The sequence below is a fragment of the Klebsiella sp. Shm-1 genome, assembly GCF_040804525.1.
Lineage (GTDB): Bacteria > Pseudomonadota > Gammaproteobacteria > Enterobacterales > Enterobacteriaceae > Klebsiella > Klebsiella pneumoniae.
In genome coordinates this window covers 1250835-1308505 of sequence record NZ_CP161823.1, presented here as the reverse complement: position 1 = coordinate 1308505, position 57671 = coordinate 1250835, and the positions used below count along the sequence as shown (strand labels likewise).

48 protein-coding genes (2 of these 48 cut by a window edge) are annotated in these 57671 nt (G+C 58.3%); 11 read left to right on the top strand and 37 right to left on the bottom strand.

Translation table 11 applies throughout. The annotated features are described in order from the left end of the window. The 3 genes from AB1E37_RS06405 to AB1E37_RS06395 form a co-directional block, all read left to right on the top strand. On the top strand, positions 1–1188 hold the 3' portion of the coding sequence (locus AB1E37_RS06405; protein ID WP_004899814.1) for an MFS transporter. 45 nt of this gene lie to the left of the window's left edge; only the last 1188 of its 1233 coding nucleotides appear in the window; its start codon lies off the left edge, out of view; the stop codon is at positions 1186–1188. Positions 1189–1481: 293 nt separating this feature from the next. Then, positions 1482–2660 (top strand): anaerobic sulfatase maturase, encoded by a 1179-nt coding sequence (locus tag AB1E37_RS06400; RefSeq protein WP_004162150.1) that lies wholly within the window; start codon positions 1482–1484, stop codon positions 2658–2660. Next, the gene (locus tag AB1E37_RS06395) at positions 2644–4512 is read left to right on the top strand and encodes a sulfatase-like hydrolase/transferase (RefSeq protein WP_032447848.1); all 1869 of its coding nucleotides are present in this window, start codon (positions 2644–2646) and stop codon (positions 4510–4512) included. Before AB1E37_RS06400 ends, AB1E37_RS06395 begins: the two co-directional genes overlap by 17 nt. A gap of 94 nt (positions 4513–4606) precedes the next feature. Here AB1E37_RS06395 and guaA read toward each other — a convergent pair whose 3' ends face one another. Then, on the bottom strand, positions 4607–6184 hold the full coding sequence (guaA, locus tag AB1E37_RS06390) for a glutamine-hydrolyzing GMP synthase (RefSeq protein ID WP_004151979.1): 1578 nt from the start codon (positions 6182–6184) through the stop codon (positions 4607–4609). A 67-nt stretch (positions 6185–6251) separates the two neighbouring features. Beyond that, the gene (gene guaB, locus AB1E37_RS06385) at positions 6252–7718 is read right to left on the bottom strand and encodes an IMP dehydrogenase (protein ID WP_004151980.1); all 1467 of its coding nucleotides are present in this window, start codon (positions 7716–7718) and stop codon (positions 6252–6254) included. 158 nt (positions 7719–7876) lie between these two features. Between guaB and xseA the strand changes: the two genes are divergently transcribed. Continuing rightward, a complete protein-coding gene (gene xseA, locus AB1E37_RS06380; RefSeq protein ID WP_004899825.1) occupies positions 7877–9268 on the top strand; it encodes an exodeoxyribonuclease VII large subunit in 1392 nt (463 codons plus the stop codon). Here the strand turns inward: xseA and AB1E37_RS06375 are convergent. The 12 genes from AB1E37_RS06375 to AB1E37_RS06320 form a co-directional block, all read right to left on the bottom strand. Next, positions 9252–9470: a zinc ribbon domain-containing protein gene (locus AB1E37_RS06375; protein ID WP_004201901.1), complete on the bottom strand. Its 219-nt coding sequence runs from the start codon at positions 9468–9470 to the stop codon at positions 9252–9254. The two genes, xseA and AB1E37_RS06375, sit on opposite strands and share 17 nt — an antisense overlap. A 49-nt stretch (positions 9471–9519) precedes the next feature. Further along, on the bottom strand, positions 9520–10599 hold the full coding sequence (locus AB1E37_RS06370) for a Gfo/Idh/MocA family oxidoreductase (protein ID WP_032447892.1): 1080 nt from the start codon (positions 10597–10599) through the stop codon (positions 9520–9522). A 117-nt stretch (positions 10600–10716) separates the two neighbouring features. After that, positions 10717–12195 carry a ribosome biogenesis GTPase Der gene (gene der, locus AB1E37_RS06365; RefSeq protein ID WP_004144309.1) on the bottom strand — a complete coding sequence of 493 codons (1479 nt, stop codon included), beginning with the start codon at positions 12193–12195 and terminating at the stop codon, positions 10717–10719. Between the two features lie 113 nt (positions 12196–12308). Next, positions 12309–13487, bottom strand: coding sequence for an outer membrane protein assembly factor BamB (gene bamB, locus AB1E37_RS06360; protein WP_002913889.1), 1179 nt, complete (start codon positions 13485–13487; stop codon positions 12309–12311). Between the two features lie 10 nt (positions 13488–13497). Beyond that, positions 13498–14118 carry a YfgM family protein gene (locus tag AB1E37_RS06355; RefSeq protein WP_002913890.1) on the bottom strand — a complete coding sequence of 207 codons (621 nt, stop codon included), beginning with the start codon at positions 14116–14118 and terminating at the stop codon, positions 13498–13500. 34 nt (positions 14119–14152) lie between these two features. After that, on the bottom strand, positions 14153–15427 hold the full coding sequence (hisS, locus tag AB1E37_RS06350) for a histidine--tRNA ligase (RefSeq protein ID WP_284302442.1): 1275 nt from the start codon (positions 15425–15427) through the stop codon (positions 14153–14155). Positions 15428–15518: 91 nt separating this feature from the next. Continuing rightward, positions 15519–16640, bottom strand: coding sequence for a flavodoxin-dependent (E)-4-hydroxy-3-methylbut-2-enyl-diphosphate synthase (ispG, locus tag AB1E37_RS06345; RefSeq protein WP_002913892.1), 1122 nt, complete (start codon positions 16638–16640; stop codon positions 15519–15521). Positions 16641–16666: 26 nt separating this feature from the next. After that, positions 16667–17662 carry a cytoskeleton protein RodZ gene (gene rodZ, locus AB1E37_RS06340; RefSeq protein ID WP_004149336.1) on the bottom strand — a complete coding sequence of 332 codons (996 nt, stop codon included), beginning with the start codon at positions 17660–17662 and terminating at the stop codon, positions 16667–16669. 276 nt (positions 17663–17938) lie between these two features. Then, positions 17939–19105: a bifunctional tRNA (adenosine(37)-C2)-methyltransferase TrmG/ribosomal RNA large subunit methyltransferase RlmN gene (locus tag AB1E37_RS06335; protein WP_002913894.1), complete on the bottom strand. Its 1167-nt coding sequence runs from the start codon at positions 19103–19105 to the stop codon at positions 17939–17941. 482 nt (positions 19106–19587) lie between these two features. Beyond that, the gene (ndk, locus tag AB1E37_RS06330; RefSeq protein ID WP_004144312.1) at positions 19588–20019 is read right to left on the bottom strand and encodes a nucleoside-diphosphate kinase; all 432 of its coding nucleotides are present in this window, start codon (positions 20017–20019) and stop codon (positions 19588–19590) included. 160 nt (positions 20020–20179) lie between these two features. Then, on the bottom strand, positions 20180–22504 hold the full coding sequence (pbpC, locus tag AB1E37_RS06325) for a peptidoglycan glycosyltransferase PbpC (RefSeq protein WP_032447894.1): 2325 nt from the start codon (positions 22502–22504) through the stop codon (positions 20180–20182). Further along, positions 22505–27373, bottom strand: coding sequence for an alpha-2-macroglobulin (locus AB1E37_RS06320; RefSeq protein ID WP_367777033.1), 4869 nt, complete (start codon positions 27371–27373; stop codon positions 22505–22507). 205 nt (positions 27374–27578) lie between these two features. On the opposite strand from AB1E37_RS06320, the gene sseA reads away from it, so the two are divergent. Further along, on the top strand, positions 27579–28436 hold the full coding sequence (gene sseA / locus AB1E37_RS06315) for a 3-mercaptopyruvate sulfurtransferase (protein WP_032447897.1): 858 nt from the start codon (positions 27579–27581) through the stop codon (positions 28434–28436). Positions 28437–28662: 226 nt separating this feature from the next. Further along, positions 28663–29505: a hypothetical protein gene (locus AB1E37_RS06310; RefSeq protein WP_004174837.1), complete on the top strand. Its 843-nt coding sequence runs from the start codon at positions 28663–28665 to the stop codon at positions 29503–29505. Between the two features lie 70 nt (positions 29506–29575). Here the strand turns inward: AB1E37_RS06310 and sseB are convergent, their stop codons facing one another. The 11 genes from sseB to trmJ form a co-directional block, all read right to left on the bottom strand. After that, a complete protein-coding gene (gene sseB / locus AB1E37_RS06305) occupies positions 29576–30352 on the bottom strand; it encodes an enhanced serine sensitivity protein SseB (RefSeq protein WP_002913952.1) in 777 nt (258 codons plus the stop codon). Between the two features lie 99 nt (positions 30353–30451). After that, positions 30452–31738: an aminopeptidase PepB gene (gene pepB, locus AB1E37_RS06300; RefSeq protein ID WP_032434811.1), complete on the bottom strand. Its 1287-nt coding sequence runs from the start codon at positions 31736–31738 to the stop codon at positions 30452–30454. Positions 31739–31808: 70 nt separating this feature from the next. Continuing rightward, on the bottom strand, positions 31809–32009 hold the full coding sequence (gene iscX, locus AB1E37_RS06295; protein ID WP_002913954.1) for a Fe-S cluster assembly protein IscX: 201 nt from the start codon (positions 32007–32009) through the stop codon (positions 31809–31811). Position 32010: 1 nt separating this feature from the next. Further along, complete coding sequence (fdx, locus tag AB1E37_RS06290) at positions 32011–32346, bottom strand: ISC system 2Fe-2S type ferredoxin (RefSeq protein WP_002913956.1); 336 nt, start codon at positions 32344–32346, stop codon at positions 32011–32013. 1 nt (position 32347) lies between these two features. Then, a complete protein-coding gene (gene hscA, locus AB1E37_RS06285) occupies positions 32348–34198 on the bottom strand; it encodes a Fe-S protein assembly chaperone HscA (protein WP_032447900.1) in 1851 nt (616 codons plus the stop codon). Positions 34199–34213: 15 nt separating this feature from the next. Beyond that, the gene (hscB, locus tag AB1E37_RS06280) at positions 34214–34729 is read right to left on the bottom strand and encodes a co-chaperone HscB (protein WP_004174835.1); all 516 of its coding nucleotides are present in this window, start codon (positions 34727–34729) and stop codon (positions 34214–34216) included. Between the two features lie 74 nt (positions 34730–34803). Further along, entirely contained in the window at positions 34804–35127 is a 324-nt protein-coding gene (gene iscA / locus AB1E37_RS06275; RefSeq protein WP_002913979.1) for an iron-sulfur cluster assembly protein IscA, read from the bottom strand. A gap of 17 nt (positions 35128–35144) precedes the next feature. Then, complete coding sequence (gene iscU / locus AB1E37_RS06270; RefSeq protein WP_002913991.1) at positions 35145–35531, bottom strand: Fe-S cluster assembly scaffold IscU; 387 nt, start codon at positions 35529–35531, stop codon at positions 35145–35147. 26 nt (positions 35532–35557) lie between these two features. Next, positions 35558–36772, bottom strand: coding sequence for a cysteine desulfurase (gene iscS / locus AB1E37_RS06265; RefSeq protein WP_002913992.1), 1215 nt, complete (start codon positions 36770–36772; stop codon positions 35558–35560). A 178-nt stretch (positions 36773–36950) separates the two neighbouring features. Then, positions 36951–37442, bottom strand: a complete 492-nt coding sequence (gene iscR / locus AB1E37_RS06260; protein ID WP_002913993.1) for a Fe-S cluster assembly transcriptional regulator IscR — start codon at positions 37440–37442, stop codon at positions 36951–36953. A 234-nt stretch (positions 37443–37676) separates the two neighbouring features. Beyond that, positions 37677–38411: a tRNA (cytosine(32)/uridine(32)-2'-O)-methyltransferase TrmJ gene (gene trmJ, locus AB1E37_RS06255; protein WP_002913994.1), complete on the bottom strand. Its 735-nt coding sequence runs from the start codon at positions 38409–38411 to the stop codon at positions 37677–37679. Positions 38412–38531: 120 nt separating this feature from the next. On the opposite strand from trmJ, the gene suhB reads away from it, so the two are divergent. Then, positions 38532–39335, top strand: a complete 804-nt coding sequence (gene suhB / locus AB1E37_RS06250; RefSeq protein ID WP_002913995.1) for an inositol-1-monophosphatase — start codon at positions 38532–38534, stop codon at positions 39333–39335. Positions 39336–39381: 46 nt separating this feature from the next. Here the strand turns inward: suhB and AB1E37_RS06245 are convergent, their stop codons facing one another. From AB1E37_RS06245 to AB1E37_RS06235, 3 genes are all read right to left on the bottom strand, one after another. Next, on the bottom strand, positions 39382–40218 hold the full coding sequence (locus tag AB1E37_RS06245) for a hypothetical protein (RefSeq protein ID WP_032447901.1): 837 nt from the start codon (positions 40216–40218) through the stop codon (positions 39382–39384). 99 nt (positions 40219–40317) lie between these two features. Then, positions 40318–41298, bottom strand: a complete 981-nt coding sequence (locus AB1E37_RS06240) for a nickel/cobalt transporter (RefSeq protein ID WP_004185122.1) — start codon at positions 41296–41298, stop codon at positions 40318–40320. Next, complete coding sequence (locus AB1E37_RS06235) at positions 41289–41927, bottom strand: DUF1007 family protein (protein WP_004185124.1); 639 nt, start codon at positions 41925–41927, stop codon at positions 41289–41291. Before AB1E37_RS06235 ends, AB1E37_RS06240 begins: the two co-directional genes overlap by 10 nt. Before the next feature lie 124 nt (positions 41928–42051). On the opposite strand from AB1E37_RS06235, the gene csiE reads away from it, so the two are divergent. Continuing rightward, positions 42052–43329 carry a stationary phase inducible protein CsiE gene (csiE, locus tag AB1E37_RS06230; protein WP_002914002.1) on the top strand — a complete coding sequence of 426 codons (1278 nt, stop codon included), beginning with the start codon at positions 42052–42054 and terminating at the stop codon, positions 43327–43329. Here csiE and AB1E37_RS06225 read toward each other — a convergent pair. From AB1E37_RS06225 to AB1E37_RS06210, 4 genes are all read right to left on the bottom strand, one after another. Beyond that, positions 43326–44462 carry a 3-phenylpropionate MFS transporter gene (locus tag AB1E37_RS06225; RefSeq protein ID WP_004144329.1) on the bottom strand — a complete coding sequence of 379 codons (1137 nt, stop codon included), beginning with the start codon at positions 44460–44462 and terminating at the stop codon, positions 43326–43328. The two genes, csiE and AB1E37_RS06225, sit on opposite strands and share 4 nt — an antisense overlap. A gap of 82 nt (positions 44463–44544) precedes the next feature. Then, complete coding sequence (locus tag AB1E37_RS06220; protein ID WP_004899867.1) at positions 44545–45378, bottom strand: aldose 1-epimerase; 834 nt, start codon at positions 45376–45378, stop codon at positions 44545–44547. After that, the gene (locus AB1E37_RS06215; RefSeq protein ID WP_002914018.1) at positions 45378–46814 is read right to left on the bottom strand and encodes a sugar porter family MFS transporter; all 1437 of its coding nucleotides are present in this window, start codon (positions 46812–46814) and stop codon (positions 45378–45380) included. Before AB1E37_RS06215 ends, AB1E37_RS06220 begins: the two co-directional genes overlap by 1 nt. Positions 46815–46883: 69 nt before the next feature. Continuing rightward, a complete protein-coding gene (locus AB1E37_RS06210; protein WP_015958809.1) occupies positions 46884–50159 on the bottom strand; it encodes a DUF5107 domain-containing protein in 3276 nt (1091 codons plus the stop codon). A 112-nt stretch (positions 50160–50271) separates the two neighbouring features. Between AB1E37_RS06210 and AB1E37_RS06205 the strand changes: the two genes are divergently transcribed. Beyond that, the gene (locus tag AB1E37_RS06205; protein WP_004214134.1) at positions 50272–51468 is read left to right on the top strand and encodes an ROK family transcriptional regulator; all 1197 of its coding nucleotides are present in this window, start codon (positions 50272–50274) and stop codon (positions 51466–51468) included. A 73-nt stretch (positions 51469–51541) separates the two neighbouring features. Further along, positions 51542–51964, top strand: coding sequence for a DoxX family protein (locus AB1E37_RS06200; RefSeq protein WP_002914024.1), 423 nt, complete (start codon positions 51542–51544; stop codon positions 51962–51964). Positions 51965–52019: 55 nt separating this feature from the next. Here the strand turns inward: AB1E37_RS06200 and glyA are convergent, their stop codons facing one another. Beyond that, positions 52020–53273, bottom strand: coding sequence for a serine hydroxymethyltransferase (gene glyA / locus AB1E37_RS06195; protein ID WP_002914027.1), 1254 nt, complete (start codon positions 53271–53273; stop codon positions 52020–52022). Between the two features lie 325 nt (positions 53274–53598). Here glyA and hmpA point away from each other — a divergent pair, with 325 nt between their 5' ends. Continuing rightward, positions 53599–54789, top strand: a complete 1191-nt coding sequence (hmpA, locus tag AB1E37_RS06190) for an NO-inducible flavohemoprotein (RefSeq protein WP_004185137.1) — start codon at positions 53599–53601, stop codon at positions 54787–54789. A 74-nt stretch (positions 54790–54863) separates the two neighbouring features. On the opposite strand, the gene glnB is transcribed toward hmpA, so the two are convergent. From glnB to AB1E37_RS06170, 4 genes are all read right to left on the bottom strand, one after another. Further along, the gene (gene glnB / locus AB1E37_RS06185; protein ID WP_002914032.1) at positions 54864–55202 is read right to left on the bottom strand and encodes a nitrogen regulatory protein P-II; all 339 of its coding nucleotides are present in this window, start codon (positions 55200–55202) and stop codon (positions 54864–54866) included. A 65-nt stretch (positions 55203–55267) separates the two neighbouring features. Beyond that, positions 55268–56605, bottom strand: a complete 1338-nt coding sequence (gene glrR, locus AB1E37_RS06180; protein ID WP_004149357.1) for a two-component system response regulator GlrR — start codon at positions 56603–56605, stop codon at positions 55268–55270. Beyond that, positions 56592–57278 carry a two-component system QseEF-associated lipoprotein QseG gene (qseG, locus tag AB1E37_RS06175; protein ID WP_002914033.1) on the bottom strand — a complete coding sequence of 229 codons (687 nt, stop codon included), beginning with the start codon at positions 57276–57278 and terminating at the stop codon, positions 56592–56594. Before qseG ends, glrR begins: the two co-directional genes overlap by 14 nt. 29 nt (positions 57279–57307) lie before the next feature. Further along, a protein-coding gene (locus tag AB1E37_RS06170) for a HAMP domain-containing sensor histidine kinase (protein ID WP_002914044.1) crosses the window boundary here: on the bottom strand, positions 57308–57671 show its final stretch. 1058 nt of this gene lie beyond the right edge of the window; the window shows 364 of its 1422 coding nt (coding positions 1059–1422); the start codon falls outside the window, past its right edge; it ends in the stop codon at positions 57308–57310.

The window sequence follows — 57671 nt, the reverse complement described above, 5'->3', positions numbered from 1 at the left end:
GGTCAGCAACTCATCAACTGGGGGATCTCTTTTTATATGCCCGGCACCTTTGCCGGGACTATCGCCGCCGACAAAGGATGGTCCTTGCCGCAGATCTATCTCGGCCTTACGCTTGCGATGCTGATGATGGCCGCTGTCTCCCCGTTCGTTGCCAGGCTGCTGGCTCGCTTTGGCGGAAGGCTGGTGGTCACCAGCGGTACCTTACTGATAGCCGCCAGCTGCGCCATGATGTCCTGGCGCCCTTCGCTGGCCGGCTGGTACGGCGCCTGGCTGCTGACCGGCATCGGCATGCGGCTCTCACTGTATGATGCGCTGTTCGCCGCAGTGGTGAATCTGTACGGTCAGCAGGCGCGGAAAACTATCTCTCATATCACTCTCGCTGGCGGTCTGGCCTCTGCCCTCTTCTGGCCGCTGGGCGAGGCGTTATTAACCATCATGCCCTGGCAGAATGCCCTGCGGATCTATGCGCTGTTTGGCCTGCTGAGCGCATGGCTGAGTTATCAACTGCCTCGCCAGCGGCTCAGTTCAGCGGCGAAATCACCAGCCCCGCCAGCGACAGCAGAGGGCGACCGGCGTAACGGGGCGCGTTACGCGATCTTTATTGCGCTGATCACCTTCATCTCTAACGGTAACTCTACCCATCTGCCGGAGTTTATCAGCCACTTTGGTCTGCCGGTTGCCGTCGGTGTGCTGTGGGGATTCGGCCAGACCGGCGCCCGGCTGGGGGAAGTGCTGGCCGGTCCCCGGGTCACCTCGCTCACGCTAACGCGTTTTACTGCGCTCGCCATGCCGCTCTGTTTTCTCCTTGGATTGAGCAGCTCGACCTTTGCCGGATGCGCAGCCGGGTTTGTGCTGGGCTATGGCGCGATTAACGGGCTGGTGACGATTGTCAAAGCGACGCTGCCGCTGGCGCTGTTTAGCGCAGAAAGCTACGCCAGCCGCACGGGTCTCCTGCTGATCCCCGGGCAACTGATGGCAGCTGTTTCACCCTTTGCCTACGCATGGCTGAACCACCGGCTGGGCATTATCGGCGGAATGTGGGTGTCCACCGGGTTAACGTTGATCGTTGCCGGACTGGCGCTGGCGATGGTGCGCGAGGCGGGTAAGGCGCAGGATGAACGTAATGTAGAATATCCGGCAGCGGCCGTTGACCAACCGATAGCCAAAAACAACCTTGCTGAAGAGTAAACGTGGATCACTACGCCCTTGATAATTTACGCCTGCGCTTATAGCCATATGGCAGGCATTATTCATATTATAAATTTTTAATAAAAATATATTCACCAAATCAATGATGAAATTTTTAAGAGAATAGCAGGGCATGCTGTCACCAGCGAAAAATAACGATACCGCCTGTATTTTTCGCTTGCATAATGATCCAAAAAATAAAGCCAGTCGCCATCGGTAACATTAGCCACACCTCCGGTAACACAATTAGCTTTACTCTCTTCCTCATCGAAAACGTTCGAGCATAGCAAAGAATGAGCGCTAATTTTAATACCGTAGCAAAACCCGGCGGCAATCGATGCAATCTGGCCTGTCGGTATTGTTTCTATCTGGAAAACGAGGTTCCGCGTCCAGGGTATGCCACCATGGACGACCTCACGCTGGAAGCGTACATTCACAACACCATTTCATCGACCCCCTCGCAAAACGTCGAGTTTTGCTGGCAGGGCGGTGAGCCTACCTTATGTGGGCTGGATTTTTTTGCAAAGGTGGTCGAGCTCCAGCAGCGTTACCGTGGTAACAAAATCATCGCCAACAGCCTGCAAACCAACGGCATCTTGCTGAACGATAAATGGGCTCGTTTTTTGCGTCGTCATGGATTTCTGGTCGGATTATCCATTGATGGCCCTGCGTCACTCCACGACACCTGGCGTACGACGGGCTGCGGAAAACCCACCTGGGAAAAAGTTGTGCAGGCCATACGCTGCCTGCAGCAGCATGACGTTCCGGTAAATGCCATGGTGGTGGTCAGCCGCCAGTCTGCAAGCCAGGGGAAAAGTCTCTATCGCTGCCTGAGCCGCGAGCTAAACCTTCACCATCTCCAGTTTATTCCTCTCGTTGACTCCCCTGCTCCCTGGTCAGTTACCCCTGAGGGCTGGGGCAAATTTTTGTGCAGTGTTTTCGACGACTGGCTGGAAAACGATGTTGGCAGGGTGTTTATCCAGTACTTTGATAATCTGCTCGGCGTATGGGCCGGCCAGCCCGCCACGCTCTGCACCATGCAGCCTGTCTGTGGGCAGAGTTTACTGGTGGAGCAAAACGGCGATGTCTACAGCTGCGATCACTTTGTCTCAGCGGAATATAAGCTGGGTAATCTGAAGCAAGATGCTATGGCAGCGATGGCGAGCTCGCCATTTCAGCAACAGTTCGGGAAGCAAAAGGGCCAACTCTCTGCCCGCTGTCAGAGCTGCCACTGGCGCTTTGCCTGCCATGGGGGATGCCCTAAACACCGTTTTACCATCCATGACGACGAAGCACAGAATTACCTGTGCAGCGGCTATTTAGCCTTTTTCGGCCATATCACGCCCTATATGAACGTCATGCGAAGGCTTTTATTAAATTGCCAGCCGCCCGCGCTCATTATGAGTCTTATCCCGGAGATTCGGCAAAATATATTACAATTAACGGAGTCTGAAGATGAAAGAACCAAATAAAATAGATGGAAATCGCCGCGTTCTCCTCAAAGGTCTGGGGATTGCCGCTGTCGTGAGCCTGTTACCAGAGACGGGAAACGCCGCGCAAAATAATGCCGCCCCGAAAGCGGCATGGGATATTCCTTTCACCGGCGAAATCCCTGACACACTGCCCGAAGGCTACAATATTTTACTAATAACCTGCGATCAGGAACGTTATTTCGAGCGGTATCCCTTTCCGGTGCCGGGCCGGGAACGCCTGATGAAAACGGGTATCACTTTTACCAATCATCAGAACACGGCCAACGTTTGTACGCCATCGCGCTCTGTCATGTACACCGGGCTCCATATGCCGCACACCCGGATGTTTGATAATCTTGGCTTCCCCTGGATGAATTACGATCTGGATCCGGAATTACGTACCGTGGGCCATATGATGCGTGAACTGGGTTATTACACGGCGTATAAAGGTAAATGGCATCTTACCCGGGAGATCGATCAGCCGGTCGCTGGTAAATCGGTAGAAGAAATGGACCTGGGCGAGATCCCGACGCCGCGACTGCATGAAATTATGGAAAAGTATGGTTTCTCTGATTATCACGGCATTGGCGATGTCATCGGGAAAAGTAAGGGCGGCTATTTCTTTGATTCAGTCACCACGGGGCAGACCATTAGTTGGCTACGTAACACCGGCCGCCCGCTGAATGATGAAAATAAACCCTGGTTCGCGGCAGTAAACCTGGTTAACCCCCACGATGTCATGTTTATCGACACCGATGAGTATGGTGAGCAGGTGCAGTGGAAAGGGCCAATGGATAAAGAAAACCACACCCTGCTGCCAACCCAACCCCCGCACAACCAAATCTATCAGCAAAGCTGGCCAGACTATCCGCTGCCTGCAAACCGCCACCAGCCGCTCGATGAGCCTGGCAGACCTGCCGCCCATAAAGAGTACCAGAATGCCAGGGCGGTGATGGAGGGACAGTTCCCCGATGAAGACCGGCGCTGGCGCAAATTACTGGATTATTATTTCAACTGTATTCGCGATAATGACCAGCATCTTGAGGCGATTCTCAATGAACTTGATAATCTTCAACTGACGCAAAATACGATTATCGTCTTTACCGCCGACCATGGGGAACTCGGTGGCTCCCACCAGATGCATGGTAAAGGTTCCTCGGTGTATAAAGAGCAGATCCATGTGCCGATGATCATTCGCCATCCGGCGTATCCGGGAAATATCCGCTGCAACAGTTTGACCAATCATCTGGATTTAGTACCGACCCTGATTGGTCTGACTGGACGCGATCGGTCGCTGCGAGAGAAAGTCCTGGAGGGCAGAAAAGGCCGGGATATGAGCCCATTACTGGCGCATCCTGAGCAAGCGGGCTTAAATGCGCTGCGTCCGGGTTCGCTTTATTGTTACGGCATGATCCTGTATATGGATGCGCAATACACGGCAAAATTCAGAAAGCTGGCTGGAGAAAAACTCCCGCACGATCAATTTAAAAAAGCGATCGCGTCACTCCATCCTGATTTTTCCCATCGCTCAGGGATCCGTATGATCAACGATGGACACTATAAATTTGCCCGCTACTTTTCGCTCAAGCAGCATCATATTCCTGCGACCCTGGCCGAGCTGCTGGAGAATAATGATGTTGAACTTTTCGATCTGGTTAACGACCCCGAAGAAAATCATAACCTCGCCCGGGAGCCAGAGAAATACCGGGATCTGTTAATGACAATGAACGATAAACTCAATCAGCTCACTGCCGCTGAGATTGGCGAAGATGATGGCAGCTATATGCCCCCGTTTGAAGGAAGCCAGTGGGATCTGACGGCGGCCCAGATGCATCAATATATGCGCGATTAGCGCTTGCCGTCAGGTGGGAGACCTTAATGTAGCAGCTATAAAAAAACCCTCTGTAAACACAGAGGGTTTCGTTTTACTCAGCTAACGCCGGGGATTACTCCCACTCAATCGTTGCTGGCGGCTTGCCGCTGATGTCATACACCACGCGGGAGATACCGTTCACTTCATTGATGATACGGTTGGAGACGCGGCCGAGGAAATCATACGGCAGGTGCGCCCAGTGCGCGGTCATAAAGTCGATGGTTTCCACCGCACGCAGGGAAACCACCCAGTCGTATTTACGGCCATCGCCCATCACGCCGACGGAACGAACCGGCAGGAACACAGTGAACGCCTGGCTGACTTTGTTATACAGGTCAGCTTTGTGCAGCTCTTCGATGAAGATAGCGTCCGCACGACGCAGCAGGTCGCAGTACTCTTTCTTCACTTCGCCCAGCACGCGCACGCCAAGGCCGGGGCCCGGGAACGGGTGACGGTAGAGCATGTCGTACGGCAGGCCCAGTTCCAGGCCGATCTTACGCACTTCGTCTTTGAACAGCTCACGCAGCGGCTCAACCAGGCCCATCTTCATCTCTTTCGGCAGGCCGCCCACGTTGTGGTGAGATTTGATGACGTGCGCTTTACCGGTGGCGGAAGCGGCAGATTCGATAACGTCAGGGTAGATGGTACCCTGCGCCAGCCATTTGACGTCGTCCAGCTTCAGCGCTTCTTCGTCGAACACTTCCACGAAAACGCGACCGATAATTTTACGCTTCGCTTCCGGATCGCTTTCACCCGCCAGCGCGTCGAGGAAACGCTGCTCGCCTTCAACGTGAACAATGTTCAGGCCAAAGTGGTCGCCGAACATCTCCATCACCTGCTGCGCTTCGTTCAGGCGCAGCAGACCGTTGTCCACGAATACGCAGGTCAGGTTTTTGCCGATAGCGCGATGCAGCAGCATCGCAGTCACCGAAGAGTCCACACCGCCGGAGAGGCCGAGGATCACTTTGTCGTCGCCAACCTGCTGACGGATACGCTCAACGGCGTCGTCAATGATTTTCGCCGGGGTCCACAGCGCTTCGCACTGGCAGATGTCGCGCACGAAGCGCTCCAGCATACGCATTCCCTGACGGGTGTGGGTCACTTCCGGGTGGAACTGCACGCCGTAGAAGCGTTTTTCTTCGTTGGCCATAATGGCGAACGGGCAGTTGTCGGTGCTGGCGACGGTTACGAAGTCCGCCGGGATGGCGGTCACTTTGTCGCCGTGGCTCATCCACACGTCCAGCAGCGGTTTGCCGTCTGCGGTCAGGGAATCTTCGATACCGCGCACCAGCGCGCTGTCGTTAACCACTTCAACCTGCGCGTAACCAAACTCACGCTCGTTAGAACCTTCTACATGGCCGCCCAACTGCATCGCCATGGTCTGCATGCCGTAGCAGACGCCAAATACCGGCACGCCGGCTTCGAACACATACTGCGGCGCGCGCGGACTGTTCTCTTCGGTGGTGCTTTCCGGGCCGCCGGAAAGAATGATGCCGCTTGGATTAAATTCGCGGATCTGTGCTTCCGTGACATCCCATGCCCACAGCTCACAGTAGACGCCCAGCTCACGCACGCGACGCGCCACCAGCTGAGTATACTGAGACCCGAAGTCGAGGATGAGGATGCGATGTTTATGAATGTTTTCCGTCATTGACGCTAATTCCGAGGCAAGTGAAACAGAGTAAATAAATCGCCCGACGCAAGGTCGGGCGAAGAAATCAGGAGCCCAGACGGTAGTTCGGGGACTCTTTGGTGATGGTCACGTCGTGAACGTGGCTTTCCTGAATGCCCGCACCGCTGATGCGTACGAATTCAGCTTTGGTACGCAGCAGGTCAATGGTACCACAGCCGGTCAGACCCATACAGGAACGCAGACCGCCCATCTGCTGGTGAATGATCTCTTTCAGGCGGCCTTTATAGGCCACGCGGCCTTCGATACCTTCCGGCACCAGTTTGTCAGCGGCGTTATCGCTCTGGAAATAGCGATCAGAGGAGCCTTTGGACATCGCGCCAAGGGAGCCCATCCCGCGGTAGGATTTGTAAGAGCGACCCTGATAGAGTTCGATTTCACCCGGGGACTCTTCGGTACCCGCCAGCATGGAGCCAACCATCACCGCCGCCGCACCGGCGGCGATCGCTTTGGCGATATCGCCGGAGAAACGGATACCGCCGTCAGCGATAACCGGAATACCGGTCCCTTCCAGCGCTTCCACCGCGTCGGAAACAGCAGTGATCTGCGGCACACCCACGCCGGTGACGATACGGGTAGTACAGATGGAGCCCGGGCCGATGCCCACTTTCACCGCGCTGCAGCCGGCTTCCGCCAGCGCGCGTGCGCCTGCGCCAGTGGCGACGTTGCCGCCGATGATCTGCAGGTCAGGATATTTCGCGCGCGTTTCACGGATACGCTGCAGAACGCCTTCTGAGTGACCGTGCGAGGAGTCGATCAGCAGAACGTCAACGCCTGCCGCTACCAACGCGTCTACGCGCTCTTCGTTGCCGGCACCGGCGCCGACCGCCGCGCCTACGCGCAGACGGCCCTGCTCATCTTTACAGGCGTTCGGTTTACGTTCTGCTTTCTGGAAGTCTTTGACGGTGATCATGCCGCGCAGGTGGAAGCTCTCATCCACGACCAGCGCTTTCTCAACGCGTTTTTCGTGCATCTTAGCGAAGACCACTTCACGGCTTTCGCCTTCACGAACGGTGACCAGACGCTCTTTCGGCGTCATGTAGACGCTGACCGGCTGGTTCAGATCGGTGACGAAACGCACGTCGCGGCCGGTGATGATGCCGACCAGCTCGTTTTCTTCGGTAACCACCGGGTAGCCGGCGAAACCGTTGCGCTCGGTCAGCTCTTTCACTTCACGCAGAGTGGTCGTCGGCAGAACAGTCTGCGGGTCGGTGACCACGCCGGACTCATGTTTCTTCACGCGACGAACTTCTTCCGCCTGGCGCTCGATGGACATGTTTTTGTGAATAAAGCCGATGCCGCCTTCCTGTGCCAGGGCAATAGCCAGACGCGCTTCCGTTACGGTATCCATGGCTGCGGAGAGCATAGGAATATTCAGACGAATGGTTTTCGTCAGCTGAGTGCTGAGATCGGCAGTATTCGGCAGAACGGTAGAATGAGCGGGAACGAGGAGGACGTCGTCAAACGTCAGGGCTTCTTTAGCGATACGTAGCATGGGCAATATCTCGACCAGGGTGGATAAATATTGCCGTGGCATTATACAGAGCGTAACCGATTGCATCTACCCTTTTTTGCAAATAATACTTGCCATCCCCTCTGAGCGCGTTACTATCGACTGAATAACCTGCTGATTTAAAGTTTGATCTTGCTCACATGTTACCCTCTCAATCCCCCGCAATTTTTACCGTAAGCCGCCTCAATCAGACGGTGCGTCTGCTGCTTGAGCGCGAAATGGGTCAGGTTTGGATCAGCGGCGAGATCTCTAACTTCAGCCAGCCCTCCTCCGGCCACTGGTACTTCACCTTAAAAGACGATAATGCCCAGGTGCGCTGCGCGATGTTCCGCAACAGCAACCGCCGGGTCACGTTCCGCCCGCAGCACGGGCAGCAGGTGCTGGTTCGCGCCAACATCACCCTGTATGAGCCGCGCGGCGACTACCAGATTATCGTCGAAAGCATGCAGCCCGCCGGCGAAGGGTTGCTGCAGCAGAAGTATGAGCAGCTGAAAGCGCAGTTAACGGCGGAAGGACTGTTCGAGCAAAAACATAAGCAGGCGCTCCCCTCTCCCGCCCACTGCGTCGGCGTCATCACCTCGAAAACCGGTGCCGCGCTGCACGATATTCTCCATGTGCTCAGGCGCCGCGATCCCGGGCTGCCGGTGATCATCTACCCAACCGCGGTCCAGGGTGACGACGCCCCCGGACAGATTGTGCGCGCCATCGCGCTGGCCAACGCGCGCCAGGAGTGTGACGTACTGATTGTCGGACGCGGCGGCGGTTCGCTGGAGGATCTGTGGAGTTTTAACGATGAGCGGGTGGCGCGGGCTATTTTCGCCAGCCAGATCCCTATCGTCAGCGCCGTCGGCCATGAAACCGACGTCACGATCGCTGATTTTGTTGCCGACCTGCGGGCACCGACTCCCTCAGCCGCCGCGGAAATCGTCAGCCGCAACCAGCAGGAGCTGCTGCGCCAGCTGCAGTCCGGACAGCAGCGGCTGGAAATGGCGATGGACTATTTCCTCGCCAGTCGCCAGCGCCGTTTTACCCAGCTGTTCCATCGCCTGCAGCAACAGCATCCACAGCTGCGCTTGGCCCGCCAGCAGACCGCCCTGGAACGCCTGCGCCAGCGGATGCGTATCGCCGTGGAGTCACAGCTTAAGCGCGCAGAACAGCGGCAAAAGCGCACCGTTCAGCGTCTGAATCACTACAACCCGCAGCCGCGGATCCACCGCGCGCAGTCGCGGATCCAGCAGCTGGAATACCGGCTGGCGGAAATTATGCGTGGCCGCCTCAGCGAGCGGCGTGAACGGTTTGGCAACGCGGTGACCCATCTGGAGGCGGTGAGCCCCTTAGCCACCCTGGCGCGGGGCTACAGCGTCACCTCGGTGAGCGACGGTACGGTGCTGAAGCAGACAAAACAGGTCAAAACCGGCGATCGGCTCACCACCCGCCTGAAAGACGGCTGGGTCGAAAGCGAAGTGAAGCAGATCGCGCCGGTGAAAAAAACGCGGGCCAGAAAGCCTTCGCCCACTAAACCAGCGGAATAAATTCCACCCGTTTTTTCGAGATCAGGCCATGCCCATGCTGGCAAAAGTAATCCACCGCGCCGCACGCCTTCAGCACCTCCAGCGGCTGGTGGCATTCCGGGCAGCGGGCCTCGAGGGCAAACACCCTTTCGCACTGGGCGCAATGCGCGCTACTGCCTTTGACATCTAACGGCGCGTGGCACAGAGGGCAATCAAGTTCCATAACCATTCCTTTCAACGTTTATCTGCACCTATTTTATCATGTTCCGGGTTTAATGCGGGCCGCGTAATTGCTGCTGCAACCTGAGCAGCCATTCCACTTCCTCAAGCCTACGCTGCGTTAGCCCGGCCACGCTGTCCGGCGCCCGGATAAACAAATTATCCGCGCCGAGGATCTGCTCATCAAGACAGTGCGTATAGATCGCCCCGGGCCGGGTCCAGCGCTGCACCCGCTCGCCGTCCTGTAGCGTCACCACTTCGCCCTCAGGGGCGCGATCGAGGGTGATTACTCGCCCGTCCCGCAGTCCTATTCGCATTCCCTTTTGCCCGCCCGCGGGACCCGCGTATTTGTTGAGCCAGATATTGAGCGGGATAGTGCCCAGGGTTCCCTGCAGATGCGCCACCCCCTCGGCAGTGCTCGTATCCCCAGGAGCAATGTCATGGCCGAGGCGGTCTTTCGCCACCCGAAGGGAAAGGCTCAGCGCCGTATCGCCTCCGCTGGCGTGCAGGGTTTCGCGGAGCATCGCCAGGACATGGGTGCCGATATCGAGGATCACCCCATCAGGGTGACGCAGCTGCCGGGTATCCAGCTCCCCGGTGGCAAAATTGAGTGCGACCGGCTCACCAGCGCTGTTAAAGCCGCTTGGCTCCTGCAAATAACCTTCGATCCAGACGATATCCTGCGCTGACAGGTGCGGCGGAGGCAGGCCGCTGGCCTCCCCTTCCGCTCGCCACCGCGGGCCAGGAGCGTTCAGCGCAACGCCTCGTGCCATCCAGTGGTCAAGAGCCAGCACCCGCGCGGCCTGCTCAGGCGGCGCCAGCAGCGCCCGCAGCCGGGCGGCCTGCTCAAGGTTGGCCACGATCGGCTTTTCCACCACGATGCGGGAAATGCCGCTGGCTAACGCCCTCTCCAGTACGGGCAGATGCTGAAGTGATGAGGTGGTAATGAAGAGCGTATCCAGGGGTTCTGCCAGCAGCGCCGACAGCGAACTACAGCGCTGGATCCCCGGCAGCGCTCTGCTGCAGTCCAGGTCATAGCCCTGGCAGCGGTCGATGACGTCCCCCAGGCGACGCAGCGCCGGTAAATAGGCGGTTTCCACCACCGCGCCGAGGCCGATAAAACCAATCTGCATAGTAAGTCCACCTTTGAGCCGCTCTGTTCCCGGCGAAGTATCGCGGGATTATGGCGGAAGGTTTTGACATTTACCGGCATGGCGGCCACAAAAAACCCGCCGAAGCGGGTTTAATGATTATTTGCTTTTCTTGATGTGTTTGATCAAGCGCTTACGTTTACGCATCTGGTTCGGCGTCAGGGTGTTACGCTTGTTAGCGAACGGGTTTTCCCCTTCCTTGAACTGGATCCGGATTGGCGTGCCCATCACGTCCAGGGATTTACGGAAGTAGTTCATCAGATAGCGCTTGTAGGAATCCGGCAGATCCTTGACCTGGTTACCGTGGATCACCACGATAGGCGGGTTGTAGCCCCCGGCGTGGGCGTATTTCAGCTTCACGCGACGGCCACGCACCAGCGGTGGCTGATGATCTTCCGCCGCCATGTTCATGATCCGGGTCAGCATCGCGGTGCTTACGCGGCGCGTAGCGCTGTCGTAGGCTTCGCGCACCGATTCAAACAGGTTGCCGACGCCGCTGCCGTGCAGGGCGGAGATGAAGTGCACCCGGGCAAAGTCGATAAAGCCCAGACGATAGTCGAGGGTCTCCTTCACCTGCTCCTTCACTTCCTGACTCAGGCCATCCCACTTGTTAACGACGATCACCAGCGAACGGCCGCTGTTAAGAATAAAGCCCAGCAGCGAGAGGTCCTGGTCGGAGATCCCTTCGCGAGCATCGATCACCAGCAGCACGACGTTGGCGTCTTCAATCGCCTGCAGCGTTTTGATCACCGAGAACTTTTCCACTACGTCGGTGATTTTCCCGCGCTTGCGCACCCCGGCGGTATCGATGAGCACGTATTCGCGCTCGTCACGCTGCATCGGGATATAAATGCTGTCACGGGTGGTGCCCGGCATATCGTAAACCACCACGCGATCTTCACCGAGGATGCGATTGGTGAGGGTTGATTTACCGACATTAGGACGTCCGACAATCGCCAGCTTGATCGGCAGATCCTGCGGATTGAAGTCGTCTTCCGGCTCTTCTTCCGCTTCGCCATTCTGCTCGGCTTCGAATTTCGCCCAGTATTCGGCGTCTTCATCCACTTCTTCCTGCGGATTAACCTCATCGACCCATGGCAGCAGGGCCTGCTCCAGCAGGCTGGTCACGCCGCGGCCGTGCGAAGCGGCAATCGGATAGATATCGCCCAGGCCGAGCGACCAGAAGTCCGCCATTGCCTGGTCGACGTCGATGCCGTCGGTTTTGTTAGCCACCAGGAAGGTGGGCTTTTCACGAGAGCGCAGGTGTTTAGCGATCGCGATGTCCGCCGGCATCAGGCCCGCGCGCGCATCGACCATAAACAGCACCACATCGGCCTCTTCGATTGCCAGCAGCGACTGCTCCGCCATCCGGGTTTCCACGCCCTCTTCCGTACCATCAATACCACCGGTATCGATACAGATGAATTCGCGGCCTTCGACTTCGGCCCGACCGTACTTACGGTCACGAGTCAGCCCCGGGAAATCCGCAACCAGCGCATCACGAGTGCGCGTCAGGCGGTTAAAGAGCGTGGATTTTCCAACGTTAGGGCGCCCGACAAGCGCGACCACAGGTATCATGTTAAATGCCTCATACAATCACTAAGCAACATCGTCTTAACGACGTTTTTAAAAAAGTCAAAACGGCCCCTGTCTGCCAGGGGCCGTTTCTTAATCACTCACGACAGCGGTAATTAACGCGTAATCGCGTACAGCGTACCGTCTTTCGCCTGGATCAGCAGTCGACCATCGGCAACCACCGGGTCGGTCAGGAAGCCGGAACTATCGACTTTCTGCTGCGCCACAAAATGGCCATCTTCCGGATTAACCCAGTGCATGTAGCCTTCGCTATCGCCGACGACCAGATTGCCATTATACAACACCGGCGCGGTCAGCAAACGGTGCAGCAGATCGCTTTGCGTCCACAGGGTTACACCGCCGTCGGTGGTCAGTGCCAGCAGGCGATCGTTCTGGTCAACCAGGTAGATACGGTTACCATCGACGATGAAATCATTCACCGAACCCAGCTCGCGTTTCCACATAATCTGGCCGCTACGCAGGTCCAGCGCGGTCAGGTTACCGTTATAAGCCAGCGCATAAACCACACCGTTAACGATGATCGGCGTCGTGTCGACGTCGTTCAGGCGGTCAATTTCCGTCGGGCCGGTGGCCGTAGAAATACGCTGCTGCCAAATCATCTGCCCCTGCTGCATCAATACTGCACTGACGCGGCCGTTGTCGCCGCCGACGATCGCCGCGCCGTAGGCGGTCGCAGGCGCAGACTCGCCGCGCAGGGAGAGCGCCGGCATATCGAGGTTAACGGTCCACTTCACGGCCCCATCGGTCTCGTTTAGCGCCTGCAGCTGGCCGTTGCTGGTATGCACCAGCACCATGCCATCGCTCACCACCGGACGCGACAGCGCCTCGCCGGCGACACGGGTTTGCCAGGCCACGGTACCATCGCTGGTATTCAGCGCATAAAGCTGCGCTTTCTCGCTGCCGATATAAACATGGCCGCCAGAGACGGTCACCCCGCCGGAAAGCAGCGCTGGCGTGCGCGAGAACCAGCCATCTTTCTCCGCCAGATTCACCGACCACACCTCTTTGCCGTCGTCGGCGTTCAGCGCTTTGACGGTGCCTTTACGGTCAGCAGCATACACTACGCCGTCGGCAAAGGCCGGATGAAGGTTAGAGTAAAATTCGCCGATACCATCGCCAACCGAGGTGCTCCAGGACGTGGACGGCGTAAACTGGTTTTCTACCGTCGGCAGCGGTGACATTTTCACCACATCTTCTTCGCTATTAAACAGCGAACACCCGCTCAGCAAGGTAACGGAAAGCAGCCCTGGCAACAGTAATTTACGCAATTGCATCGAGTCCCTCTCAGATGGACAAATTATTCATTTTCATACGCATCATTTCGCTGAGCGCAGGAGAAGCATCGCTTTTCACGCCAGCTTCCCACGCCGCACGGGCCCCTTGCTTATCGCCTTTGCTCAACAGAATTTCGCCGCGCAAATCGGCCACAATGGCGGTCCAGCCCTCACCTTTGATGCTGTCGAGGGTTTTCAGCGCCGCATCAGCCTGTTTCATTTGCAGCTGAACGCGGGCCAGACGCATACTGATAACCGATTTCAGATTATCATCAGATGCGGCCGCCAGCCCCTGCTGCAGCTGCTTTTCAGCGTTCGGCAGATCGTTCTGTTCAACAAAATGCTGTGCCAGCTCGAGAGAGGCGAAGGCGCCGTAGGTATTTTTATTGTCAGCCGCGAATTTCTCTGCCCCTGACAGCACTTCTGGCGTATTCGATTTCAGCGCGGAAGTCGCCTTCTCGTAAGCCAGCGACGCGTCTCTGGCCGTATCCTGCTGATGGGAGGTCCAGTAGCGCCAGCCAACCAGCGCGCCAATCCCTAAAATCACCCCGACCGCCAGCGCTTTGCCGTTTTCGGCAAAGAAGCGCTTCAGCGCATCGACCTGATCGTTCTCGTTGTTAAAAGTTTCCACGCAGTCCTTCTCCTGACTAATAATTCCCGGGAGATTAACCCAGAAGTGTGCGCAAATGCGCGGCAACGCTCTCCTGCGTTACGGTAGTTTGCTCACCTGAGCGTAAATCCTTCACTACCACGTTTCCGTCAGCGATCTCCGACTCACCGACCACCAGCGCGACGCGCGCCCCCCACTTGTCAGCGCGGGCGAACTGCTTCTTAAAGTTGCCGCCGCCGTGGTTGGTCATCAGCTTCACGCCGGGCAGCGCATCGCGAACCTGCTCAGCCAGACGCATTGCAGCAGACTGAGTATCGGTCCCGGAGGCTACCAGGTATATATCGACAACAGGATCGCCTTTAAATTCCGGATTCACTGCCTGGACCAGTAAAACAAGACGTTCCAGCCCCATGGCAAAACCCACGCCCGGGGTAGCGCGACCGCCCAGCTGCTCAACCAGGCCGTCGTAACGACCGCCGGCGCAGACGGTGCCCTGGGAACCAAGGCTGGTGGTCACCCACTCGAACACGGTGCGGTTATAGTAATCAAGGCCGCGCACCAGGCGCTGGTTGACGGTGTAGCGGATCCCGGCATCGTCAAGCAACGCGCACAGGCCGGCAAAGTGGGCTTTCGACTCTTCGTCAAGATAATCGCCGAGCGCCGGCGCGTCGTTGAGCAGCGCCTGAACGTCCGGGTTTTTGGAGTCCAGCACCCGCAGCGGGTTGGTATACATCCGGCGTTTACTGTCTTCATCCAGTTTATCGGTAAACTGCTCCAGGTATGCCACCAGCGCGTCGCGGTAGTTGGCGCGCGCTTCCAGCGAACCGATGGAGTTCAGCTCCAGGCTGACGTGTTCGGAGATGCCCAGCTCACGCCACCAGCGCGCGGTCAGCATAATCAGCTCCGCGTCGATGTCCGGGCCCTGCAGGCCAAACACTTCGGCGCCGATCTGGTGGAACTGGCGGTAGCGACCTTTCTGCGGGCGCTCGTGACGGAACATTGGCCCGACGTACCACAGACGCTGTTCTTGATTGTACAGCAGACCATGTTCGATGCCGGCACGTACGCAGCCCGCCGTCCCTTCCGGACGCAGCGTCAGGCTGTCGCCATTGCGGTCTTCGAAGGTATACATCTCTTTTTCAACCACGTCGGTCACTTCGCCGATCGCGCGTTTGAATAACGGGGTCTGCTCTACAATCGGCAAACGGATTTCGCTGTAACCGTAGCTACCGAGCACCTGCTTCAGTGAGCCTTCAATGCGCTGCCAGAGAGCGGTTTCGCCCGGCAGATAATCGTTCATGCCACGGATGGCTTGAATGTTCTTTGCCACGTTTATTCTCTTTATATATACAAAAATGAACCCCGGCGCCTCGCGCCCGCAGGTTCAATCATACACGGGAAGCGTATCGCTTCCCAACACGTTATTTTGCTTCAACCTGTTGAACATCAATCCGACGGGCTTCATCGAGCATCGAGGCTTTGGCGCGGATCCGCGCTTCCAGCTGGTCGATCATGTCGTTGTTGTCCAGGCGATCTTTACGCACGCCGTCTTCATACAGGCCGCTTTTCTTGTTGCCGCCGGTGACGCCAAGGGTGGAGACCAGCGCTTCGCCCGGGCCGTTCACCACGCAACCGATGATCGAAACATCCATCGGGGTGATGATATCTTCCAGACGCTGCTCCAGAGCATTCACCGTACCGATAACGTCAAACTCCTGGCGTGAACAGGTCGGGCAGGCGATAAAGTTAATGCCGCGGGAACGAATACGCAGAGATTTGAGGATATCGAAGCCGACCTTGATCTCTTCCACCGGATCCGCCGCCAGCGAGACGCGCAGCGTATCGCCGATCCCCTCGGACAGCAGTAGTCCCAGACCGATCGCCGATTTTACCGCGCCGCTGCGCGCGCCGCCCGCTTCGGTGATCCCGAGATGCAGCGGCTGATCGATCTGTTTCGCCAGCAGACGATAGGATTCCACCGCCAGGAAGACATCGGAGGCTTTAACGCTGACTTTAAACTGATCGAAGTTCAGACGATCGAGATGATCGACATGACGCATGGCGGATTCGAGCAGCGCCTGCGGCGTCGGCTCGCCATATTTTTCCTGCAGATCTTTTTCCAGCGAGCCGGCGTTGACGCCGATGCGGATCGGGATGTTTTTATCGCGAGCGCAATCTACAACCATGCGGATGCGCTCTTCGTTGCCGATGTTGCCCGGGTTGATACGCAGGCAGTCGACGCCATATTCCGCCACTTTCAGCGCAATACGGTAGTCAAAGTGGATATCGGCGACCAGCGGGACGTTAACCTGCTGTTTGATAAGTTTGAACGCCTCAGCAGCGTCCATCGTCGGAACAGAGACACGGACAATGTCCGCGCCTACGCGCTCTAACGCTTTGATTTGATTTACGGTCGCCGCCACATCGGTGGTGCGCGTATTGGTCATTGACTGAACGGCGATGGGAGCCCCATCGCCAATTGGCACATTACCAACGTAAATACGTTTAGATTTTCTACGTTGAATCGGAGCCTGGTTATGCATGAAAAATCTCCCGCGTTACCCGTCTGTTACTGCGCCGGTGATGATTCGGCATTGAGGGTCAGACGCGCAACCTGGTTAGTTCTGATAAAACGACTTAAATCGACAGGCTTGCCCAGATACTGGATCTGTACCGCGGCCGGGGCGCCAATTTTCAGCTTATACGGCGCCTGACCGCTCAGGTTCAGGTTACCGCCTTTACGCTGCAGGCCGCTGAACAGTTTTTTACCGGTGGCATCGCTCACTTCCAGCCAGCAGTCGGCGGAAAAGTTCATCACCAGATCCTGCGCCGACGCCGCCGGAGTCGTGACGTTCGCCTGATCGGTCGGCAACGGCGAGGCTGGGGTGGTAGCCGGAGCTGCCGGCGTCGTCCCCGCGGTATCGACATTGGCCTGGGAAGGCGCCACGACAGCGTTATTATCCGCTGGCGTCTGGGCCGGCGCGCTGGTGGTCGGTGCGCTGGCGGTATCGGTTGGCGCGCTGTTCGCGGCGCTATCGGCGGTCGGGGCTGCAGGGGCGCTGGTATCCAGCGGCACGTTCTGGCTGTTGGCGTCGCCGCCGTTCAGCTCTGCGGAAGACTGATCGGCCATAGTCGAAATCTCTTCCTGCTGCGCCTTATGGTCTTGCCACCACCAGGCGCCGCTCAGACCGATAACCACAAACAGCACCAGCCAGGTGAAGCTCATCAGCCAGCCGTCGCGCTTTTTGCGGCGCTTGCCTAAAGAGAAACTCTGCATTGGCGCGACTTTCGCCGCGCGGATGGGCGCCTGCTTGGCCATCATCGGCAGCAGCTCGTCTTCTGGAATATGTACGAGGCGAGCGTAGGAGCGGATGTACCCGCGCAGGAAGGTGGAGGCGAGGTCGGCGGGGGCCTTATCGTCTTCAATATCACGAACCGTGGACACCTTCAGGCATAAGCGTTCGGCCACCGCTTGCTGGCTAAGTCCGAGTTGTTCGCGGGCGTGACGCAGACGCGCGCCCGTGGTGTTTGCTTCTTGATGATCTTGAGTGGCTTCAGTATTCATTCGCTACAACTACTGGTACGTGAAATTTAAAGTTCAGCGCGGGAAAAAGCCGGCGCCGCGAGACATCTGTGCTACGTCAGCCTCACAGTATAGGACTGTCAGCCGCGCGATCACAGAGACGAATCAAAATTGAATGCTAAGCGGTTGTTGTGCCGCTACATACTGCCTCAAAGTCGACAAAAACGCACCGTAATTATTAACCGAATCAGCGTATTTCGCCTGGCTATCGGCCATAAATATGACCCGTGCCGCCTGCGCTGCACGGGTCATCATTTGTCAGACCGCTTTTACGTCAATCGCTTCGCCCTGCATCCGCTTACGCAGCGTACGCTTGGTACGGTCAATGACGTCGCCCGCCAGCTGGCCGCAGGCGGCATCGATATCGTCGCCGCGCGTTTTACGCACGATGGTCGTAAAGCCGTACTCCATCAGGACTTTGGAGAAACGGTCGATGCGGCTGTTGGAGCTGCGGCCATACGGCGCGCCCGGGAACGGGTTCCATGGGATCAGGTTGATCTTGCACGGCGTATCTTTCAGCAGCGCCGCCAGCTCATGGGCGTGCTCGGTGCCGTCGTTGACGTGATCCAGCATCACGTACTCGATGGTCACCCGGCCCTGGTTGGCGTTGGACTTCGAAATATAGCCGCGCACCGAGTTGAGGAACGTCTCGATGTTGTACTTTTTGTTGATCGGGACGATTTCGTCGCGAATGGTGTCGTTCGGCGCGTGCAAGGAGATCGCCAGCGCAACGTCGATCATATCGCCGAGTTTATCCAGCGCCGGCACCACGCCGGAGGTAGACAAGGTCACACGACGCTTGGAAAGGCCAAAGCCGAAATCGTCGAGCATGATTTCCATCGCCGGAACGACGTTGTTGAGGTTCAGCAGCGGCTCGCCCATGCCCATCATTACTACGTTGGTAATGGGACGCACGCCGGTGGTCTTCACCGCGCCGACGATCTTCGCCGCGCGCCAGACCTGGCCGATAATTTCGGATACCCGCAGGTTGCGGTTAAAGCCCTGCTGGGCGGTGGAGCAGAATTTGCACTCCAGCGCGCAGCCTACCTGGGAGGAGACGCACAGGGTGGCGCGGTCTTCTTCCGGGATATAGACGGTCTCGACGCGCTGATCGCCAACGGCAATCGCCCATTTAATGGTCCCGTCGGTTGAGCGTTGCTCTTCAACCACTTCCGGGGCGCGGATCTCCGCCACTTCTTTCAGTTTACTGCGCAGGACTTTGTTGATGTCGGTCATCTCATCAAAGTCGTCGCAGCAGTAGTGATACATCCATTTCATCACCTGATCGGCGCGGAAAGGCTTCTCGCCCATGTTTTTGAAAAACTCGCGCATCTGCTGACGGTTTAAATCCAGCAGGTTGATTTTGGCATCTTTGTTCGGCACCGTCAGAGCGGCGGTATCAGGCGTGACAATTTGTTCAGACATAATATTTTCCGGCCTCGTTATTACACGTTATGGCCCCAGGTGGGTTGAAAAAGAAACGCCCCGGAGAGCGACTGCTCGTCCAGGGGCGCTATATTCTACAAATTCTGGCGCATCATTGCCACGTTTGCACAAAGCAATGAAAAAAATCTGTAACTGACTGCTCAATCCTCTAAGGCTTTTCGATTGTCGCAAGGCGGCAAGCAAGTGACAAATTCGTCGGGAACGAATTTGACCAGCCGTAGGCTGGCCTCCGGTGAGAGGCAGGAGCCTCTCATTAATCCCCGGGAGCATAGATAACTATGTGACCGGGGTGAACGCGCGCAGCCAACGCCGCGACGGTCGAAAAGACGAGGTTTGTATCTCCAAAGTATTTCAGGTCACAGCGAGACGGCGAGTTCGCAAATCCCCGGGAGCATAGATAACTATGTGACCGGGGTGCGCGAAGGAAGCCAACAATGCTGTGGCGTGAAAGACGCAGGAGATTAGCGAGTGCGCGGGCAAACCTCGCCTTCAGCAAAGAAGAACGCGATTTCGCGGGCAGCGGATTCTACAGAGTCGGAACCGTGGGTGCCGTTCTCGGTGAAGCTGTCAGCGTAGTCAGCGCGCAGGGTACCCGCCAGGGCGTTTGCCGGATTGGTGGCGCCCAGCAGGTCACGGTGACGCTGTACCGCATTTTCGCCTTCCAGAACGGAAACCACGATCGGGCCGGAGGTCATGAACTCAACCAGACCGTCGAAGAACGGGCGACCTTCGTGCTCAGCATAGAAACCACGAGCCTGTTCAACGGTCAGGTGCAGCATTTTGGTGCCGACGATTTTGAACCCTGCAGCTTCAAAGCGGGAAAAGATGCTGCCAATAACGTTTTTTGCCACCGCGTTTGGTTTGATGATGGAAAAAGTACGTTCAATAGCCATGATTACCTCTAATTAAATGTTCTGTTGTTGCACATACGATTGTATGGCCTGGCGCGCATTATAATGAGCATCCCCGCCCCTGCCTACGGATGAAGGTAACATTTTGTTAAAATAAGATGAGTATTGAAAACACAAACCGCCAACAACAAATTTACCCTGGTTATTGCAGGGTAAAGCTGGCGGCTGCCGTCTGGCCCGCTTCATCCATCACCACCAACTGCCACTCGCCGGGTTTATCCAGCGTTAGCGTGGTTCTTGCGCCGGGGGCCTCTAACGGTTCGCCATTAATAAACCACCAGCGCCGCCCCTCCCCACCGCTGGTTTGTAGCGGCAACATCACCCGCGCCTCACCCGGGAGACGTTTTATCACTGCCCCATCACGGATGCCGGACAGCACCAGCGGCGCGGTATCCTGAGTCTGTAACGGCGGGCATGACTCCGATGCCGGTCCCAGGCGCGCGCGCCGCCTTTCGCTGGCCGGCAGCCAGGGATCCAGCGGCAGCGGCCAGACTTCGACCTGGCTTTCCCGAGCGCCGGGACAATCCGCCGCCACCCGTTCGCCGTGTTCATTGCGCCACACCGGGAAGCGGATCCCGCGTACGCTCTCCTGCCCCGGCAGCAGCAGGGTCGGCGGCTGGCTGGCATCCAAAAGCCAGCTGGCCAGGCGACGACGACAGTTGCTGTCGCCCGCCGGCAGATCCTGCCCGCCAGGCCAGCAGATTGTCCCCTGGCTGACCGTTGCCGGGCGCGGATCGCTCGGCAGCCCGCCGCGGCTCATCGCCGGGCGGGCCAGCAGCAGATTATTGACCTGGTTGAGCAGCGGTACGGCGCTGGCGAAGCCGAACTGGCCCACCACCGGCGTACCGTCCGGGCGCCCGGTCCAGATGCCTATCAGATATCGCGCATTGAGGCCGACCGCCCACGCGTCGCGATAGCCGTAGCTGGTGCCGGTTTTCCACGCCAGCGGCACCGCCTGCGGCAGCGAGGCATCGGGAACCGGTTGCGCTTCGCCGGCCAAAATACGCCGGACGATCCATGCCGCCCCGGGCGACATCAGCGCGCGCTCGGTCAATGGATCGCTCGGCTTCAGGCGCAGCCGCGCCGCCTTGCCATGGCGGGCGAAGGCGCTGTACGCCGCGACAATATCTTCCAGCCGCGCCCCGGCGCCGCCGAGGATTAGCGACAGATTCGGCTCTGCGCCAGCGGGCAGCGTCAGGGGCAGCCCGGCGTTGCGTAAATTAGCCGCAAAGCGTTTTGGTCCATAGGCTTCGAGCACCTGCACCGCCGGCAGATTCAGCGACCGCACCAGCGCCTCGCTGGCGCTCACCGGGCCATGAAACCCGCTGTCGAAATTACCGGGGCGATAATCGCTAAAACGCCGTGGCACATCCTGTAATAGCGATGCCGGGTGAATCAGCCCCTCATCCATCGCCATCGCGTAGATAAAGGGTTTCAGCACCGACCCCGGCGAGCGTACCGCCGAGACCATATCAATATGGCCGAAGCGGCTGTCGTCGGTGATATCCGCCGAGCCCACCCAGCCGCGAACTTTCATATCCGTGTGGTCGACGACGACCATCGCCAGCGAACTGCGCGGCGGCAGGCGCGATTTCCAGTTCAGCGCCAGATCTTCCAGTTGCCGCTGCAGTCCGGCATCCAGAGTCGTCACCACCTTTTCATCACGACTGGTCGCCAGCGCCCGGCGTGAAAAAAGCGGCGCCAGCTGCGGCATCTGGCGCGGAAACAGCCATACTGGCTCCTCCATCGCTTCCTTTACCGCCTGCTCCGGCCAGACGCCCTGGCTGACCATTCGCGTAAGCACTTTATCACGCGCCGCCTGGGCCCGCTGCGGCCAGCGGTCCGGACGTAAACGACTGGGCGCCTGGGGAAGTACCGCCAGCAGCGCCGCCTCGCCGTAGCTAAGCCGGGCAGGCGGCTTACCGAGATAGGCCCAGCTGGCCGCGCCGATCCCCTGCAGGGTGCCGCCAAACGGCGCGCGGTTCAAATAGAGGGTTAGAATGTCGCTTTTTGACAGATGCCACTCCAGCTGCAGCGCTCGCCACAGCTGGCGCAGCTTGCCGCCGAAGGTGCGTGGATGGGGATCAAGCAGGCGTGCCACCTGCATGGTAAGCGTGCTGCCGCCCGAGATAACTCGCCCGGAAGTAAGATCCTGCCAGGCGGCGCGCAGCACCGCGAAGGGATTGACCCCCGGATGGCGCCAGAACCAGCGGTCTTCATAGTGGATGAGCGCCTGCAGATAGCGCGGCGACACGTCGGCGAGCGTGACCGGATAACGCCAGACGCCCTGCGCGTCGGCAAACCGCCACAGCGGCGTCCCGTCTTCCGCCACCACCACACGGGCAGGCGTGACGTCATGCAGCGGCAGCGGCCACAGGCGATCGGCCGCCAGCACCGCCAGCCACAGCAGAAAAATAAACGCCGCCAGCCAGCGCCAGCGGCGTTTTACCCGAGGCAATACGCGCATTTACGGCGTCACGGTGAGCGGACCGCTGGCCGCTCCTGTCGCCCGCCACTGCGGCGCATACATCGATTCCACCTGCGGCTGCGGGACCTGATAAGTGCCCGGCGTCACCGCCCGCGCCAGATAGACCAGCGTCACCGGCTGGCCTTCATTGACAGCGACGGCAGCGACGAAACGGTCATCGCGGAACTCGATATGCTGAATATCCGCCTGCTGCATCTGGTTAAGCAGGTTTTGCACCGCGTCGCCATTCTCCTGCAGGCTGGCGCTGCTGTTGGCCAGATTCTGGTTTTCCAGCTCCAGACCGGCTGGCAACAGATCAACCACCAGCGCGTCAGGCACGTTGCGTTTGGCGGTCACCTCCAGCTTGACGAGCACCAGTTCGCCGCTGCGCAGTGAAGACAGCGATTTCTGCTGCCCCTGGGTATCGAAAATAGTGCGTTCAATCCCCAGGACGTTACCGCCCGGCTGCGGCGCGCTTTGCGGATAGCCGCTGCTGTCGAGGCGCAGCCACAGCGGCTGACTGCCGGTATTACTCACCTGCAGCGCCGCCAGCCGATCGCCGTCGAGATTGCGGGTTTGCGCTTTGTCGCCGGCCAGCGGCTCCGCCTGCAGCGAGGTTTGCGCCTGCCAGCTGCCCGGCAGGTCCGCCAGCGTACGTCCGGCAAGGAACAAGGCGTTGGTTTCCTGGGTCGACAGCCAGCGCTGGCCATAGGCCTCTTCCGACAGCGTGCTCAACAGCTGAGTTTGCACCTCCGGCAGCAGCTTATTCTCTTCCAGCAGCGCCAGCTTCAGGGCGGCGTCGCCGCGCGGCGCATCGCCCATGGTTTTCAGCGCAATGCCGAGCTGCAGCAGCGGCAAGCCGGATCGCGCCTGGTCGTGACGGCTCCAGATTTCACGCAAGGCGCCGAGCGGCGCTTTTTGCTGACGCGCCAGCACCAGCGCGGCATAGGCCTGAGCGGCAAAGCGGCTGGCCTGGGCGTCGTCGCTGTAGCGCACGGTCATCAGGCCTGGCTCCTGCAGATAGCGCAGCAGGCGCTCGTTGCCTTTATTAATGGCGTTGACCGGTACGCTATAGCCCTGCTCGCTGGCGCGCACGAGGAAGTCCATGGCGTAGGCGGTCAGCCAGTACTCTTCCGGCCCCTCTCTATCCCATAGCGCAAAGCCGCCGTTTTCCAGCTGCATCTGCAGCAGGCGTGAAATACCGACATCGATGGCCGCGCGGCGTTTTTCGTCGCTGTCCCCGCTAATGCCCAGCGCCTTTAGCTGCGCCGCGCTGGTATACAGGGACGGGAACAGGCCGCTGGCGGTCTGCTCAAGGCAGCCGTAAGGATAGGCTTTCAGCTCGCGGATATAGCGGGCGAGATTCAACGGTGGTTTACCGCTGAGCAGCAGTTGGCCCTGCAGCGTTTGCGGGGCAAAGCCCTGGCTCTGCGCCGCCGGCGGCTGCCAGCTTTCACCTGGCTGCAGCACTGCGCCGCTGTTGACGGTCTGTGCCGGGTACGCCGGACGCACGCCGATTTTCCATTGTTTTTGCAGCGGGGTGAAGGTTTCGCCCGGCAGGCTCAGGCCGCTGATGGTGGCATTAACCTGACCATCGCCGAAGCCCGCCAGCGCGCTCACTGGTATAAACAGCGTGCTGCGCGCCCCCGGCGCCAGCTGTACCGGCGGCAGTTGGCCATCGGTCAAGGTCACCAGCCCGCTGGCGGTAAGATGTACCTGCAGGGTTTGCGGTTTATCGGTCAGATTGCTGAGATCCAGCGCCAGCCGTGTAGTATCGCCGCTGGCGAGGAAGCGCGGAGTGTTCAGCTCGGCGATGACCGGGGCGGCCACCACCACTTTATCTTCGCTGCTGCCGAAGTCATCCGCCGTCCACGCCTGGGCCATCACCCGCAGCTCGCCGTTAAAATCGCCAATGGGTAACGTCACCGTGCCTTCGCCCTGATCGTTCAATACCACCGGCTGCGCCTGCTGGGCGACGATCGTCACGTGGTTGACCGGCGGTTTGCCGCCGCGTTTTAACTCGTCGCCATCGCCGCCGAAGCGCAGGCTGGCCACCCGTCCCTGCCCTTCGATCACCTGGCCGTAGATGTCATAGATATCTGCGCCGTAACGCTTCTGGCCAAAGAAGGCGTTCCACGGATCTGGGGTAGCGTAATCGGTGATATTCAGTACCCCGCTATCCACCGCCGAGAGCAGGACATTGACCTGTTTCGGCGCCTCGCCCTCTTTGACGCTGGCTTTCACTTTCACCGTCAGCGGCTGGTTGGGGCGCATTTTGTCCGGGGCCTCCAGCGCCAGCGTCAGGCGACGGTTTTCATCGCCCAGCGGCAGATGCAGCAGGCCCACCGCGCGTTTCGGCGTTGCCGAGCGCGATTTATCGCCGGGACGAACCACCAGCGTGCTAAGGTAGAGGTCGTGGCGATTCCAGGTTTTATCCACCGGGATCGACAGGTCCATCCCCTCCGCCGGGACGTCAATTTCCTGCCACCACAGCGGCCCTTCGCTGGATTCCACCATTGCGTAGCCTTTACCCGCCGCCGGGGCGGCGATGTGCAGCCTGATGGTGTCGCCCGGTTTATAGCTCGGTTTATCCAGCTTCATGGTGACCCGGTCAGGACGCGCCGCGCCGGCGCCTTCGCTGTTATCCTGCCAGCTGTAGCCCGCCCAGAAGCGCACGCTGCTGACCACGTCGTCCGGTCCTTTCACCTCCAGGCGATAGGATCCCCACTCCACCGGGAAGCTCACTTTGCCGATCTGGCCGGCCTGCAGGTCTAGCGACTCCTCGCCCTCCTGCAGATCTTTTTGATCGAACTGCGACTGCCAGCCTTCGCTGTCGGACCAGTTCCAGTAGTAGTCGCGCCGCTCGCGGATCAGCCGCACCTGGAGACCGGAGATCGCTTTTTTCTCGCCTTTGACGTCGGCATAGACGATATCAAACGCGGCGTTACTGTTTTCATCCACCACCGGCTGTTTCACGGTGGTATCGGTGCGGTAATCGTAAACGTCCTTCAGCGTAAATTGCGGGCGGATCCCCGGCAGCGCCTCGGCGGGCCAGATCGGCTGCTTAACCGTACGGGTCACCGGGCGACCGCCGGATTCCAGCAGGCTGGCCTGCAGCACCACCTGCAGCGGCGAATGGCTATCCTGCCACTGGCTTGAGGTGGTCACTTCGCCATGGCCTTTTTCGTCCAGCGTCAGCTGGACTTCATCCAGACTACGGGAGAGGTTTTCTTCCGCAATATCGCCGAACTGGAAGCCCGGCAGCGCAGCGACGGCGTCGCGCAGCGGGCGCAGGAACAGCTTGCCCTGCAGCTGGTTGCCGCTGGCCGGCGCGCCGTAGAGATAAGCGCCGCTAACGCCAAAGGTGACGTCGGCATCCGGCGCGACTGGCGCGGCCTGCGGCGTCAGGTTCAGGGCCATGCGTTCCGGCATAAAGTCTTCAACGTGGAAATCCCATTCGCGCGGCTGATTGTCGCCGGCGCTGGCGCGAATGTGCCACATGCCGGTAGCCGCGCCGCTGTCGAGCGGATAAGTAAACTGGTACAGGCCATTCACTGGTTTGCTCATCACCGAGCGGATCACTTGGCCGTCCGGCTGAACCACCTCCAGTTTCACCGGCTGCTCCGCCAGCGGCTTGCCGTCGCTATCGCGCAACAGCGCATTAAGGATCACCGTTTCGCCGGGACGATAGAGATCGCGCGGGCCAAACATAAAGAACTGTTTGCTAAAGCCGGGCGCGCCTGCGATAGAGAATTCCGCCAGATCCAGCGCCGGCAGCTTGAGGTCGAGGAGCGTGGTCTGCCCCTCTTTGCGCGCCAGCAGCAGCGCGGCTTCTTTATCGGTTTGCAGGGTGACGTGGCCCTGGCTGTCGCTTTTCGCTTCCGCCAGGGTCTGCCCTTTGGCATTGAGCAACTGCACCTCAATGCCCGACTGGGCGGCGCCGTTTTCCAGACTCTGGGTAAAAACGTCCAGCCGGTTATGGTAGCGATGCGCCGAGACGCCGATATCGCTGAGGGTAAACAGCGTCGCCGCGTTGCTGTAGCTATAACGGCCCGCCGGGTTCATGACCGCCACGTAGACGCCAGGCTGCTGGAGCGGCTTGATGTCGCTCAGCGGCAGCAGCAGCTTTTCGCGAGTATTACGCGCCGGGTTGAGATCGAAGCGGCCGCTGTAGACCAGATCCGCCATCTTCAGCAGTTCATCAGATTCCCAGTTGCTTAACGAGTTACGGTATTCCCACTGACTGACAAAGGCGGAGAGCGATTCCGGCTTAATGCGGAAGAAATTAACGTCGACATTATCGACGTTAAGCGCCATCACCGGCAGCCCGGCGACCACGTTGCCCGGCAGCAGCGAGCCGCGGCTGGCAAACCCAACGCTCGGTGCGATATCGCGAGTGGTCAGGGTCTTCTCAAACGGTTTGTCGAGCGTCGCCTTGTTCAGGGCGGTCAGCGTCGGGTCGACCGAGACAATCAGCTCGCGCTTTGGCTCAAGGTGACGCAGACGCAGCTCTTTCAGATTCGGCGCCAGCTCCCAGGCACCGTCCACCTTACCGCTTTTCTTGTCGACCAGATGCACGCTGCGCGAGAAATCCTGGTCCGGCTGCAGCGGGACGGAAAACGTCAGCACCAGGGTCGCGGCGCCATCCAGTTGCACCTCCGAGGCGTCGAGGAGCGTCAGCGCTTTACCCTGGCTTTTTTCCGCCAGCGCCGCCAGCTGGGCGCGGTCCGGTTTTGCCGTCGCGCCTGGGTTGCTATCCGCGGCTGGCGCCGGGGCCGAGGCCTGCGGTGTACCGCTGTCATCACACCCGGTTAATGAAAATGCGGTAAGGAGCGCCAGTGATAGCGCCGCTAAACGAAATGGTTTCATCCTTCTAACCCCTCGGCCGATGAGCCTGATGCAATTTGTCACATTTATTATGCGTTATGGCGGCGCTTCTCAACAGTGACGAAGCGGGTTTCTGCCGATTAATCAGAAAAGTGCCGTGACGCCGTCCCCACTCTGGCGTCCTTAACTTGTCAGCACCAGCTAAAACGCCGACAATTCAGTCATGAATAATAAAACGGAGGCACCTATGTCCACCTCGTTTTTTGTCGCTGCCGACTGGCTGGCAGAACATATTGATGACCCGGAAATTCAGATTATCGACGCCCGCATGGCGCCCGCCGGGCAGGAGGCCCTGCGGGATATGGCCGCGGAATACCGCGCCGGCCATGTGCCGAACGCGCTGTTTTTCGATATCGAGGCGCTATCCGACCACACCAGTCCGCTGCCGCATATGATGCCGCGGGCCGAAGCGTTTGCCGTCGCCATGCGCGAACTGGGCGTCTGCAGCGATAAGCATCTGGTGGTCTATGACGAAGGCAATCTGTTTTCCGCCCCGCGCGCGTGGTGGATGCTGCGCACCTTTGGCGTAGAGAAGGTGTCAATTCTGGCCGGCGGACTGGAGGGCTGGCGGCGCGACGAACTGCCGCTGGAACAAGGGATGCCGGAGGTGGCCGAAGGGGAATTCGACGTGCGGTTCGATCCTCAGCAAATTAAGCGTCTGACCGACGTCCTGTTGGTCAGCCATGAAGGATCGGCGCAGATTGTCGATGCCCGTCCGGCGGCCCGGTTTAACGGCCAGGCCGACGAACCGCGCCCGGGCCTGCGCCGCGGGCATATCCCCGGCGCGCTGAACGTACCGTGGACGGTTCTGGTGATTAACGGCGAACTGAAAACCGTTGACGAGCTGAACGATATCTTTTTACGTCAGGGTGTCGATTTTGAACGGCCGATCATCGCCAGCTGCGGCTCGGGGGTGACGGCGGCGGTGGTCGTGCTGGCGCTCACCACGCTTGGCGTGAACGGCGTCTGCCTGTATGACGGCTCCTGGAGCGAATGGGGCGCGCGGAGCGATCTGCCGATTGAACCGGCCCCTGCCGCTCCGTAAACACGGCGTGACCGCGGGCCTCCCGTCCCGCGGTCACTAAATAATTTCTGATTTTCCCTCTCCCTTCCTTCTGCTTCTCGCTAAACCGGTTACTCTGTGCTGCCGCAGGGCTTGTACCTGTCGAGTTCGCTTTGCCTGATGAGGAGGCAGAGCACTGGTACAGAATTCCTCAGGGCTGATAGCGCATCCAGTCCATCCCAATCTGATGTCACCACAAGGAGTGAAAATGGCATTAGTCTCTAACCCACATTCGGCTTATTCACCGCGCCTTCCCTGGCTGGGAGGTATAGCTGGCCTGCTGGCAGGCGGCGCGATCCTTTATTTTTGGCCGCAATGGAACCGGACATGGCTAAGCCTGGTGCCTGCGCCAGTCTCCGTGTATACCCGCTTTCTCGGGGTCACTCTCGAAGACGTTCCGTTAGTCACCTATTGCCATCAGGCGCTGCTGGGTTTTCTGATGGTGCTGCTCGCGCCCGGTTACGGTAAGTCGACCCTTGCCGCGTGGATGATGCATAACCCAGCGTCAAGCCGACGCTGGCCCGGCGAGGTATTCCGTGCCTGGGTCACAAAATTTGGCCTGCTGGTCATGGTCTTTTGCAATCTGTTCTTTTTGTCCCGGGTCCCATCCGGAACCCTGGCGTTATACATTTTTATTCTCCAGCACATCAGCGTTGCCGCGGCGGTGGCGTCAGGGGTGCTGCTCCTGCGTGACGCCCGGCGCCTGGCCCGCACGTTCGACGCTCAGCTGGCGGACCTGCGTCTTCTCATGATACTTACCCTCGGGTTCCAGACGATTTTGCCGGCGCAGATCGCGCTGATGAGCGCCCGGGGCGTGAATACGCCGCTGGGCTGGTACATTGTTATCGCGCAAATGGCAGGGGTGTTACTGGCGTTTATGCTGGTCGGCGGGCTGGTGGCAGCGCTACGTTCTCTGCTGGGCGAAGAGAGGTGCCGGGCCTGGCGCGGGGATATGGCGCTCTTCAACGGCATTGTCACACTGTGCGTGACGGGATTTCTCCTCTATCACATGGTGTCTGCCTATCCGCGAATCTTTGCCGCCCTGCATTAGCTTTTGCCACCCCGCTTTTGTGCCTCGAACTGGAAGCAGAAAGAAACAGCGGGGGCTGCCGCCCCCGCTGTCAGATGATGCGGTTCTGCTTAAAATCGCGCAGGAAGCTGCCCCAGCGCTTTTCATAGAACGGCGTGATATGGGCAATCATAAAGTGGCTGATGCCCTTCTCGCCTTCCACCACCTGGCAAATATCGATCGGTTCGTCGCCTGGCAAGGTATCGGTGGCCACGCTGCCGGTGGTCTGGATAATGGCTTCAATATCTCCTTCCGCTTCAATCCCGATCAATAAGTTTGCCGGCGCGTCGGCGCGCTCTTTAATCGAGCACAGAAACGCCCGCTTGACGGTCTTCAGCGTTTTGAACAACGTGGTCAGCGAATCGACCATCTGCGCCGGCGGTTCGGCGACTTCAGACAGCAGCAGCGCTTCGCCGCCTTCCAGTACCGTCTGGGTGCTCAGTGGGCTGCCTTCTTCGCCTAACAGATGGCTGATTTCCCGTGGGGTGAACTCTTTGCCGCTCGGCAGCTTCGGGTTGAGGAATAACGATTCGCCCAGCGTCATCGCCATCAGCGTGCGGGCCGGCATCATCACGAAGGCCTGTTCATCCGCCACCGCCTGCTGCAGCGCCTCCAGCGAGGTAAAGAATGGGATCACCGAGGTACCGTCGTCTTTTTCCCAATGCTGCAGATCCAGCGCGCTATCTTCGACAATCTGCTCGCCATCGGCTGCCCTGCCCGGCACCCAGACGGTGGCCTCCAGCAGCGCGCTGAAAAATGCCGGACGATGGGCGGGCTCAGTCGCCGCTTTTTCCAGCAGGGTTTCTAATTCATTTTTTGTATCTGACATAGTTTGGCTACTTCACAATGAATTGCCCGGCGGCCATTCGTCCACGCGGGCATATGGTTTTCCTGGCCGGGTAAGCGCGGGAGCCACCCGGCAAGGCCATTACTCAGCTGTCAGCAGGTTAGCAATGGTACGCACGCCAAGCCCGGTGGCGCCCGCCGACCACTGCTCAACGGCAGATTTGCGGTAGGTTGCCGAACAGTCGATATGCAGCCAACCCTGATGGTAGTTTTCCACGAAGTGGGACAGGAAGCCCGCCGCGGTGCTGGCGCCGGCCGGATAGGCCGCGCTACCGGTGTTGTTCAGGTCAGCAAAGTTGGACGGCAGCTGGTTGCGGTGGAACTCGGCCAGCGGCAGACGCCAGAAGGCTTCGTTTTCCGCCTGAGCGCTCGCCAGCAGGCGATTCGCCAGCGCATCGTCAAAGCTGAACAGCGCGTGGTAATCATTGCCCAACGCGGTTTTCGCCGCGCCGGTCAGGGTGGCGGCGTCGATGATCAGCTCTGGCTTCTGCGCCGAGGCGTCAATCAGGCCATCCGCCAGCACCAGGCGGCCTTCCGCGTCAGTGTTCATGACTTCAACGGTTTTGCCGTTGCGATAATGAATAATATCGCCCAGTTTGAAGGCGTTACCGCTGATCAGGTTGTCGGCGCAGCACAGGAACAGCTTCACACGTTTGTTCAGACCGCGGGTAATGGCGAAAGCCAGCGCGCCGGTGATAGTCGCCGCACCGCCCATATCGGATTTCATCGAATCCATAAAGGCGCTTTGCTTGATGCTGTAGCCGCCGGAATCAAAGGTGATGCCTTTGCCCACCAGGCAGGCGTATACCGGCGCCTCTTTATCGCCGGTCGGGTTATAGTCCAGCGCCAGCAGGACCGGCGAACGCTCGGAGCCGCGGCCCACGGTATGCAGACCAAGATAGCCCTGCTCGCGCAGATCTTCGCCTTTGGTGATGCGATAGCTAATCTTCTCACCCGCCACGCCGCACAGCAGGTCGACAGCGCGCTGCGCCAGCTGCTCCGGACCCAGCTCTTCCGCCGGCGCATTGATGGTGTCGCGCACCCAGTCGATGATCGTCAGGCGGTTATCCAGCTCGCTGCGCTGCGCGTCGTCAAGGGATGGCCATTCGACCTGACGCTGACCTTTCGGCCCTTTATAGCCGGCCCAAAAGGCCCAGGCGCGATCGGTGTTCCAGCCTTCGCCGCTCAGGGCGACGTGCTTGATGCCCATGCCGTCAATTTTGCGCGCCGCGCGCTGGATAAGCCCGAGGTCGTCTTTACCGTTGAGATGTAGAGCGATGCCGTCGTTATTGATGCTCCAGGTCGCTTTTTCTCCCCAGCGTCCATCGGCTGGCTGAGTAGAAAGCGTAATCTTCATAGCTTCGGTCATTATCATTATCCTTCTTAGCAAACGGGCCACCCTATGGCAGCCCGTTAAAATGTTTTCGCTTAACGCGAAATTATTCGGCCTCGTCTAGCCAGACTAGCAGAATCGCCTCGAGAATTTTTTCATTGGATGCGTTTGGATCATCATCAAACTCTTCCAAATCGCAAATCCACTGATGCATGTCGGTAAAGCGAACGGTTTTCGGGTCGAGATCCGGGTAAGCGTCGTACAGCGCTTCGCCGATTTCACGGCTGTCGGTCCATTTCAGTGCCATATTAGTGCTCGCGTGCGTGGTTGATGGTGTAACGCGGGATCTCAACGACCAGATCTTCGTCGGTGACGCGCGCCTGGCAGCTCAGACGGCTGTCAGGTTCCAGCCCCCAGGCTTTATCCAGCATGTCGTCTTCATCTTCGCTACTTTCCGCCAGCGAGTCAAAACCTTCACGCACGATGCAGTGGCAGGTGGTGCAGGCACAGGATTTTTCGCAGGCGTGTTCAATTTCGATACCGCTACGCAGCGCGGCATCGAGAATGGTTTCACCGGTCTCAGCTTCCACAACGATGCCATCCGGACACAGGTCCTGGTGGGGCAGAAATACAATTTTTGGCATTTTAAACCTCGTCCACGGATTGGCCTTTCAGCGCGATACGGACCGACTGATCCATACGGCGAGCGGCGAATTCCTGGGTTTGTGTGTCGATATTTTTAATCGCTTCTTTAATCGCGTCAGCGTCGTCGCCTGCCGCGGCGGCGCGTACCTGCTCCGCAGCGGCATCGATGGCCTGACGCTCCGCGGCGCTTAACAGCGCGGCGTCGGCGGCCAGCGCGCTTGTCAGGCTCTCCAGTACGCGCGCGGCTTCCACTTTCTGTTCAGCCAGCATGCGCGCCTGAATATCCTGTTCGGCGTAGCTCATCGAATCTTTAATCATGGTGGCGATTTCGCCATCGGTCAGACCGTAAGACGGTTTCACCTGGATGGAGGCTTCCACGCCGGTCGATTTTTCCATCGCCGTAACGCTCAGCAGGCCATCGGCATCCACCTGGAAGGTAACGCGAATATGCGCCCCGCCCGCCGGCAGCGCCGGGATACCGCGCAGCGCAAAGCGCGCCAGCGAACGGCAATCCTGGACCAGCTCACGCTCGCCCTGCATCACGTGAATGGACATCGCCGTCTGGCCATCTTTGAAGGTGGTAAACTCCTGCGCGCGGGCCACCGGAATGGTGGTATTACGCGGGATCACTTTCTCCACCAGGCCGCCCATGGTTTCCAGGCCTAACGACAGCGGGATAACGTCGAGCAGCAGCAGTTCGCTGTCCGGCTTGTTGCCCACCAGGATATCGGCCTGGATCGCCGCGCCGATGGCGACAACTTTGTCCGGGTCAATGGAGGTCAGCGGAGTGCGACCGAAGAACTCGCCAACGCGCTCACGCACCAGCGGCACGCGGGTCGAACCGCCGACCATCACCACTTCCAGCACTTCTTGCGCTTCAACGCCAGCGTCTTTTAGCGCCCGACGGCAGGCCATCAGGGTACGTTTTACCAGCGGGGCAATCAGATCGTTAAACTGGCTGCGGGTGATATCGCCCTGCCAGCCGCCGACCTCGACGTGCGCTGCCTCGGCATCGCTCAAGGCGATTTTCGCCGCGATGGCGGCATCCAGCAGCTCACGCTGCAGACGGTTATCGCTGCGGTCGCTGAAGCCCGCCTGCTCGCGCAGGTAGTCAGCCAGCATGTGATCGAAATCATCGCCGCCGAGAGCCGAGTCGCCGCCGGTGGCCAGCACTTCAAACACCCCGCGGCTTAAACGCAGAATGGAGATATCAAAGGTGCCGCCGCCGAGATCGTAGACCGCAATCACCCCTTCCTGGCCGGAGTCGAGGCCGTAGGCAATAGCCGCCGCGGTCGGCTCATTGAGCAGGCGCAGCACGTGCAGGCCCGCCAGACGCGCCGCGTCTTTGGTTCCCTGGCGCTGAGCGTCATCGAAGTAAGCGGGAACGGTAATGACCACGCCGTCGAGTTCGCCGGCCAGCGCTTCGGCCGCCCGGGCGGCCAGCGCTTTGAGGATATCGGCGGAGACGCGAATCGGGTTCAGCAGGCCGCCGGCGGTCTGGATCATCGGCAGGCCGTTTTCACTGGCCTGCAGCTGATACGGCAGATGCGGGTAACGGTTTTGAATATCGGCGAGGGAGCGCCCCATCATCCGCTTCACGGAGCTGATGGTATTGGCAGGATCCTGAGCGGCGTTAAGCCGGGCGTCATAGCCGACGGTCAGCCCCGAAGCGTGGTAGTTCACCACCGACGGCAGCAGATAGCGGCCTTGATGATCGGGCAGAGTCTCGGCCTGGCCGCTACGCACGGTAGCCACCAGAGAATTGGTGGTGCCCAGGTCGATACCGGCCGCCAGACGACGCTGGTGCGGCGCGGCGCTCAGGCCGGGCTCACTAATTTGTAATAAGGCCATAATTGCTTCCGAAAATTAAAAATCGAGCAGTTTTTCTTCGAGTTCTTCAGCACTGCTGCGCAGTTTATCGAGGAAACGGAGCTTACGAACCGTGTCCGCCGCCGCCTCCCAGCTCTCATTATGCAATTGGTCAACCATCAGCTGCTGACGGGTATCAAACAGCGCTTTCACCCGTTTGATAAAACCTTCCAGCCGCGCGTCGTCTTTCGCCTGGCCGATCTCATCCAGCTCTTCGCGCAATTCCAGCTGTTCCATCAGGAACGCGGTATCGCGAACGGTATGCTGCTCGCTGGCCAGATCGAAGCCATGCAGCGAAAGGAGATATTCTGCGCGAGTCAGCGGATGGCGCAGCGTCTGCCAGGCCTGGTTTATAGTGGCGGAATGCTGAACCGCCGCAAGCTGTTCCGCCGCAGGCGCGCTGGCAAATTTATCCGGATGGTACTGGCGCTGCAGATCCTGATACCGGACAGCCAGTTGTTCAAGCGAGAGGGTATAGCTGGCTGGTAACCCGAAGAGGGTGAAATAGTCCATAGTAACCTCAGGGTCATGCATCTAAATTAAAACCCCACGCGCGGCGTGACCGCGGTGGGGTTGAGGAGTACCGATTATACGTTAAAGCTTTCGCCGCAGCCGCACTCATCTTTGACGTTAGGGTTAGTGAATTTGAACCCTTCGTTGAGGCCTTCTTTGACGAAGTCCAGCTGAGTGCCGTCGAGGAATTGCAGACTTTTGCCGTCGATCACGACCTTCACGCCTTTGTCTTCAAACACGGTGTCTTCAGCCGCCGGCTCGTCAACAAACTCCAGTACATAGGCCATACCCGAGCAGCCGGAGGTTCTTACGCCCAGGCGCAGGCCAAACCCTTTACCGCGGTTCGCCAGGAAGGCATTGACTCGCGCTGCTGCACTGTCGCTAAGAGTAATCGACATAACAAAACCTCAACTAATTATTTTGCTTCACGTTTGCTTTTGTAATCCGCAATCGCGGCTTTAATCGCGTCTTCCGCCAGGATCGAGCAGTGGATTTTCACCGGCGGCAGTTCCAGTTCATCGGCGATATCGGTGTTCTTGATCGCCTGCGCTTCGTCCAGCGATTTGCCCTTCACCCACTCGGTAACCAGGGAGCTGGAAGCGATAGCGGAACCGCAGCCGTAGGTCTTGAAGCGCGCGTCTTCAATGATACCTTCATTGTTGACTTTAATCTGCAGCTTCATCACGTCGCCGCAGGCCGGCGCGCCGACCATGCCGCTGCCGACGTTCTCGTCGCTGTTGTCAAAAGAGCCGACGTTGCGCGGATTCTCGTAATGATCGATAACTTTTTCGCTGTAAGCCATGATGAATTCTCCTTATTGGTGCCGAATTAGTGATGTGACCATTCAATGCTGTTCAGATCCACGCCCTGTTTGAACATTTCCCACAGCGGAGAAAGCTCGCGCAGACGGCCAATGGATTTGCGAATCAGATCGATGGCATAGTCAATCTCTTCTTCGGTAGTGAAACGACCTAAAGAGAAACGAATAGAACTGTGCGCCAGTTCATCAGTCATGCCTAACGCGCGCAGCACGTAGGATGGCTCAAGGCTCGCGGAAGTACAGGCTGAACCGGAGGAAACCGCCAGGTCTTTCAGCGCCATAATCAGCGACTCGCCTTCAACATAGTTGAAGCTGACGTTAAGAATGTTCGGCGCGCCCTGCTCGAGGTCGCCGTTGAGGTACACTTCTTCCATATCCTTCACGCCGTTCCACAGACGGTTGCGCAGCGTGCGCAGACGCGCCATCTCGCTTTCCATCTCTTCTTTGGCGATACGGTAAGCTTCACCCATGCCGACGATCTGGTGAACAGGCAGAGTACCGGAACGCATACCGCGCTCGTGGCCGCCGCCGTGGATTTGCGCTTCGATACGAATACGCGGCTTACGACGCACGTACAGCGCGCCGATGCCTTTCGGACCGTAGATTTTGTGACCGGAGAAGGACATCAGGTCAACTTTCAGCTGGCTCAGATCGATAGGCAGCTTGCCCACGCTCTGGGTGGCGTCTACGTGGTAAATGATACCGCGGGCGCGACACATCTCGCCGATGGTAGCGATATCCTGCACCACGCCGATTTCGTTATTCACATGCATGATGGAAACCAGGATGGTGTCGTCACGCATCGCTGCTTCCAGCTCTTTCAGATCGATAATCCCGTTGCTCTGCGGCGCCAGGTAGGTCACTTCGAAGCCTTCGCGCTCCAGCTGACGGCAGGTATCCAGAACCGCTTTATGCTCGGTTTTGCTGGTGATGATGTGCTTGCCTTTTTTCTGATAAAAGTTGGCTGCACCCTTGATCGCCAGGTTGTCGGATTCAGTCGCACCAGAGGTAAAGACGATTTCGCGCGGGTCGGCGCCGACCAGCTCGGCAATCTGATTGCGGGCGATATCAACCGCCTCTTCAGCCTGCCAGCCAAAACGGTGGGAACGGGAGGCCGGGTTACCAAAGGTCCCGTCCATGGTCAGGAACTGCATCATTTTCTCGGCAACACGCGGGTCCACCGGCGTGGTTGCGGAGTAATCGAGGTAAATCGGTAATTTCATTGCTCTTAAACTCCGTACATCACTCAATGCAAGGAATCAGGCAACCGGCTTGATGTACGACCGAGTACACGGAATGTCGGAGCATCCCGGCCTGATTCTGAAAGCTCTTTATAATCGTTGTCCCGCCGTTTCGCGCCGCCTTGCCCTGTCAGCCGCAGCCCGAAACGGGACGGGTCACTCAGGCGCGCAGTTTAACGTCAATCGCGTCCTGAGTGCGCGCATTGCGCTGGGTTTCGTGCTGATGCTGACGACCGGAAACATCGAGGATCTCCTGGTTATTCACCAGTTCCCCGAGGGTGATATTGTTCAGGAAGCCGGTCAGGCGCTCGCTCAGGTCGCGCCACAGCGCGTGAGTCAGGCATTTATCGCCGCCCTGACAGCCGCCCTTGCCCTGGCAACGGGTGGCGTCAACGGATTCGTCCACGGCGCTAATGACTTCGCCGACGGCGATACTGCCGGCATCTTTACCTAACAGATAACCACCACCTGGGCCACGAACGCTGGAAACCAGGCCATTTTTACGCAGGCGAGAGAACAGCTGTTCCAGATAGGAAAGCGAAATTCCCTGACGCTCTGAAATATCTGCCAACGGCACCGGGCCCGTTTCAGAGTTGAGCGCAACGTCAAGCATCGCGGTCACGGCATAACGCCCTTTAGATGTCAGTCTCATGTCTTACTTAACCTCAAACTCGCCCCTGGCCGGGCTTTTTATTAATATGGGTATTGCATAGCAGGGCCAAGTCTGACATTCCCGAGTAATTTGGTCAACTATTTACTTGACTGTTTTAGTCAGGTATTTGGCTTTCCGTGCCGTTTTACTTCCGCATAGCCTGACACCTTCATCGCGCCAGGCGAGCCCGATTCGTAGCCCGGATAAGCGAAGCGCCATCCGGCGTTAACGCGGTTACTTACCTTTATTCTGCTGCTCAATAGACGCCAGCATGCCGCGCAGGATGTTCAACTCCTGGCTTTCCGGACGCGCGCGGGTGAACAGACGACGCAGCTTGTTCATCACCTGCCCCGGATGATTCGGGCGGATAAAGCCCGTCGCCAGCAGCGTCTGCTCAAGATGGTCGTAGAATCGCTCCAGATCGTCCACCAGCGGGTACGGCGCCTCTTCATGCTCAACCGCCGGCTGCGCTTGCTCCTGCGCCGCCAGCCAGGCCATCCGCACTTCATAGGCGATAACCTGCACCGCCATCGCCAGGTTCAGCGAGCTGTACTCCGGGTTGGCGGCGATCGCCACGTGATAGTGGCACTTCTGCAGTTCATCGTTGGTCAGACCAACGCGCTCGCGGCCAAAGACCAGCGCCACCGGCGCATGCTGACCTTCGGCGACGCTTTTCAGACCGCATTCGCGCGGGTCGAGCATCGGCCACGGCAGCGTGCGGGAGCGCGCGCTGGTGCCAACCACCAGGCTACAGCCTGCCAGCGCTTCATCAAGGGTATCGACAATCTGCGCGTTGCCGATCACGTCGCTGGCGCCCGCGGCCAGGGCTATCGCCTGCGAATCAGGTTTGACCAGCGGATTGACCAGCCACAGGTTAGTTAAGCCCATGGTTTTCATCGCGCGGGCTACGGAGCCCATGTTGCCGGTATGGGAAGTTTCTACCAGTACGATTCGAATATTTTGCAGCATTATGGTTCTTCGGCTAAAGATTATTCGTGCATGCTACCATAAAACGGAGACATAAGCAGATTTGGCTGCTATTATATGCGCCGTTTTTTCCCGTTCTTTAACATCCAGTGAGAGAGACCGATGCATCCGATGCTGAACATCGCCGTGCGCGCCGCGCGCAAGGCGGGTAATTTAATTGCCAAACACTACGAAACGCCAGACACCGTAGAAACCAGCCAGAAAGGCAGCAATGATTTTGTGACCAACGTCGATAAAGCCGCCGAAGCGATTATTATCGAAACCATTCGCAAATCTTACCCGCAGCACACCATTATCACCGAAGAAAGCGGTGAACACGCTGGCGAAGAGCAGGATGTTCAATGGGTTATCGATCCACTGGATGGCACCACCAACTTCGTTAAACGTCTGCCGCACTTCTCTGTTTCCATCGCCGTACGCATCAAAGGGCGTACTGAAGTCGCGGTGGTCTACGATCCGATGCGTAACGAACTGTTTACCGCGACCCGCGGCCAGGGCGCGCAGCTGAACGGCTACCGTCTGCGCGGCAGCAACGCTCGCGACCTCGACGGCACCATTATCGCGACCGGCTTCCCGTTCAAAGCGAAGCAGCACGCCACCACCTACATGAATATTCTCGGCAACATGTTTACCGAATGTGCCGACTTCCGTCGCACCGGCTCTGCCGCGCTGGATCTGGCCTATGTGGCCGCCGGCCGCGTTGACGGTTACTTTGAGATCGCCCTGAAACCATGGGATTTCGCCGCAGGCGAGCTGATCGCCCGTGAAGCTGGCGCGATTGTCTGCGACTTCACCGGCGGTCATAACTATATGCTGACGGGCAACATCGTTGCCGGTAACCCGCGCGTGGTGAAAGCGATGCTGGCGAACATGCGCGAGCAGCTGAGCGACGCGCTGAAGCGTTAATCTCTTACTGATGTCAAAAAGGAAGCCGCGGCTTCCTTTTTTTATGTCATTTTATCATGTTGAGGATCTGGCGAATCACCGCATTGCCGCCAATACAGAGCACCGTCAGGCCGCTAAATAAGGCCAGCGGTCCGCGCCAGCGCAGACAGCCCTGCGGCCCCAGCCAGCGCCGGAAACACAGCGCTATCCCTACCGTCGCCAGGCGGGCTAACAGCACGCCGACCATCGCCGGAACCAGCAGCAGCCATCCCCACAGCGGCAGCTCATACTGCTGCGCACTGAGTAAAATCCATACCAGCTGAAACGGCAGATAAAAGCTCAGGGCAAAGATCAGCGGAATGCGAATATTGCCTGCCGGTGCGGCAACGCCCTGAAAGTCGCGCCAGCCGTCGCGCAGCAGTATTCCAGCCAGCACCAGCGTGGCCAGATAGCATACGTCGTTAAAGATGCCCACGATCTGCATTAGCCTGTCGCTGCTTAGCTTACCCATAAACGCGAAACGCCAGAAAATGATCACCAGAAAACCGAACTGCAACACCCAGCTGCGCAGGATCCAGTCGACCATCTCCCGCGGCGAGGGCTGGTTATGCACAGCCCAGGCAACAATGGGCAGTTTACTGTGACCGGGATGACAAAAGGCCAGCACGAAGCCCGACAGCGTTAGGGTGGCGTAGGCCACCAGCGGAATATCCGCGACACTCGCCACCCCTAATCGCATAACATACGGCATGGCGTGGTAGACACGCACCAGATCTGACGGCCACCAGCTGGCCAGGGCTGGAAACCAGAATACGATCGCCAGGCCCGCCAGCAGCCCGGCGGCGCCGGCGCAGCCATAATAGAACCGCCCGCTCTGCGCGGGAGAAACGATATTTGCGGCCATAGCGACTCCTTGTCATCCGCCGAAAAGCGGAAAACTAGAGCATCGCTTCGCCAGCGGCAAGCGCTGGCGCCCACTTTAGGATTTGCGCCCGGCGTCTGTCTAAAACGGACGGATCCCACCGCCGGCAGGGACGGCGCTGAGCCACATCACCCCTGCCGCCGCCAGCAATATGACGCCGCCGGCCAGCGCCAGCGTCGCCCAACTAACCTGCTTCCATAACGCTGGCGCCTGATGGCGACTGAGGCGGATCGCCAGTTGGCGGAACCCATGCACCAACAGCGCCAGCGCCGTGATAGTCAACGAGGTTCCCGCCGCCATCGCCAGCGCCGCCGCCATCCCCCAGCCAAAAACGCCGATTACCTTGCTGAACAGCAGAACCATGATCGCCCCCGAGCAGGGACGCATACCCATCGACAGGACAATCGCGGCGCGAGCCCGCCAGTCGTCGCCGGCCTGCAGCTGCTCCGGGGCCGGGAGATGCTGATGCCCGCAGCCGCAGTGTTCGTTATGAACATGATGCGGGGTAAAAGCGGTAAACGTTGGCCGGCGCAGCAGCAGACGCAGCTTTTTTAACGCCCGCCAGCACAGCAGCAGCCCTAACGCACCCACCAGCAAATAGCTCCCCTTCTCCAGCCAGAAACTGCTGAGGTGCAGCTGGCGCGCCGGCAGCTGCAGCAGCGCCAGCACCACGACCACCAGCGCGATGGCCACCAGCCCCTGTAATAAAGAGGCGGCCAGCGTCAGGCCAATGCTTGATTTCAGCTTCGCGGGATGGGTGGCAAGCCAGGTCGTAATGACAATTTTACCGTGTCCGGGCCCTAAGGCATGGAGCACCCCGTAAACGAAGCTAAACCCCAGCAGAGACAGCCCTGCCGCCGCCGGGTTCTCCGCCACCGCCTGCAGCAGGCGGCTGAGTTCCAGGTTGAGCGAACGCTGCCAGACTGCGCTCTGCATCAGCACCTGCGGCCACGCCCGCCACAGCCAAATGCCGCCGATGATGCTCACAGCCAGCAACAGCGCCAGCGGCCACAGCGCTTTCCAGCGCGAAGATCGCGCACGCGGAGTAAAAATTACTGACATGTCAGGGTCACCTTCTGGGCAAAATAGCTGCCCAGCGCCATATCCTCCGGCGGCGCATCCGCTTTATCCAGCGACTGGGCGTATGAGAGCATTTTGTCGTTCGGTTTTGGCGTCATCACCGTTGCCTTACAGGCGGCCCGCAGCCCTGCGGGCAGGGAAAAATCGCTATCCTTGTCATAAAACATATCGACGTAGTAGGTCGGGTCGAAGGTGGAAAAGGTAAACGTCTGCCCGGCAACGGGTTGCGGCGTCGCCAGCGGCAGAGTAAAGGTGAGTACCGCCTGCAGTCCGTCACGTTCGAGGCCGTAACCGTCGGGACGATTGTCAAATTTAACCCGCTGACCGTTATGCCACAGCTCGCTGAAATAGTGCTGACCGAGCACGTTGGCCATCACCTCTGCCGCCAGCTTTTTCCAGACTTCGCTGCCCGGTTTGGCGTTTCCGGCATCATAGAGCAGATCCGATGAGGTAATTTCATCCATCGTCCAGCGCATTTTAAAGGCGCTCAGCAGACCATCCTTGACCACCGGCTCGCTTTGCAGGCTGATGAAGCTATGCGGATGCGCAGCGGCCGACCATGATAAAACCATGAAAAACGCCGCGCTTGTGCATTGTTTCACTCTGTTCATCTGTTCCTCACGTGAAAAATTCTGTGAACTTCGCCAGCAATCCTGAGTAAAAGCGGACGCTCTTCCCTGCCCACGCCGCGGTCATTGTCTATCCTTAGCGGAAACCCTAACTGGAACTTACCAGATGATGACCGTCATTGAACCACCATCTGCGCTTTCCAGTCCACAGCGCCGTAGCCAGGTGCTCCTGATGTTTTATCTGCCCGGACAGTCGGTGACGACTGAACGGCTTGGCAGGATCAACCTCGTTGATGAGACCACGGCCCGGCAGGATATTGAGGAGACCGGACGCGAAATTCAGCGTTACCACCGTTTGACCCTCCAGTCACAGGTGGACGGCAGCTATCGGATTGAAGGCGCCGCGCTCGACCAACGTTTATGTCTGCTGCATGCGCTGCGGCGGGGGCTGCGCCTCTGCCCACAGTTCGTTAATCATCATTTTACCCCGGCGCTGAAAACGCAGCTTAAACAGGAAGGCATTGCCCGCACCTTATACGATGATACCAATCTGCAGGCGCTGGTGAACCGCTGCGCGCGGGCGCTCAATCGCCAGTTTGACTGCCGCGACGTGCAGTTTCTGCGCTTGTACCTGCAGTACTGTCTGCTCGAACATCACCGGGGATACTCTCCGGACTTCAATGAGGAACAGCAACGCTGGGCTCAAACCGCCGCCGAGTTCACCCTGGCGCAGGAGATTGTCCGCCACTGGCAGCGTCGGGTCGGCGCTCCGCCCCATGTCGGAGAACCTTTTTTCCTCTCGCTGCTGTTTATGTTGCTCAAAACCCCCGACCCGGTCCGCGACGGTCACCCGCACGATCGCCGCCTGCGGCTGGCTATCTCCGGCCTGATCCACCGCTTCCAGATCCTCGCTGGCAGAGCGTTCAGTGATGAGCAGGGGCTCAGCGATCAACTCTATATTCATTTGTCGCAGGCGTTGATCCGCAGCGTGTTTGCTATCGGCATCGACAGCACGCTCACAGAGGAAGTGACCCGGCTCTACCCTCGCTTACTGCGTACCACCCAGGCGGCATTGAGCGAATTCGAGGAGGCCTGGCACATCCGTTTTAATGAGGAAGAGACCGGTTTAATCGCGGTGATCTTTGGCGCCTGGCTGATGCAGAAAAGCGACCTGCACGAGAAACAGGTGCTGTTGCTAACCGATGACAACCCAGCTATTGAAGAGGCCCTGGAGCAACAGCTGCGCGAACTAACGCTGCTGCCGCTGAATATCAAATACCAGAGCGTAGAGCGCTTTCAGAAGGAAGGTGCGCCCAAAGGGGTGACGCTTATCGTCACCCCCTATGCGACGGCGCTGCCGCTGTTTTCGCCGCCGCTGATCCACGCGGAGAACTACTTCACTGAACGCCAGCAGCAGCATATCTGCGCCATGCTCGAGGACTAGGCCGCCACCGCTTTTGGCCGTATAGCCATCGCCGGGAGCGTCAGCAGGGCCATCACCCAGAATACGCCCTGGTGCAGGTGCTGATAGAGGAAACCGGCGAAGACGGTCATGATGGCAATACTGCCGCCCATCGCCACCGCGGAGTAGACGGCCTGCAGACGGATCACTTCGCTACCCTGACGGGCGGCGATATAGCGCATCGCCGCCAGATGACACACCGTGAAGGTGCCACAGTGAAGGATCTGCGCAAGGATGAGTCCCGGCAGCGCCGTGGTCCAGCCCATCAGTCCCCAGCGAATCAGCCCGCAGGCGGCGGAGAGCAACAGCAGGTCGCGGGCGCTGAAGCGGCGGAACACCTTTTTACTCAACGCGAAGATCACCACTTCCGCCACCACGCCTAACGACCACAGATAACCGACCGCCGAGGCGGAATAGCCGGCCTGCTGCCAGTAGATGGCGCTAAAGCCATAGTAGGCGGCATGCGCTCCCTGCAGCAGACAAACGCAGGCGAGAAAGCGCCAGCTTTGGCGCACCAGCGTCAGCCAGGCCGCCATTCCGGCCCCCTGCTGCTGGCGCGACTCCCCCTGGGGCATCACCGACGGCTTAAGCAGCATGCCGAGCAGCATCGAGGCGACCCCCAGGCTTAGCATCAGCAGGATCGCCCGGTAATCGAACAGGCTCACCAGCTTGCCGGTCAGCGCCGAACCAATTACAAAGGCAATAGAGCCCCATAGCCGCACCCGGCCATAGTCCATGGTGATCTGCTTTTGCCAGGTATTGGCCAGAGCATCCGTCAGCGGCACCAGCGGCGAAAAGAACAGGTTGAAGCCGATGATGATCGCCAGCAGCCATGCTACGTGGCTGCCGGCCCAGAAGGCCAGCGCGAAGAGCAAGGTTAACAGCGCCAGCACGCGCAGCGCGGCGATCAGCCGGGAGGGATCGCTCACCCGCGGGGCAATCAGCAGACTGCCGAGAAAACGGGCCACCAGACCGGCGCCAAGCAAAATGCCGATGGTTTCCGGAGTCAGCCCGTTTCCGGCCAGCCAGACGCTCCAGAAGGGCAGAAAAATACCGTAGCTAAAAAAGTAGGTGAAATAACTGAGCGCCAGCCAGCGCGTGGAGTGCAAGACCATGATTTCCTCCCGAATGGTGGCGATAGTCTGGCGATAAACCCCGGCGGGCGCAAGATGCTCTTGTCTGCTGATAGCTCGTTATTTATGCCCCCTCGATGATGATTTTCAGCGAAAAATTGAGCTTCTCTCCCGCGCCTAAAACTCGCAGCCCCGGCTGCCCGTCCATGTTGTGGGCGTTTACCGGATGGCTTTGCGGCTCGAGGCAAAGGAATGATTCACCTTGCATTCTGAACAGCATCAACCACGGAGTTTGCGATAGAATTGTGATATTCATCACGTCATTGCTTACCCTCGCCCGCCCGCCCCAGCCGGAATAACCCACGTTCAGCCAACGATCTTCACCGAACTGAGCCACGCTGAAATTGGCATAGTCGGGCAAGTTTCCTTGCCAGTTGAGAGGTAAGTGATTCTCCCCTTCCGGCCAGTAACCGCTGACCTGGAACTGAACCTTGCTGCGTTCATCGAAAGGGAAAAAGGGATGAAAGCCGCAGCCGTAAAGCGCAGGGACCTCCCCATAGTGGGTAAGCGTTAGCTCCGCTATCAGCTGGTTACGCAGCAACTGGTAGCGGAGCTGCGCCAGATAATCGAAACCGCAGGCATGCTGCCGACGCAGCTGTAATACACAATACTCGGCGCCGTACTCAATAATATCCCAGCGCTGTAACCAGCCGTCACCGTGAAGAAAGAAATACTCGTCGGCATGGTGGCGAGGCAGGACAATCTCCTGCCCATGAAAAATAAAACGGTTGCCGGCGACGCGATTGGCCAATGGCAGCATCGGAAACATGCCGCCGGCGGGATTTTCATATAGCACCGGCGCTTGATATTGCCGCGAGAATAAACTTTGCACTTTGCCGCCCAGAGAAGAGACGCACATCCGCAGATGCGCGTTCTCCAGAATCCACTCTTCCGCCATTAGCGCATCTGCTCCTGCTTCGCCGCATTCACGCCCGTATGACGCTGCGCCAGCTGCTCTTCCAGCGCTTCGAGGGTGATACCTTTCGTTTCCGGGACGTTGCGCAGGATATAGAGGTAGCCGGCAGCGCAAATGACACCATACAGCAGGAAGCTTCCTGCCGCGCCCAGACCGGCATTAAGCAGCGGGAAAGTATAGGTTAACAGGAAACAGGCGATCCACAGCGCCAGGGTACCTAAAGACATCGCGAGTCCACGTACGCGGTTGGGAAAAATCTCCGCCAGCAGCACCCAGGTCACCGGCGCCAGGGTCAACGCATAAATAGCAATCGCCGCCAGCACCAGCAACAGTACCGGCCACCCCATAATGCCCATGGCGTAAGCGCCGGCGATCAGCACATAGATCAGCGTCAATCCCGAAGCGCCAAGCAGCATTAATTTACGGCGACCGATTTTATCCACCAGCGGCAGCGCCGCAATGGTAAAGACCAGATTAACGACGCCCGTCGCGACGATCGATTTCAGCGTGCTGTTAATATCGAACCCCGCCGAGGCAAAAATCTCCTGCGCGTAGTTAAAGATGACGTTAATCCCACACCACTGCTGGAATATGGCGAGCACCATGCCAATGATCACAATCGGTTTCACCTGGGGAGCCAACAGCGCGCCGTAGGAGACTTTATTGTTATCCTTTTCCAGGGTATGCGCGATTTCACGCAGGATCCTGTCGGCATAGTCGGCAGAACCAATGCGTTCCAGCGCAGCCCGGGCGCGCTCCGGTTTACCGGCCTTCATGAGCCAGCGCGGCGACTCGGGGACAAAAAACATCAGGACCAGAAACGCCAGCGCCGGCACCAGTTCCGCACCGAACATCCAGCGCCAGCCCATCTGCCCATTCCAGCTGTCCACAATCATCTGCTGCGTCGCCCCCGGCTCCACCGGTTCAGCAATCATCAGATTGATTAACTGAGCGGCCAGTACGCCAATCACGATGGTGAGCTGATTGACCGCGACAAAACGCCCTCTTTTCTCTGCCGGACTGACTTCGGCAATGTAAAGCGGGCTGAGAGCGGAAGCCAGACCAATCCCTACGCCGCCCACAATGCGGTAAACCACAAACATATCGAAATGACTGGCGACCGCCGTCCCCCAGGCCGACGCGCTGAACAGCACGGCGGAAAGAATTAATGGCAGCTTGCGCCCCAGTTTGTCTGCGCACCATCCCGAAATTAATGCGCCGAAAATACAGCCCAACAGCGCTGAGCTCATCGCCCAGCCGGACTGCGCCGGGTCCGTAATTGAAAACCAGGCTTCATAAAATGGCTTAGCGCCGCCAATCACCACCCAGTCATAGCCAAACAGTAAACCACCGCAGGCGGCGACCAGACAAATCGTCCAGACGTAGCCCATTTTCAGATGTGTCTGCGCGTTGTTCATAATGATTCCTCTATAAGGGAAACGCAGGGAACAGTAGGGTTCAGGCGGGCCGAGCCCGCCCATTGAGGTTCAGGAAAAAATGCCGCTTTGCAGGGCATGGCGAATCAGATGCGCCTTATCATGAGCCGGATTTATTTGCAGAAGCTGCTGCATCCTCTGCTGGCAGGCGGATACGTTGCCCAGCCCCAGATGGCCCAGCGCTTCAATAAACAAGCAGTGCTGCAGATGTCTCTGCTGCGCTGATACATCGAGAACCACCAGGTCCGGAAGAGAGACGGCAAAAAAATCGACTTGCGGAACGTCATCCCGATGCTGCGCGGCCCAGTCGATAAAATGGCGGAAGTGCTGCTCGGCCTGCGCTGGGTTACCGCTCTTACGCAGCGCAATGCCCTGCCAGAAAAGGTAATCGGCGGGTTGATCGTTGTAGTACCGCCCGGCGTCCAGCGTTGAGCCCCCTTGCCGGGCAAGCTGGTAATATTCCGCCGCCTGCTGCGCATCCCCAGCCTGTTCTGCGCAGTAGCCCAGCAAATACCAGATATCGTTGTCCGTTTGCCCAGGCAGTCGCCCCTCCCCCAGATTGTCGGGATAGCGTAATGCGGCTTTCAGACAGTCCGTGGCCTGTTTAAACGCCCCACGCTCGATGAACTGTAATGCCAGATGGAGCTGATTGAGCAAATACTGGCCGGTGATTTTCCCTTCTCCTCCTTCCCAGGGATGGAATACGCGCGTATCCAGAATCGCGGCGGCATCGGCATAATGACCGGACGCGTTCCACAGGCTTAGCAGCTCAGCGGTCAGGTCGTCCCGCTTCAGCACCACGGCTTTACGTTCCACCAGCGTCGTCAGTCGCTCATGTACCGGCCTGGCCAGTAATTTTTGCAAAAAATCGAGTTCAAACAGGAAGCGCGCATTGTCCGGCTCCAGCGCTACGGCGCGCTGCAGATAAGCCAGCGCCTGCGTTGCATCCTGCTGTTTATTCCACGAGTAAACGCCCAGCAGACGATGAGCGGGCGCATAATCGGGAGATTTTTCGAGCGTCTCGCGCCAGCAGCTCACCGCCTCGTCATAGCGACGTTTGCTGTACCAGAAGCAACCGAGTAGATAGCGGGCAAAAGCGCTGTCGCCCAGCGACTGCAGCATCTGAACTTCATCGAGTGAGTTAGGGAAACGAACATTGTGCGCATGGCAGTGCTCGGCGGCGGCAATAAACTGTTGGCGTTCATTGGCATCATCACTTAGCGACGCACGCCAGAGCATCGGCAGCGCTTCCTGACTGTCCAGAACCGCAAGAACCTCTTTCACCGCCGACGTCTGTCCGATAGAGAGCAACCAACCCGCCAGCAGGCTGGCGTTGACCCCTCTGCGCCCCGTGATGCGCAGCAGGGCTTCTCGCGCGTCGTCGCTCCGCTCAATCATCCAGCGCGCGCAGTGCAGCGGATAGCTCAATGGGTATTGCTCAAGAGAGGCGAAAATAAACTCCAGCGCTGCTTTCTTCTGCCCACTGTTGGCTAATGCCAGCGCTTTCAACCCCATCGCCAGAGGATTGCTGGCGTTGAACCGCAGACTGGTGTTTACTTTTTCCAGCGCATCGGCAACATCACCGCGCTTCATCGCCAGCCTCGCCAGCGACCACCAGGCGGCGTCACGGCAGTTACCGCTCCAGGAGGCTTTGTAATAGTGATCCCAGGCGCCTGCATCATCCCCCATCCTTTCCAGCACGCTGGCAAGCAGCATACTGGCTTCGCCATCTCGCGGGTTCTTATTCAAACGATGCGCGCGCTGTAGCGCAGCACGGGCACACTGTTCCGCCAGCGCCCAGTCGGCACTGTTGAACGCCAGGGTACCGAGGGCAACATTATTGCGATAATCCTGCGGATCGAGCTCAACCGCCCGACGATAGTAATCCCCGGCGTAGCGGCTTGCGTGGTTGTATTGTTCAAGGTGCTGGCCGATAAAATAGAGCTCGTCGCCATTGTGGATCGCTTCCGGTAACGCGGGCGCTATAGCTGGTTCGGGCAGCGGCGTCTGTTGGGTAATATGTTCCTGATAATCCAGCAGCGGCTGGTTCTCGGCGGTTTTCACTTTGAGGGTTAAGCGCCCGACGCCATTTTCCGGCAGCGTCTGCTGCCAGCTCTCACCGGGCTTCAGCGTCAGCTGAGTTTCGTACAATGGCTGATGGTCAGCGCTGAGTTCAACCACGATATGATTTAGCGGAGCAATGGCATATACGCCAAGCTGCAGTTGCCCAGACTCGCGAACCAGCTTCAGTGCCAGCTGTGTATTGGCATTTTGCACCATCCCTAACTCGCTGTAGGGAAGGAAATTTTGCACAAACACCTTCTCTTCATAAGGCGCAAGCCACGTAAAGTCAGGCTGGTTATCGGTGAAGACGCCGGTCATCAGCTCAATATAAGGGCCATTTTCATCAGTCAGATTTCGATCCCAGGCCTGGCCAAAATCCCCGTACCCCCAGCTCCACTGTTTCTTGCCAGGAGAGACATGGTGATCGGCAACATGCAGTAACCCGCCTCGCTCGTCATGATGATAAGCGCCGACAAAATCGTAATCCGACTTCTCCGCCATATACGAAGTGGGTACCGGGACGTTTTTATAACGGGAGATATCAACCCCCGCAGAATAGTCCACTTTGTAGTAGGTACCGGTGGCAATCGGGAAAGCGGAAACATCACGCTTACCATGGTCGAATACAGCGGTGACATCGGGTGGGAATACACTCTGGTGGGCATCGCCGCCTTTTACTGCAGGGTTGGCCCACCACAGGAAATGGCGCGGCGTGGCGTTACCATTGAAGATCTTGCCAGTGATTTCAATCAGCGCGCGGTCAGGATAGAGCGTAAACCCGGCCATAACCTGCAAACCGCGCATGGGCTCCGCTTCCCCCATCCATACGGTCTGCGCGCCGTTTTCTCCCTGCTGAATAGAAAAATCGACCGGCTTAAAGGTCGTCGGCCGGTGATGTTGCGGCCAGTTAAATTCGATTCCGCCGGAGATCCAGGGCCCGAGCAGCCCTACCAGGGCTGGCTTAACCACCTCATTGTAATAGACGAAATCACGTTGTTTGACTTTATCATATGCCCGGTGAATACGGCCGCCAAGCTCCGGTAGCAGCATGACCCGAAGGAAATCATTCTCCATCCACACTGCCTGATAATCGCGCATTTCGCGTTCGCCGGTCAGGGTATCAATCACGCCGTAGGGATAGACGCTGCCGGAAGATCCTTGATAAACACGTTTTTCCAGAAACATAGGGTTCGGATCTTCCGCTCCCGTCGTCCACGTTGGTAATGAAATGATTTCCTGCCAGACCTTAACCGAACCGTACATGATGCCTCCACTAAACAAAACGAAGTAAAAGTTGCAATAACAGGAGTCTATATCGCCAATTCGCTGTTAAAATGCGCAATGCTCACGCAATATAGTTAAGGGAGTTAAGTGTATGCAGCGTACTGGCTTTAATAACGCCCGGGTCCGGCAGGCCAATAAGTCGATTTTTCTTTCCCATCTGTGGCGGGAAAAGCAGCTCAGTAAATCACAGCTCTCTCAACTCACCGGTCTCTCCATTCCGGCGGTGAGCAATATTCTGGCCGAGCTGCTTAGCGAGGGATTGATCGGTCACTCAACGGAACACTTGAGCAAACGGGGCGTGAACAGCGGCAGCTACCAGATCCCCGAGCACGGCGCCTGGACACTGTGCATGAATATCACCCCGACCAGCATTGAATATCAGCTTGCCGACGCCCGCCTGCTGGCAGTGGATGGTCATCAGCATTTGCCGGTCAACGCGCCCACTCCTCAGGCCCTGCTTGAGGCCATCGTTGAATGCTGGCGGCATATCCACCGCCGCTACCCGCAGCACAGCATCAATCTCGCCCTTGGCGTGCATGGACAGGTTGATCCGATTACCGGCGTTTCACAAACCATGCCCCAGGCACGCTGGAAAACACCGATCGAAATAAAGTATCTGCTTGAGGAGCGGCTTGGCGTGCAGGTTCGGGTGGATAACGACTGCGTGATGCTGGCGCTGGCGGAGAAGTGGCAGCATCAGGGTACACAGCAGGATTTTTGCGTGATCAACGTCGACTACGGTATCGGCTCGTCATTTGTGATTAACGATCATATTTATCGCGGCAGTCTGTACGGCAGCGGGCAGATTGGGCATACGATTGTCAATCCTGACGGCAAAGCCTGCGACTGCGGAAGATACGGTTGCCTCGAAACCGTCGCCTCTCTCAGCGCGCTGAAAAAACAGGCCCGAATGTGGCTCAAAACGCAGCCTGAAGCAACGCTCTCCCCTGAGCAGTTAACCACGGCGTCGCTCATTGAGGCCTGGAAAGAGGGAGATGTGCAAATTCGCGCATGGGTTGATAACGCTGCCAACGCGATTGGCTTAAGCCTCTATAATTTCCTGAATATATTAAATATTAATCAAATATGGCTTTACGGGCGCAGCTGCGCCTTCGGTGAGCAGTGGCTGGAAAGTATCGTCAAACAAACGGGTTTCAACCCCTTTGACCACCGGGATACGCCGCGAGCGCACGCCACCCAAATTGGCTTTGGCCAGCTGACACGCGCCCAGCAGCTGATGGGGATAGGTTATCTGTACGTTGAGGAGCAATTGCAGACGCTGGTTTAGTCATAAACGAACGTGGCGGAGCGCAAATTTGTGTATTACGTTTAAATCACACGTCTCTCATAACGAGCTGATTATGAACACACTCCGCTATTTTGATTTTGGCGCTTCCCGCTCTCTATTGCTGCTTATCGCCCGCATCGCCGTGGTGATTCTGTTTATTCTTTTTGGCTACCCCAAACTGCTGGGCTTTGACGGTACGGTGCAGTACATGGCCGCCTCCGGCGCGCCGATGCCGACCCTGGCGGCGATTATCGCCGTCATTATGGAAGTGCCTGCCGCGATTCTGATTGTGCTCGGCTTTTTCACCCGCCCGCTGGCGGTCATCTTTATTTTCTACACCCTGGGCACGGCGGTGATTGGCCATCACTACTGGGATATGACTGGCGATGCGGTATTGCCGAACATGATTAACTTCTGGAAAAACGTCAGCATCGCCGGCGCTTTCCTGCTGCTGGCGGTAACCGGCCCCGGGGCGATCTCCCTCGACCGCCGCTAATCTCCAGACGCAAAAAAGGCCGCATACGCGGCCTTTTTGATGTCAACGCTAACGCTTACGCATATACCGGGAAGCGGGCGCAGATATCCAGCACTTTACCTTTCACGCGCTCAATGACCGCGTCGTCATTGATATTGTCCAGCACGTCACACATCCAGCCAGCCAGCTCTTTGACTTCCGCTTCTTTAAAGCCGCGGCGAGTCACTGCCGGAGAACCGATACGGATACCGGAGGTTACGAACGGGCTCTTCGGATCGTTCGGCACGCTGTTTTTGTTGACGGTGATGTTGGCGCGGCCCAGGGCAGCGTCAGCTTCTTTACCGGTCAGGTTTTTATCCACCAGGTCCAGCAGGAACAGGTGGTTCTCAGTACCGCCAGACACCACTTTGTAGCCGCGGTTCAGGAACACTTCCACCATCGCTTTAGCGTTTTTCGCAACCTGCTGCTGGTAAACTTTAAACTCTGGCTCCATCGCTTCTTTCAGCGCCACCGCTTTCGCCGCGATAACGTGCATCAGCGGGCCGCCCTGCGCGCTTGGGAACACTGCAGAGTTCAGTTTTTTGTACAGCTCTTCGCTACCGCCTTTCGCCAGAATCAGGCCGCCGCGCGGACCCGCCAGGGTTTTGTGGGTGGTGGTGGTCACAACGTGAGCATGCGGAACCGGGTTCGGGTACACGCCAGCGGCAATCAGGCCTGCCACATGCGCCATATCGACGAACAGGTAAGCGCCGATACTGTCAGCGATTTCACGCATTTTCGCCCAGTCAACGATACCGGAGTAAGCGGAGAAACCACCGATGATCATCTTCGGTTTGTGTTCCTGAGCCTGCTTCGCCATGTCGTCGTAGTCAATTTTACCGGACTCATCAATACCGTAAGGGATGATGTTGTACAGTTTGCCGGAGAAGTTAACCGGGGAGCCGTGAGTCAGGTGGCCGCCCTGCGCCAGGTTCATACCGAGCACGGTGTCGCCCGGCTGCAGCAGCGCGGTGTAGACGGCAAAGTTAGCCTGGGAGCCGGAGTGCGGCTGGACGTTAGCATAGTCAGCGCCGAACAGTTCTTTCGCGCGGTCGATTGCCAGCTGTTCAACCACGTCGACGTATTCACAGCCGCCGTAGTAACGCTTGCCCGGATACCCTTCAGCATATTTGTTGGTCAGCTGAGAGCCCTGCGCCTGCATAACGCGCGGACTGGTGTAGTTTTCGGAGGCGATCAGTTCGATGTGCTCTTCCTGACGTACTTTTTCCTGCTCCATAGCCTGCCACAGTTCGGCATCATAATCGGCAATGTTCATTTCACGCTTTAACATCCGCATCTCCTGACTCAGCTAACAATAAAATTTCGGCCTAAAAAGGCGGTCCGATTGGACAACGGCCCACAGTATAACCGAATCATTCTGTGATAACAGGTCTTGACAAAGGATTTTACGCAAACGATTGGCTCCGCATGACACAAGGCTTTGAGCAATAACGCCTCTCTCAGTATCAACGGATTTCTTTTCAGGTTTGTGATGCAAATTCTTCATGTTGTAACTGGATCGGGGGAATGTGTTAAAGAACCATTTACAACGCAGGGTTATTTCTTTAAGATGCATTTAAAATGCATCATTAAGATAACACATAAGGAAGCACGCTATGCTTGACGCTCAAACCATCGCCACGGTAAAAGCCACCATTCCCCTGCTGGTAGAGACCGGCCCGAAATTAACCGCCCATTTCTACGATCGTATGTTCGCGCATAATCCGGAGCTCAAAGAGATCTTCAACATGAGCAACCAGCGCAACGGCGATCAGCGTGAAGCGTTATTCAACGCTATTGCCGCCTACGCCAGCAATATCGATAACCTGCCTGCCCTGCTGCCGGCGGTGGAAAAGATCGCCCAGAAACACACCAGCTTCCAGATCAAACCGGAGCAGTACAATATTGTTGGCAGCCATCTGCTGGCGACCCTCGATGAAATGTTCAGTCCGGGCCAGGAAGTGCTCGATGCCTGGGGTAAAGCCTACGGCGTGCTGGCGAACGTCTTTATCGGCCGTGAAGCCGAGATCTATCAGCAAAACGCCAGTAAAACCGGCGGCTGGGAAGGGACCCGCGCGTTTCGCATCGTGAAGAAAACCCCGCGCAGCCAGCTTATCACCAGCTTTGAGCTCGAACCGGTTGATGGCCAGCCGGTCGCCGATTACCAGCCTGGCCAGTACCTGGCCATCTGGCTGAAACCGGAAGGCTTCGAATATCAGGAAATCCGCCAGTATTCCCTGACCCGCAAAGCGGACGGCAAAGGCTACCGCATTGCGGTTAAACGCGAGGAAGGCGGTCAGGTTTCCAGCTGGCTGCATAACCATGCCAGCGAAGGCGATGTGGTCTATCTGGCCGCCCCGGCGGGAGATTTCTTCCTTAACGTTAAGCCGCAGACGCCAGTCACCCTGCTCTCCGGCGGCGTCGGGCAAACGCCGATGCTGGCGATGCTGGATGCGCTGGCGAAGAGCGGTCATCAGGGTCAGGTGAACTGGTTCCATGCGGCGGAAAATGGCGACGTTCACGCCTTTGCCGATGAAGTGAAGGCGCTCGGCGCGGCGCTGCCGGCGTTTACCTCTCACGTCTGGTATCGCACCCCGACTGAGGCCGACCGTCAGGCTGGACGTTTTGATAGCGAAGGTTTGATGGATTTAGCAGCAGTGGCGGACAATATTCGCGACCCGCAGATGCAGTATTATCTCTGCGGCCCGGTAGCGTTTATGCAGTTTGCAGCGAAGCAGCTGGTCGAATTAGGGGTCAACAAAGACAACATTCATTACGAATGCTTCGGCCCGCATAAGGTGCTGTAAGCCCCGACGACGCGGGGATCTGTAGGCCGGGTAAGCGCAGCGCCACCCGGCAATACTGCAGCGAGCGGCGAGCGTTAAATCGCCGCGTCGTCTTCTTCGCCGGTACGAATACGAATGACCCGCGCCACGTCGAAGACAAAGATTTTACCGTCGCCGATTTTACCGGTCTGTGCGGTACGGATGATGGTATCCACACAGGTATCGACGATATCGTCGGTCACCACAATTTCAATTTTTACTTTCGGCAGAAAATCGACCATATACTCGGCACCACGGTACAGTTCGGTGTGCCCTTTCTGGCGGCCAAAGCCTTTCACTTCCGTTACCGTCATCCCGGTGATGCCGACTTCGGCCAGCGCTTCACGCACGTCATCCAGTTTGAAAGGTTTAATAATCGCATCAATCTTTTTCATGGGGTTCCTGTCTTAATCGCGTAACCGGTTGCTTACCGTATCATAACTTGCGCTATAGTGCGGAGCTACTCTTTAAAGTCGTTGGCGTCGAGCTCATGGCGCGACAGCAGCTTATAGAATTCGGTGCGGTTGCGCCCTGCCATCCGCGCGGCGTGAGTGACGTTGCCCTTGGTAATTTGCAGCAGCTTGCGCAGGTAGTTCAGCTCAAACTGATTGCGCGCCTCCACGAAGGTCGGCAGCGCCGTGTTCTCGCCCTCCAGCGCTTGCTCAACCAGCGCGTCGCCGATCACTGGCGACGAAGTCAGGGCCACGCACTGCTCGATCACGTTCACCAGCTGGCGCACGTTGCCCGGCCATTTGGCGGCCATCAGCCGCTTCATTGCATCGCTGGAAAACGCCCGCACGAACGGCTTATGGCGATCGGCGGACTGACGCAGCAGATGGTTGGCCAACAGCGGGATGTCTTCCGTACGTTCGGAGAGCGGCGGTATTTTCAGGTTCACTACGTTGAGGCGGTAGAACAGGTCTTCACGAAACTCGCCGCGGGCCATCGCCTTCGGCAGGTCGCGGTGGGTGGCGGAGATAATCCGCACGTTGATTTCGATATCGCGGTTGCTGCCCAGCGGGCGCACCTTGCGCTCCTGCAGGACGCGCAGCAGCTTCACCTGCAACGCAACCGGCATATCACCGATCTCGTCGAGAAACAGCGTACCACCCTCAGCGGCCTGGAATAATCCTTCACGGTTACTGACCGCGCCGGTAAAAGCGCCCCGCGCATGGCCAAACAGTTCGGATTCGAGCAGCTGTTCCGGCAGCGCGCCGCAGTTGATCGCCACGAACGGCTTATCATGACGCGGGCTGGCGTTGTGGATCGCCTGGGCGACGATCTCCTTCCCGGTCCCGCTCTGGCCATTAATCAGTACGCTGACATCCGATTGCGCCACCATTCCGGCCTGCTCAAGCAGGCGCAGCATCAGCGGGCTGCGGGTTACAATCGCCTGGCGCCAGGCTTCGTCGGTGGCCGGCGAGCGCTGCTCCAACGCCTCATCAATGGCTTTATATAAGGCATCTTTATCGACCGGCTTGGTCAGGAAGCTGAACACCCCCTGCTGGGTAGCCGCCACGGCGTCGGGAATCGAACCGTGAGCGGTGAGAATGATCACCGGCATGCCGGGGTGGCCCTTCTGGATCTCGCTAAACAGCTGCAGGCCGTCCATTTCATCCATCCGCAGATCGCTAATCACCAGATCCACTTTCTCACGCCCCAGCACGCGCAGCGCTTCCGGCCCGCTCTCGGCGGTGACCACGCTGTAGCCTTCGCTGACCAGGCGCATGCCCAGTAGCTTCAACAGTCCCGGATCGTCATCCACCAGCAGTAAACGCGCCGGTTTACGGATCGTCATGGATCACCTCCGGCACTTTTTCGCTGCCGAAATTGCCGCCCGGCTTGCGGCTGGAGAGCTGGCGTTCGATATCCGTCAGGTTCTCCAGCTTGCGGGTGGTCAGCTCCAGCTGCTCGCGCAGCGCCAGCTCCTGCTGACGCAGTGTCTCCAGTTCGCTATCGCTGGACTGCTGAAGCTTAGCGTAACGGGCACGCTCTTCCACCAGCTGCAGCTGACGGGTCTGGCCGTCGCGCCAGAGCTGATACAGCGGGCGGACCTGAACGGCGATTTGCGGGCTGAAGGTATCGAGACGCGCCACCAGGTCGCGGCGCTCCTCAGGGGTAATTTTAGCATCAGCAAGCAGGATGCCGCGACGAAACGCGTCCTGCCAGCTGTCGTCGGTATGGCGTTTCGCCTCCGCCCGCGCCTGCGCCGGCGCGAGGCGATCGGCACAGTCAATGCCCCGCAGCCAGTAGAGGGGATTTTTGTCGCTGGCATCGCTGCTGTGCGCCCAGATATCCGCGCAGTCTACCGCGACAAAATCGGCCACCTGATGCTGCGCCTGCCCGGGGGCGGCGGTACCTTCCGCGGTATGCGGTGAAAAGCCGGCGGAACACCCCGCCAGCGTCAGACAAGCAATGCCTGAAAGCAGCCATCCGCTGAGGGAACGGCGCCAGGCCAGGAATTGGGACATAGTTCCCCGATATCGATTCATAAGTTGGATTATTCCGGCGCTGAGGGAAGCGTAATGCGAAAACAGACCTGCCCGGCGGGCGCATCAACTAAGCTGAGCTCCCCTTGCATCTGCCGGACGCAGTCGCGGGCGATACTCAACCCCAGTCCACTGCCCTTAACGGCCCCTTTACGCTGGTGACTCCCCTGGTAAAAAGGCTCGAATATCATGTTTTTTTCCGCGGCCGGGATCGGTTCGCCGCTGTTGGCGACATCAATACGCACCTGCTCTCCGTGCCGGTAGCTATGGATACGGATGTTACCGGATTCAGCGCCATAGTGCACCGCATTGGAGTAGAGATTATCCATTACGCTTATCAATAGCGCAGGCTCTGCCAGGCAACGCCGCGCCTGC

Coding starts and splice junctions, on each gene's coding strand:
- AB1E37_RS06400 (WP_004162150.1), top strand. CDS start 1,482: ATGAGCGCTAATTTTAATACCGTAGCAAAACCCGGCGGCAATCGATGC.
- AB1E37_RS06395 (WP_032447848.1), top strand. CDS start 2,644: ATGAAAGAACCAAATAAAATAGATGGAAATCGCCGCGTTCTCCTCAAA.
- guaA (WP_004151979.1), bottom strand. CDS start 6,184: ATGACGGAAAACATTCATAAACATCGCATCCTCATCCTCGACTTCGGG.
- guaB (WP_004151980.1), bottom strand. CDS start 7,718: ATGCTACGTATCGCTAAAGAAGCCCTGACGTTTGACGACGTCCTCCTC.
- xseA (WP_004899825.1), top strand. CDS start 7,877: ATGTTACCCTCTCAATCCCCCGCAATTTTTACCGTAAGCCGCCTCAAT.
- AB1E37_RS06375 (WP_004201901.1), bottom strand. CDS start 9,470: ATGGAACTTGATTGCCCTCTGTGCCACGCGCCGTTAGATGTCAAAGGC.
- AB1E37_RS06370 (WP_032447892.1), bottom strand. CDS start 10,599: ATGCAGATTGGTTTTATCGGCCTCGGCGCGGTGGTGGAAACCGCCTAT.
- der (WP_004144309.1), bottom strand. CDS start 12,195: ATGATACCTGTGGTCGCGCTTGTCGGGCGCCCTAACGTTGGAAAATCC.
- bamB (WP_002913889.1), bottom strand. CDS start 13,487: ATGCAATTGCGTAAATTACTGTTGCCAGGGCTGCTTTCCGTTACCTTG.
- ispG (WP_002913892.1), bottom strand. CDS start 16,640: ATGCATAACCAGGCTCCGATTCAACGTAGAAAATCTAAACGTATTTAC.
- rodZ (WP_004149336.1), bottom strand. CDS start 17,662: ATGAATACTGAAGCCACTCAAGATCATCAAGAAGCAAACACCACGGGC.
- AB1E37_RS06335 (WP_002913894.1), bottom strand. CDS start 19,105: ATGTCTGAACAAATTGTCACGCCTGATACCGCCGCTCTGACGGTGCCG.
- ndk (WP_004144312.1), bottom strand. CDS start 20,019: ATGGCTATTGAACGTACTTTTTCCATCATCAAACCAAACGCGGTGGCA.
- pbpC (WP_032447894.1), bottom strand. CDS start 22,504: ATGCGCGTATTGCCTCGGGTAAAACGCCGCTGGCGCTGGCTGGCGGCG.
- AB1E37_RS06320 (WP_367777033.1), bottom strand. CDS start 27,373: ATGAAACCATTTCGTTTAGCGGCGCTATCACTGGCGCTCCTTACCGCA.
- sseA (WP_032447897.1), top strand. CDS start 27,579: ATGTCCACCTCGTTTTTTGTCGCTGCCGACTGGCTGGCAGAACATATT.
- AB1E37_RS06310 (WP_004174837.1), top strand. CDS start 28,663: ATGGCATTAGTCTCTAACCCACATTCGGCTTATTCACCGCGCCTTCCC.
- sseB (WP_002913952.1), bottom strand. CDS start 30,352: ATGTCAGATACAAAAAATGAATTAGAAACCCTGCTGGAAAAAGCGGCG.
- pepB (WP_032434811.1), bottom strand. CDS start 31,738: ATGACCGAAGCTATGAAGATTACGCTTTCTACTCAGCCAGCCGATGGA.
- iscX (WP_002913954.1), bottom strand. CDS start 32,009: ATGGCACTGAAATGGACCGACAGCCGTGAAATCGGCGAAGCGCTGTAC.
- fdx (WP_002913956.1), bottom strand. CDS start 32,346: ATGCCAAAAATTGTATTTCTGCCCCACCAGGACCTGTGTCCGGATGGC.
- hscA (WP_032447900.1), bottom strand. CDS start 34,198: ATGGCCTTATTACAAATTAGTGAGCCCGGCCTGAGCGCCGCGCCGCAC.
- hscB (WP_004174835.1), bottom strand. CDS start 34,729: ATGGACTATTTCACCCTCTTCGGGTTACCAGCCAGCTATACCCTCTCG.
- iscA (WP_002913979.1), bottom strand. CDS start 35,127: ATGTCGATTACTCTTAGCGACAGTGCAGCAGCGCGAGTCAATGCCTTC.
- iscU (WP_002913991.1), bottom strand. CDS start 35,531: ATGGCTTACAGCGAAAAAGTTATCGATCATTACGAGAATCCGCGCAAC.
- iscS (WP_002913992.1), bottom strand. CDS start 36,772: ATGAAATTACCGATTTACCTCGATTACTCCGCAACCACGCCGGTGGAC.
- iscR (WP_002913993.1), bottom strand. CDS start 37,442: ATGAGACTGACATCTAAAGGGCGTTATGCCGTGACCGCGATGCTTGAC.
- trmJ (WP_002913994.1), bottom strand. CDS start 38,411: ATGCTGCAAAATATTCGAATCGTACTGGTAGAAACTTCCCATACCGGC.
- suhB (WP_002913995.1), top strand. CDS start 38,532: ATGCATCCGATGCTGAACATCGCCGTGCGCGCCGCGCGCAAGGCGGGT.
- AB1E37_RS06245 (WP_032447901.1), bottom strand. CDS start 40,218: ATGGCCGCAAATATCGTTTCTCCCGCGCAGAGCGGGCGGTTCTATTAT.
- AB1E37_RS06240 (WP_004185122.1), bottom strand. CDS start 41,298: ATGTCAGTAATTTTTACTCCGCGTGCGCGATCTTCGCGCTGGAAAGCG.
- AB1E37_RS06235 (WP_004185124.1), bottom strand. CDS start 41,927: ATGAACAGAGTGAAACAATGCACAAGCGCGGCGTTTTTCATGGTTTTA.
- csiE (WP_002914002.1), top strand. CDS start 42,052: ATGATGACCGTCATTGAACCACCATCTGCGCTTTCCAGTCCACAGCGC.
- AB1E37_RS06225 (WP_004144329.1), bottom strand. CDS start 44,462: ATGGTCTTGCACTCCACGCGCTGGCTGGCGCTCAGTTATTTCACCTAC.
- AB1E37_RS06220 (WP_004899867.1), bottom strand. CDS start 45,378: ATGGCGGAAGAGTGGATTCTGGAGAACGCGCATCTGCGGATGTGCGTC.
- AB1E37_RS06215 (WP_002914018.1), bottom strand. CDS start 46,814: ATGAACAACGCGCAGACACATCTGAAAATGGGCTACGTCTGGACGATT.
- AB1E37_RS06210 (WP_015958809.1), bottom strand. CDS start 50,159: ATGTACGGTTCGGTTAAGGTCTGGCAGGAAATCATTTCATTACCAACG.
- AB1E37_RS06205 (WP_004214134.1), top strand. CDS start 50,272: ATGCAGCGTACTGGCTTTAATAACGCCCGGGTCCGGCAGGCCAATAAG.
- AB1E37_RS06200 (WP_002914024.1), top strand. CDS start 51,542: ATGAACACACTCCGCTATTTTGATTTTGGCGCTTCCCGCTCTCTATTG.
- glyA (WP_002914027.1), bottom strand. CDS start 53,273: ATGTTAAAGCGTGAAATGAACATTGCCGATTATGATGCCGAACTGTGG.
- hmpA (WP_004185137.1), top strand. CDS start 53,599: ATGCTTGACGCTCAAACCATCGCCACGGTAAAAGCCACCATTCCCCTG.
- glnB (WP_002914032.1), bottom strand. CDS start 55,202: ATGAAAAAGATTGATGCGATTATTAAACCTTTCAAACTGGATGACGTG.
- glrR (WP_004149357.1), bottom strand. CDS start 56,605: ATGACGATCCGTAAACCGGCGCGTTTACTGCTGGTGGATGACGATCCG.
- qseG (WP_002914033.1), bottom strand. CDS start 57,278: ATGTCCCAATTCCTGGCCTGGCGCCGTTCCCTCAGCGGATGGCTGCTT.